We start from the raw sequence: 57,671 nt of genomic DNA on the forward strand, positions 1-57,671 counted from the left end.
ACAGCACCCACAAAACAAAGGGCAAATAAAACCTGTTGAACGATCTGCATACAAACGTTATTTGTATTGCTAAGATAAGGGTAGATGAGTATTGATTATTTGTTCTTTTGTATACCGTTAATGCGGGACAGGTTGACAAAATACTTCGACAGCTCAATATAACCAAAAGATCAAGCCAGAGCATATTATCCGACGCTACGGCCGGGATCTTTGACCTACATGTTCCAGCGGAAGCCCTGATTAAGTAAGTATGTAAACACAATTTGTTTGCATTTAGCAGGCAGATTCATGAAGACATGAAGCAAGGCCAGTGCTCTTTTTAAATCTGTCGGATTTATACCTCGTGAGCGCTTTATATAGGCTTTATCCGGGGAGTATAGTGGGAGTATCCTGCCTTTATAAGCGAAGGATGAGCGAAGGATGAAGACAGTGCCCGGTCCTAAAATAGCTATACAGGTGACTGAATAAATCCAGGATTAGCTATACACATGGACTGTTTTATCGGGAGCCAGCTGGGGTTTTACAGTGGCTGAAGCAGAGCAAGGCATAAACTTCGTCCTTGTAAAGAATGCTAATTTTTGAGGTCTCTTTTTTTTATTTTGATCCAGTTGGCGGTTGGTACAGGGAAATTTTATTGTTACAAAGTGAAGCTGTTATTTCTGGTTTATTTTCTTCCCGGCAGGATTGCTTATTCCTAATTTCGTTGCATCTTAGTGAAACAATATGGAAAAGAAATACATTTTAGATAAGGATAGTACCAATCGTAAATTGAAACGCCTGGCGTTTGAAATTGTAGAACGCAACCACGATGAGCAGCAGATGTTTTTTGCAGGAATCAGGGAAAACGGATTGATTGTTGCAAAAACATTGGCAGAGGAGGTGATGAGCATCAGCAATATTCATGTAGAGCTGGTGGAAGTAACGCTTGATAAGAAATATCCGGTTGAAGTATTTCTTGATCGGGAAATCGGGTTCAACAATCAATCAATTTTATTGATCGATGATGTGGCCAACAGTGGTAAAACGATGCTGTATGCGTTGAAGCCTTTTCTTGGTTTTCAACCAAAGAAAATTCAAACATTGGTATTGGTTGAACGCACACATAAAACATTTCCGGTGCAACCTGATTATGTAGGGCTATCCATTGCCACTACATTGGAAGAACATATTTATGTGGAATTGAAAGGCGATGAAATTACAGGAGCCTATCTTATTTAATTAAGCAGTTTTAATTCAAACAACTTACTCCAGTTTTTACCTGTAATAAATAAACGGTTACTGCTGCTGTCCCATGCAATTCCGTTGAGTACTTTCTCACTGGCGCTGGAACCTTCTAATTCCGGGTATGATTGTTTTAAGCTGCTCATATCGAGTTTGCCGGTTACATTGCCCGTAGCCGGATCAATTTTGAGTATCTCGTTTGTTTGCCAGACATTGGCATATACAGCACCATTAATAAACTCAAGTTCATTAATATTATTCCGCAGCCCGTTATGATCCTGTATGCTGATGCGTCGAATTTCCTTCAGCGTTTCAGGGTCCCAGAAATAAAGATTGCTGCTGCCATCACTTACAATTAACTCTTTGCCATTATTGGTAATGCCCCAGCCTTCGTGGTTGTAGTTGAATTCTTTTAGTTTTTTGAAAGTTGCAAGGTCATACACAAAACCTTTCCTGTTCTCCCAGGTGATCTGGTACACTTTATCATTTAAAATAGTGATTCCTTCACCAAAAATATCTGCAGGCAGCGTAACCTTTTTGATTTGCTTACCAGTAGCAATATCAACTGGTCCAACCCATGATCCATTATTTAAAGCATTGTTCGGATTACCTGTGCTTTCATACATTGTTCCTTTATAAAAGATCAAGCCCTGGGTGAAAGAGGAAGTATCATGTGGGTAATCATTTACGAGGTTATAAGTTATGCTTGTTGGGGCTGGTATGGTTGGTAAGTTCGTTTGCGTTTCTTCCGATTCGGGATCATTACCACATGCAACGAAAAGGAACAGACCAAGGAATAAGCTGTAATTCATTTGTTTCAACATGCGTCAAAAATAAGTAAAAGCCATTGATGCTCTTGTGAAAATCATGTGAATGAAATGGATCTGTCATTGGTAAAATGAAGCCCTTCATTTTTAGTAAACTGACCAAAGTTGGATTGTAAAAAAAAATATGTATCCGTACCCTAATTGGGGTATTGCATTTTAAAAAAAAAGTATCTACGTTTACCAAACCTAAATCACACCCCCCCTGAAAGCAAACACCGTTTCTATGTAATGTTGTCTATACCTCTATGCTTTCTGTTCCCCTTTGAATTGCTTTAATGCCAATGAATCCTTGCTTTAATCTCCAGTAGTCCTCTTTACTGTCCTTTCGATTTATTGTTTTAACTGAGCGCTTATCGTGCCTCCAAAAGAGGTACTTAGATTGTTATGTGCTTGGTGTAAACTGTCCTGTCTTTAAGATCCTCTTAATAAGCCTCCTGTGAAATGTTAGAAATTTTTCACTCAAAAAATTCGACAATGATGAACAAACTGCTACACACCTTAAAAGGTGAGAAAAACGGGCGTGGCGGGAAATGGCTCTGGCGACAGATGCTTTTTCTTGTTATGTTTTTATCAGCATTTAACCCCGGCGGGTTGAATGCACAAGTCGTTCCGGTTATTGATGGTAACCCCATTGAATGGAATCGAGGAACGCCTGGTTCTAATTTTAATCTATTCCCCGTCAAACAGTATCAACTTGATGCCTTTGGTAACGGGGTAGTAGACAACCAATTTACAGAAGGGTCGAAAGACTTCTTCTTTGCGAATCAACTGGTTTGGTCTATCAGCCAAACTAAATCCAAAAATGATATTGCAAACGGCGCAGCAATCATTTACAATAACACATTGTATTTTGCTGGTGACAGAACTTCCAATAATGGTGATGCCCAAATCGGTTTCTGGCTATATCTTAATGGAACAGCCCCAACCACCATTGGTGGTAACAATATTTTCAGTCCTCCACATGCAGATGGTGATGTGCTGGTGCTGGCCGATTTTACAGGAGGCGGACGTAACGCAACAGTACTGATATATCAATGGTATAGCGGAGCCAACCCATTACCTCCCGGAACTTCAATTGTTCCAAATACGAATGGAAACCTACGTACAAGTACTTTACAAGGTACAGTGGCAGAGAACAACGACGGTCAGTATGCAATTCCTACTGGTTGGTCGTTTCCTTCTGCTACTTATGATTATAACATGTTCTACGAAGGTCAGGTTGATTTAACCGGCCTTGGATTCACAGGAGCTAACCTTTGTAATGCGAGTTTCCTTCTTGAAACAAGATCTTCCCAATCAATAACTGCTTCACTCGATGATTTTGTTGGAGGTAATTTTAATATTACGCCTCCTGCACTGGTATTAACAGGTAGTTCTGTTTGTATTGGGAATACCGGAACAATAAGTTCAACAACTTCACAATCCGGCGCATCTTACCAATTATATAATAGTGCCGACCAACCTGTTGGCAGTCCCAAAATTGGTGACGGTTCGGGTTTAACCTGGACTAATATTCCTATTGGAAATGATTATTATGTTGTTGGCTCAGGAACGTTGCCGGTTTGTACATCTACAAGTAATGAAGTGGATATAATTGGGCTTGCAAATCCGGTGATTGACGACCAATCAGTATGCGTTGGCAGTACAGTTGATATGGGTCCTGACGGTACATGGAGCAGCAGCAACACAGCAGTTGCGACCATCAATCCGACAACCGGTGTTGTAACAGGTGTATCTGCCGGTACATCAACCATTACCTATACTAATGCGAATGGTTGTACAGATCAGGCAATCGTTACTGTGAATGCAAATCCAGTAGTCCCTGACCAATCAGTATGCGTTGGTGCAACAGTAGACATGGGTCCTGACGGTACATGGAGCAGCAGTAACACTGCAGTTGCGACCATCAATCCGACAACAGGTGTTGTAACAGGCGTATCTGCCGGTACATCCACCATTACCTATACTAATGCAAATGGTTGTACAGATCAGGCGATCGTTACTGTGAATGCAAACCCAGTAGTCCCTGACCAATCAGTATGCGTTGGCAGTACAGTTGACATGGGTCCTGACGGTACATGGAGCAGCAGCAACACTGCAGTTGCGACCATCAATCCGACAACCGGTGTTGTAACAGGCGTATCTGCCGGTACATCCACTATCACGTATACCAATGCGAATGGCTGTACAGATCAGGCAATCGTTACTGTGAATCCAAACACATCATCCAGTCAGCGCCGAGAAATTTGTGCGAATCTGTTACCATACTCTTGGGATGGTTTAGAGTTTACGGAAGCAGGAACAAAACAGAAGACCGGCTTGGTGAATCAATACGGTTGCGATAGTACTGCTAATTACACACTTGTAGTGAACCCATTACCAGTTATCGCTTGCACTAAAACTCCGTCTACGATCGACATCACATCAGCAGATCATAGTGCTCAGTTTGATGTAGATCTTACCGGAAGTGCTGATACTAATCCTGCTAATTACACTTATGCATGGACAGAAGATGGTACAGGCTCATTTAACTTCAGCAACATTAAGAATCCTGTTTACACAGCAGGTCCACTTGATGCAGGCCAGGTTGTGTCTGTTACTGTAACTGTAACACATAAGATTACCGGATGCAGCAGCGTAAGTGAATGTTCAATTCCTGTTAGAGCAGCAGAAAGTTGCCCAGAAGTTCCAACTTCTGAAATATGTAACGGATCAACCAATACATATACAGCTAGCAGAGCTGCAACAGCAAATGAAACATGGAAATGGAGTGTAAACAATGGTGCCTCTATTGATGGTGCAGATAATGCACAGTCAGTTAAAGTAATAGCAGGTGGTCAGAGCTTTACATTGACACTTACAATTTCTTACGCAAATACAGAGTTATCTCCAAGTGAATGTAAATACGAGGTTACTGTTGTACCATGTGGCGGTTATTGCACTTATACCCAAGGTAAGTATGGCAACACAAGCCCGGCTTGCGATGGAGACGGTACAGGCGATGGCGTAGCTATTACTTATCCAACAGTAGTGGATATGATCAAAGCAATGCTTGGCGTAGGTGGTGTTGCAAATCCTTTGGTCATTGGAAGTAACGGTAAGTTTATTACCATTCCTTCAACAGCAACTGCTGCCGAATTACTCAACAAGTCAATGCCAGGTGGTGGTGGTTCAAGAGAACTGTTTGGTAGCTGTACAGTTGATAACGTACCATTGCCGGCATGCTGGACTCCTGGTACAAACAATACAACAACCTACATTACAAAACAGGGAAGGATCAATAATGTGCTCTTGTCGCAAACAATCACACTTGGTTTGAACCTGCGTGTAAGTGGTGGTTTAGCTGACTTTGCATTAGAGGCTGGCACATTTGCAACAGCAAAAGCTGATGGCGGTTGTGGTTCAACTACACCAAAACAGCGCAGTTGTTACTTCAATGAACTTGGTCAGTTGGTGGTTGTAAACGAATATGTTTACAAAACAATTCCACAAAGTATCATTGATGCACTTAATGCAGGCGGATATGATCATACAGTAGGTGGATTGTATCAATTGGCAAATGATGCATTAGGTAATAAGGATGGAGAAACTGGTAAGGAGCAAGGTGCAAGTCTTGGTGATATTACAAATGCAGTAGGTAGCATTAATGAAGGATTCGACGAATGCAGAATCTTCATTGGCTGGAGTGTTGGCCCATGTGAAGTTCCATCAGGAAGAATCAATATTAATTCTTCAGGTGTAATTAACAGTGCCGATTTAGCAGCTCAAACAGTTGAAAGCCTTCGTGTATCAGCATATCCTAATCCGTTTGCTGAGAAAGTAAGCTTTGCGATAGTATCACCTGTTTCAGGAAAAGCTTCGCTTGAGATTTACAACATGTTTGGCCAGAAAATCCAAACTGTTTATGAAGGTTACTTAACTGCAGGCAGAACTCAGCTTGTTGAATTCAGACCAGGAAGCACAATTGCAGCCGGAACATTGGTTTACAGACTCAATGTTGCAGGTAAGCAAGTAACAGGCAAACTGGTTAATCTAAAACAATAATCAGCGAATTAAAATCGACTGGTAAGGCTGTCCGTAAGGGCAGCCTTTTTTTATGAAAAAAGTCCCGGTTTAGCCGGGACTTTTCTTTCTATATAAAACTTTTCTTTTTAGTAAATGGCGTAACAGTAGGTTCCTGTTCTTGTTGTAAAGAAATCATAGTCGATCCAGCTGTAGCCGGCATCACCCCATCCTGTTCCCCATGAATTCATGATCAGGTAAGCATTTTTAGCATCGTCGTACCCACAAATAACTATACAATGAGCTAATGATCCGGATCCTGAATAACTCTTCCAGATAAACCCTGCTTTGGCTGCTATAAAAGAATTGTCTGCAAGAACTGATATGATAACAGGGTGTTTTTGCGAAATCATTGATTTGATTGCAGCCCTGTCGGTTGTATAAAGCTTAGCATAGCTGGCAATTTTATAATTACCAGCTTCTGTATTTTGCGTTGAACTTGGTAACAGTGAGCAACCATTGCTGCTGCTGTATGGCATCGATTGATATGTACAAATACCATTCACTTTCATAAAGTCAAGTGCTGTTTGCATGGCTGTACCGGAACTACATTCAACATCAAACTTAACCTGGTTGTATAAAAACTCAGGGCTGAAAATGTTTGTTGCGTTACTGTATGTAGCAGCCCCGGAGCTGTAATATTGTTCTGCAGAGCGTGCAGCGTAACCAACTGCAAAAGCAACGCATGAACCCTCACTTCCCTGGTTACTAACGGGAGGCATTGTTAAACGCACACCTGAAGTTGAAGGTGGTTCAATTACAACGGTATTTATTGTTACTGTAACAGATTTTACTGATTGATTGCCGGCAGCATCTTTGGCTGTAGATGAGATCGTGTGAATGCCGCTACCTGCCGTACTTGTGTTCCATGTATAACTGTAAGATGAGCCCGACGATGTACCAACAACGGTTCCGTCGATACTGATATTTAGAGAACTTACACCTACATTATCTGATGCCGAGGCATTAATAGTGATTGAGGTGTTTGCGTCGTAGGAGGCACCATTTGTTGGCGAGGTAATGTTTACTGTTGGAGCCGTAATATCGCCAACCGTAACATTATTAACGGATACCTGTATTGAACTTGAGCTGCTGTTTCCTTTAGAGTCTTTAGCGGTAACAGTTAACGTATGCGTTCCGTTAGGCACAGTGGCCGAATTCCAAACATTTGTAAAAGGTGTAGTTGTGCTGCTGCTTTTAGCGCTTCCATCTACACTTAATGTAACGGAAGCAACCTTAACATTGTCGTTGGCGGAAACAAGCACACTGATTGTTCCTGAAACAGAGGCGGCATTAGCAGGCGAGAGGATGCTTATTGTAGGGGGAATGGCATCGGGTTTCCCTTTTGCAGCAATTCTTGAAATTGGAATATTTTCAATCAAAGCTCCTGATTGCAGGAAGCCTGCTGATACAATGACAGGAACATTGGCCTGGGCCGCTGAATCATCGTCCACCACACCGCCATTGCGGGTTTGCAGAATTTCTATTTGATCTTCAGGCGACCGGGATGACTTTTCTTTTGAACAGGATGCTGCTAAAATGGTAAACATAAGCAACATGGGCGTAGCACAGGATCGGATTGCGGTTTTCATTGACGGATTTTTTAGATATGTTCGAATAAAAGTGACTCTTAAAAACTATTTTCACTGAATTCTTCTGTGAAAATGGATGCTGAGAATTAGCATGTCCTTGCTGATGGGGAGCGGTTCTTCGGAGGGGGCGGATATCGGGCTATTGATTCTGCTGTAAAATTAAACATCCACAAATTCTCATCCAAGTTTTAGCCCTAGGACAAACTACGGGATTCGTGTCGTAAAAAGACGAATTGTTTCTAAGGTAGAAGAGGAAGCTTTTCTACTCGTTCTTACTTAGTGATTTATAGCATTGGGCACACTCCCGTTGTTTAATTAGTTGATAGTTAACGAAAAAAGAAACCCATTCTTGAGAGATTTTTAGTGCCCGGCAGCTTGGCCAATTATCGGGAAAGTAGCCTTAAGTATGTGTAAGGTGTTATCCAAAGCGCCTCTTTTTGATAAAAAGTAGCTTTTCAGGCTCAGTTTCCAGAAAAAACTTTCCCAAACTTTTTGCAGGGAACATTTCAAACCCTACCTTTGCGCTCCCAATTGAAAATTTGGGACAGATCTTATGGCTCAACGTATCAGAATAAAATTGCAATCATACGACCACAATCTGGTCGATAAATCTGCAGAAAAAATCGTGAAAACGGTTCGTAGTACAGGTGCAGTAGTAACGGGACCAATTCCTTTACCTACCCGTAAAAGAATCTTTACTGTATTGCGTTCACCACACGTTAATAAAAAGAGCCGTGAGCAGTTCCAACTGTGCACACACAAACGCTTACTGGATATTTATACCAGCAGCAGCCGTACAGTTGATGCGTTGAGTAAGTTAGACTTACCAAGCGGTGTTGACGTAGAAATTAAAGCATGATGATTGTCCGCCCGGCGGATTACTCATCTCTAGTTCTTATAAATAAGTAATATTTCATCTCTCAATACGACTTTTCGGTCTGTAAAAAAGAGCTCTGAATTTCAAAAAACATTCTCAACCAAAAGTTGAGGAACATATAAACTAGCCCTTCGTGGTTAGTTTACCATCGGTACTTCCGATCCAAAGTGGAAAAAAGGAAAAGGTCGATGGTAAACGGGGATTGAATGACGCCGCCAGCGTCATGTCTCAACAACCTTACAGGGCATAAACTGTAAACAAATGAAAGGTATTATTGGTAAAAAGATTGGCATGACCAGCATCTTCAGTCCCGATGGTAAGCAGCAAAGCTGTACCATCATTGAAGCTGGCCCCTGTGTTGTTACACAGGTAAAAACTCAAGACGCTGACGGATACAGCGCACTGCAATTAGCTTTTGGCGAAAAGAAAGAAAAGAACACTACTTCCGCTGAAAAGAATCACTTCGCAAAAGCAAACACTTCTCCCAAGAAGTTCGTAAAAGAATTCCGCAACTATTCTCTCGAAAAAAATATTGGTGAAACTATTACAACTGACATCTTCGCTGAAGGCGATAAAGTTGAAGTTGTAGGTACTACAAAGGGTAAAGGTTTCCAGGGTGTTGTAAAACGTCATGGTTTCCACGGTGTAGGCGGTCAATCGCACGGTCAACATGATCGTCAGCGTGCTCCCGGTTCACTTGGTAACTCTTCTGATGCTGCCCGTGTAATGAAAGGCATGAAGATGGCTGGCCGTATGGGTGCAGACAGAGTGAAAGTAAAAGGATTGAAAGTATTGAAAATTTTTCCTGAAAAGAATTACATCCTTGTGAGCGGTTCTGTACCAGGCTATAACGGTTCAATCGTATACATCCAGAAGTAATCACTAATTAATTCAAGAAGTCATGCAAGTAGACGTTTTAAATAAATCAGGAAAAGCAACAGGTCGTTCGATCGAATTACCGGAAGAGATCTTCGGTATCGAACCAAATGACCATGTTATCTACCTCGCTGTAAAGCAATACCAGGCAGCACAACGCCAGGGTACACATAAAGTAAAGACACGTGCAGAAGTAAAGGGTGCAAGCCGTAAGCTTCACCGTCAAAAAGGTACCGGTGGTTCTCGTAAGGGTAACATCCGTAACCCTTTGTATAAAGGTGGTGGTACTGTGTTTGGACCTAAACCACACGGTTACGATTTTAAATTGAACCGTAAGGTGAAAGATCTTGCTAAAATGAGTGCGCTTTCTTATAAAGCAAAAGAAAATGCAATTGTTATTGTGGAAGATCTGAACATGGATACTCCTAAAACAAAAGAATTTGTAAGCGTGTTGAGCAACCTCAACCTTGCAGGTAAAAAAGCACTGGTGGTTATCCCTGATTATAACGATAATCTTTATCTCAGCCTCCGTAACCTCCCTAAAGTGGTGGGTACTTTGTTGGCCGATGTAAATACATACGATCTCGTGAACAGCGATGTACTCGTATTAACTGAAAGTGCTGCTAAAGTTTTTTCTGAAGAAGAAGCTGCAGCTTAATTGAATCATTGAACTGAATAAACAACGTCCAGATGAGACAGAGTGAAATTTTAATAAAGCCGATTGTTTCTGAAAAAAGCAATCGTTTAACAGAAAAGAAGAACACATACGCTTTCCGTGTTGGTCGTAAAGCTAACAAGCTCGAGATCAAAAAAGCAGTAGAAGAATTCTACAACGTGAAAGTTGCTGATGTTCACACAATGGTAGCTCCCCGTAAAGCGAAAAACCGTATGACAAAAGCCGGTTACATCCAGGGTAGCAAACCAGCGTACAAAAAAGCATACGTAACAGTAGCTGAAGGTGAAGCAATTGACCTGTACGGTACAGTGTAATAAAAAACAAAGAATGGTAGGTCAACTACCGCAAAAGTTGAACAATAAAAGTTTTTAAAAATGGCATTAAAAAAATACAAACCGGTAACCGCAGGTACCAGATGGAGAATCGGCAATGCTTATGCTGAGCTCACCACTGATACTCCTGAAAAGTCTTTGCTTGAAAATGTAAAGTCAACAGGTGGCCGTAACGCTCAAGGTCGTCGTTCTATGCGTTACATCGGCGGCGGTAATAAGAAGAAATACCGTGTAATAGATTTCAAACGCAGTAAGAAAGATGTTCCTGCTAAAGTTGCATCTATTGAATATGATCCAAACCGTACAGCTTTCATCGCATTGCTGAATTACGTTGATGGTGAAAAACGTTACATCATTGCTCCAAACGGTTTACAGGTTGGTGCAACAGTAGTAGCGGGTGATGCAGTAGCACCTGAATTAGGTAATGCTCTTCAAATGAAGAATATGCCTTTGGGTACTAACATTCACAACATTGAAATGCAGCCGGGTCAAGGTGGTAAGTTGGTACGCAGTGCAGGTACAAGTGCACAGTTAACCAACAAAGAAGAGAAATACGCTGTATTGAAAATGCCAAGTGGTGAATTGCGCAAGGTATTGATCAACTGTTATGCAACAGTTGGTGTAGTATCTAACAGCGATCATAGCCTGGAAACAGCTGGTAAAGCCGGTGTTAACCGTTGGAAAGGTATTCGCCCACGTAACCGTGGTGTTGCGATGAACCCTGTTGATCATCCGATGGGTGGTGGTGAAGGCCGTAGCAGTGGTGGTCACCCACGTAGCAGAACGGGTAAATATGCAAAAGGTGAAAAAACCCGCTCTAAGCATAAGGGTTCTAACAAACTCATCATCCAACGTAAGGATGGTAAAAAACTGGCGAAGTAAAATTTGAAATCGAAAATTTATCCTTCGGTTCCGAACAGGATTCAAAGGGCAAAAAGAAAAAAAATAAAACATGGCTCGTTCGATTAAAAAAGGTCCTTATGTAGCAGCTCACCTCGAAACAAAGGTGCTTGCTATTAACGAGGGTAAATCAAAGAAAGGTGTAATTAAGACATGGAGCCGTCGCTCTACAATTACTCCGGATTTTGTTGGTCACACCTTTGCGGTGCACAACGGAAACAAATTCATCCCTGTTTATGTAACCGAATTCATGGTAGGTCATAAGCTTGGTGAATTTGCACCAACAAGAAACTTTAAAGGACACTCAAGTAAGAAGATTTCTTAAATAGATTTAAAATGGAAGCAGTAGCAAAACTCAGAAATTATCCCACATCGCCCCGCAGAATGCGTCTGTTGGCTGATGAGATCCGTGGAATGGATGTTGAAAAGGCGTTGGCTTTGCTGGATTTTCATCCGCAACATTCTGCCACACCGCTTGGCAAACTTTTAAAAAGTGCTATCAGCAACTGGGAACAAAAGAATAGTGGACAAAGTGCAGCTGATTCATCATTGATTGTAAAAACAATCTTTGTTGATGGAGCACGCATGGTAAAACGTTTGCGTCCTGCTCCACAGGGTCGTGCTTACAGAGTAAGAAAGCGTAGCAACCACGTAACCATTATCGTAGACAAAAAATTAATTGATTAAATCTTATAAACCATTCTATGGGTCAGAAAGCAAATCCAATTGGTAACAGGTTAGGGATCATCCGCGGATGGGAGAGTAACTGGTATGGTAGCAAAAAAGACTATGCTGGTAAGTTGATCGAGGATAACAAGATCAGAACCTATCTCAATGCCCGTATCAATAAAGGCGGTATCGCTAAAATTGTGATTGAGCGTACACTCAACAAATTGATTGTAACTATTCACACTTCTAAGCCTGGTATCATTATCGGTAAAGGTGGTGGTGAAGTTGATCGCATTAAAGAAGAGTTGAAGAAATTGACTGGTAAGGATGATGTGCAGATCAACATTCTTGAGATCCGTCGTCCGGAAGTTGACGCAACAATTGTTGCTGATACAATCGCACGCCAGATCGAAAACCGTATCAACTACAAGCGTGCTATTAAAATGGCAATTGCTTCTGCTATGCGCATGGGTGCTGAAGGAATTAAAATTAAAGTGGCTGGTCGTTTAGGTGGTGCTGAAATCGCACGTACTGAAGAAATTAAACAAGGCCGTACGCCATTACATACATTCCGTATGGATATTGATTATGCTAACCTGTTTGCATTAACAGTGTATGGTAAAATCGGTATCAAAGTATGGATCTGTAAAGGTGAAGTATTGACTAAGCGTGACCTTAACCCCAACTTCATTGGTGGTAAGAGTGATGTGAGCGATCGTAAAGATCGTCGTGAAGATGGTGGTGGCGATAGAAGAGGTGGTGACAGAAGAGATGACCGTCGTGGTGGTGGACAAGGTGGTGGCCAACGCAGAGACAGCCGTAAAGGATAATTAATAAGTACCAATTACGAAGTAAGAAGTACGAAGAAAACAACAAACAGTAACAAGAAATATATTAAGCAATGTTACAGCCGAAAAGAACAAAACACAGAAAATCACAGAAAGGACGTATCCGTGCTGTGGCGAAGCGTGGAACCAGCATTTCATTTGGTTCTTATGCTTTGAAGGCCTTGGAACCTGTATGGTTAACCAACCGCCAGATTGAAAGTGCCCGCCAGGCAATGACACGTGCGATGAAGCGTGAAGGTAATGTGTGGATCCGTGTGTTCCCCGATAAGATTGTTACCCGTAAGCCAGCCGAAGTACGTATGGGTAAAGGTAAAGGTAACCCTGAAGGATGGGCTGCTATTATCGAGCCAGGACGCATTTTGTTTGAAGCTGATGGTGTACCTGAAACTGTTGCTAAAGAAGCAATGGAACTGGCTGCACAAAAGCTTCCGATCAAAACAAAATTCATTGTACGCAGAGATTTGGTTGCGTAATTAACAAGTTGAACTGATTAAACTGATTAACATGGCAAAGACAACTGATTTTTTAAAGAGCATAAAAGAGCTGAATGTTACAGATCTCACTGCACGCATCAAAGAAGATGAGCAGCGTTTGAAAAAGCTCGAATTTGCACACGCTATTTCTCCATTGGAGAATCCGGTGAGCATCCGTGGTTTACGTCGTGACGTTGCCCGTTTGAAAACTGAGTTAAGAAAAAAACAAATGGGTATCTGATTGACCCTAATCCCGGCAGGGAATAAAGATAAAAAGCAAAAAAATGTTAGAAAGAAATTTGCGTAAAACAAAGACAGGTGTAGTAACCAGCAGCAAAATGGATAAAACCATTACTGTAGCTGTTGAACGTAAGGTGAAGCACCCTATTTATGGAAAGTTCGTAAAGAAAACGACCAAGTTCCATGCTCATGATGAAAAGAATGAGTGCGGTATTGGTGATACAGTGAAGATTATGGAAAGCCGTCCGCTCAGCAAAACAAAACGCTGGAGACTGGTAGAAGTAGTAGAAAAAGCGAAATAACCAATTCTGTCGCAAGCTTTAGGCGTAATGCTGCAAGCCTCTGCAACCAATAAAATTTTTAAATACTCTGCGTAACAACAACGGGTTAAAAGTTTAAAGAAATGATTCAGCAAGAAAGTAGATTAAACGTAGCCGATAACAGTGGTGCCAAAGAAGTGCTTTGCATCAAAGTATTGGGAAACAGCGGCCAGGATTATGCAAAGATTGGCGATAAGATCGTAGTAACTGTAAAAGATGCATTACCAGGTGGTGGTATCAAAAAAGGTACTGTTGCTAAAGCTGTAATTGTACGTACAAAAAACAAGTTACGTCGTAAGGATGGTTCTTACATCCGTTTTGATGATAATGCAGTAGTAATTCTTAACGCTTCTGATGAGCCTCGTGGTACACGTATCTTCGGGCCGGTAGCAAGAGAGTTGCGTGATAAAGGTTATATGAAGATCATTTCATTGGCACCTGAAGTACTGTAAGGAGTGATGAATAATCAGTGATGAGTAATGACTGATTAATGAAGAGTGCGACGCAACAGAAGATGATAAATGTACCGGAAGCCGGTAACAACATAAACAACAATCTCTAACTGAGATAAAGTAAACGACAATGAGTAATAGATTTAAACCCAAGTTTAGCATCAAGAAAGGCGATTCAGTAGTTGTAATTGCCGGTGATGATAAAGATGTAAAGAAGCCTCGCACTGTTCTGGAAGTATTTCCTGACGCTGCACGTGTATTGGTTGAAGGTGTAAACATCGTAACCAAGCACACAAAGCCGAGTGCTCAAAATACAAAAGGTGGAATTGTAAAGAAAGAAGCTCCCATTCACATTTCTAATGTGATGTTGTGGGATGGAAAGCAAGCCACTAAAGTAAAGCGTACCCGTGAAACAGGTAAGCTGGTAAGGGTTTCAAAAAAATCAGGTCAGCCTGTAAAATAATTTAACGAAGGTTAAAACAAGAAGAAAATGAGTACTGTAAAATATACACCCCGTTTGGCAAGCAAGTATCAGACAGAAGTTATACCTGCTTTAATGAAACGTTTTGGTTACAAAAGCATCATGCAGGTTCCAAAGCTGGAAAAAATCTGTTTGAACCGTGGCGTTAACGGTGCGGTGAACGATAAGAAACTGGTTGATATTGCAATTGAAGAACTTACTACCATCACTGGTCAGAAAGCAGTTGCTACAATGTCTAAGAAAGACATTTCAAACTTTAAGCTCCGTAAGAACATGCCGATTGGTGCACGTGTTACTTTACGTGGTGTAAACATGTACGAGTTTCTCGACAGACTGATCTCTGCATCTTTACCACGTGTGCGTGACTTTAAAGGTATCAACGATAAATCATTTGATGGTCGTGGTAACTACACAATGGGTGTTACTGAGCAGATCATCTTCCCTGAAATTGATATCGATAAGGTGAATAAGATCACCGGTTTGGATATCACTTTCGTAACTACTGCTTCTACAAACGAAGAAGCTTATGAGTTGCTGAAAGAAATGGGAATGCCTTTCAAAAATGCTAAAAAAGATCAACAATAAGTTATGGCTAAAAAATCAATAATAGCTCGTCAAGCCAAAAGGGAAAAGAAGGTAGCTCAATATGCTGAGAAGCGTGCTGCTCTGAAAGCTGCCGGTGATTATGCTGCTTTGGATGAACTTCCAAAAAATGCTTCGCCAGTACGTTTAAAGAACCGTTGCCAATTGACTGGCCGTCCAAGAGGTTACATTCGTTACTTTGGAATATCACGTGTGATGTTCCGTGACATGGCACTGAATGGTAAAATACCAGGTGTTAAAAAAGCGAGCTGGTAATAACAGCCACCCCGAAAGGGAAGTTTGTGCAGGTATTGAATATGATGCACAAAGCAAACAATTTTTAAATCATTCAATTAAAGAATAAAATGGTTACAGATCCTATTGCAGATTTTCTTACCCGTGTTCGTAATGCGCAGATGGCAGGTCACAGAATTGTAGAGATTCCTGCTTCAAACCTTAAAAAGCGTATGACTGAAATTTTGTACGATCAGGGGTATATCCTGAAATATAAATTTGAAGACGATAATAAACAAGGCGTTATCAAAATTGCCTTGAAATACGATCCACAAACACGTGTACCGGCTATTCAATCATTAGAGCGTGTAAGCCGTCCGGGTTTACGTCAGTACTCTAAGCCTGAAGATTTCCGTCGTGTGAAAAATGGTTTGGGTATTGCTATTATCAGCACATCGAAAGGTGTAATGACAGATAAGCAAGCGAAAGCAAACAATGTAGGTGGTGAAGTTCTTTGTTATATCTACTAAGAAGTAAAAGTTGCTGATACATTAAGCTGAACTATACTAAGCTGACCGGTCAACAACAAATCAAAATAAATTAAAACGAATAAGTTATGTCTCGTATAGGTAAAAATCCGGTTTCAATTCCACAGGGTGTTACTATTACACTCGGAAAAGATAACGTGGTTACAGTTAAAGGACCTAAAGGTGAATTGAAGGAATCAATTGATCGTGATATTACTGTTGAAGTAAAAGATGGTGAAGTAACATTCAACCGTCCTACTGACCAGGGCCGTCACCGTGCAATGCATGGTTTATACCGTTCACTTGTTTCAAACATGGTGAAAGGTGTAACAGAAGGTTTCGAAAAGAAACTTGAACTGGTGGGTGTGGGTTATAAAGCAGCAAACCAGGGAAACATTCTTGATCTTGCATTAGGTTATTCACATAACATCATTGTTGAAATACCAAGTGAATTGAAAGTAGCTACTGCCCAGGAAAAAGGTCAGAACCCTACCATCACCCTCACCGGTATCGATAAACAATTATTAGGTGCTGTTGCTGCTAAGATCCGCAGCTTACGCAAGCCTGAACCATACAAAGGAAAGGGTGTGAAATACGTTGGTGAATACATCCGTCGTAAAGCAGGTAAAGCAGCAGGTAAATAATCATTAAACTAAGTTCCTGGCAGAATCAGGAATATTAAATACAGAAAGATGAAAACAGATAACAAATTAGTCAGAAGGCAAAAGATCCGCTACTCAATTCGCAAGAAAGTAGCAGGAACTAATGTGAGACCACGTTTAAGTGTGTTTCGCAGCAACTCTGATATTTATGTTCAGTTGATTGATGATGTTACAGGTGTAACAATTGCAGCTGCATCATCAAAAGACAAAGAGATTCTGGCACAGAAAGTAACAAAAATTGAGAAAAGCAAACTGGTTGGTGCTGCTATTGCACGCAAAGCAACTGAGCTGGGTCTTACAGCTGTTGTGTTTGATCGTGGTGGTAACTTATATCACGGCCGTGTAAAAGCGGTTGCAGAAGGTGCACGTGAAGCAGGTTTAAATTTCTAATCAATTGTAAACATTTAATAAAGCATAAATGTCGAAAGTAATTGTAAACAAAGTAAAAGCAGGTGACCTGGAACTGAAAGAAAAAGTAGTTGCCATTAACCGTGTTGTTAAAACAACAAAAGGTGGTCGTGCCTTCAGTTTCTCTGCAGTAGTTGTGGTAGGAAATGAGAATGGTGTAGTAGGTCATGGTTTAGGAAAAGCTAAAGAAGTACAAATGGCTATTCAGAAAGGAATTGAAGATGCGAAGAAAAATCTCATCAAGGTTCCGGTTATGAAAGGTACCATCCCTCATGATCAATTGGCTAAAGAAGGTGCTTCTAAAGTATTGATCAAACCAGCTGCACACGGTACAGGTGTAATTGCCGGAGGTAGTATGCGTGCCGTATTGGAAAGCGCAGGTGTTACCGACGTATTGGCAAAATCACTTGGTTCGGCTAATCCTCACAACGTAGTTAGAGCTACTTTTAAAGCTTTAGCCATGTTGCGTGAACCAATCGCCGTATCAAAAGTGCGTAGCCTTGGATTAAAGAGAGTATTTAACGGGTAATTGAATACAGTCGAACGTCGTCAGTCGGCATTCGGCAGTCAAAAAAGACTTAGATATGAAAAAGATAAAAATCACTTTAGTAAAGAGTCCAATTGACAGACCTGAGCGTCAGAAGCAAACACTGAAAGCGCTTGGTTTGAACAAAACAAACTCAAGTAAAGAAGTTGAAGGAACTCCACAGGTTTTAGGTATGATTCACAAAGTGAGCCATCTCCTGAAAGTTGAAGAAGTAGCTTAATTTGATCATTTTGAAGAAGAGCCAATATGCAAATTTTGGTTCTTTCCTTTTCAAATCTTCAAATTCACAAATTTTCAAATTATTAATGCGAGCCCCGATGCTTTCGGGGCGAAAGTTCAAAATAAAAGCAAATGAAACTGCACAATTTAAAACCTGCTGAAGGTTCTACACACAAAGAAAAACGTTTAGGTCGTGGTGAAGCATCCGGTAAGGGTGGTACATCTACAAAAGGTAACAAAGGTGGTCAGAGCCGTGCCGGTTACAAGAGCAAAATGGCACACGAAGGTGGTCAGATGCCAATTCAACGTCGTGTTCCCAAGCGTGGTTTCAAAAATCCGGATCGTGTTGAGTACCGTGTATTCAACCTCGGACAAATTGAACAACTTGCTGAAAAATATGGCATCACTGAGGTTTCTGTTGAGAACCTGTATGTGAATAATTTAATCAGCCGTACAGACAAGGTGAAGATTCTTGCTAATGGTGAGATCAAAACAAAACTTACTTTCAAAGTAAACGCACTCAGCGAAAAAGCAAAATCTGCAATTGAAGCTGCCGGTGGTTCTGTTGAAATTGTGAAGTAAATTTTCCCGATATTTGCCCGACGCATGAAAATGCGTCTTTTTTCTTTTCAGCAAATTTTTAAAAAGATTTTTTCCAGTGAAAAAACTCATACAGACCCTAAAGAATATCTGGAGCATTGAAGAGTTGCGCAACAAAATTGTGTACACTCTTTTGTTGTTACTGGTGTACCGTGTGGGTTCACATATTGTATTGCCAGGTGTTGATCCAAACGGATTAGAGCAATTAAACACAAAAGCTAAAGAAGGTATCCTCGGAATATTTGATTCATTTGCAGGTGGTGCATTTTCGAGTGCGTCCATTTTTGCATTAGGTATCATGCCTTATATCTCTGCATCGATTTTTATGCAATTGATGAGCATTCTTGTTCCTCAGTTACAGAAAATGCAGAAAGAAGGTGAGAGCGGTCGCAAGAAGATCAATCAATGGACACGTTACCTCACAGTAATTGTAACCATCTTCCAGGCAAGTGCTTATGTAACTTATTTAAAGAGCCCTGAAATTGCAGGCGCTGCTATCATTCCTTCATTTGATAGTTTCTTCTGGTTATCTACAACGATCGTGTTAACTGCAGGTACATTGTTTGTAATGTGGTTAGGCGAGCGTATTACAGATAAAGGTTTAGGTAACGGTACATCACTCATTATCATGATCGGTATCCTTGCACGTTTCCCTGCATCTATTGCTGCGGAATTTGATGCAAAGAGTGGAAGTGCAGGTGGTGGTTTATTGATCTTCATGATCGAGATCGCTGTACTCATTGCAATTATTATGGGATTAATTATCCTTGTGCAAGGTGTGCGTAAGATTGCAATCAACTACGCTAAGCAGATCGTTGGTAACCGCCAGTTTGGTGGTGCACGCCAATTCTTACCAATTAAGGTGAACAGTTCGGGTGTAATGCCAATCATTTTTGCGCAGGCCATCATGTTCCTTCCGACATTGCTTACAGGTTTCAATGCCACAAAAGGTATTGCAGTTACATTAAGCGATCATGGTAATATCTGGTACATGGTTATTTATTCAATTCTTGTAATTGGATTTACCTTCCTGTACACGGCGTTGATCTTTAATCCAAAACAGATCGCTGATAATCTGAAGCAGAATAATGGTTTCATTCCGGGTGTAAAACCTGGTCAGCCAACTGCTGATTATATTGGCCAGATCATGGATCGTATTACGTTACCGGGCGCTGTGTTTCTTGCAATTGTTGGTATCTTACCGGGTATTGCGAAGAACCTTGGTGTAACAAGTGGTTTCTCTACCTTCTTTGGTGGTACATCACTGTTGATCATGGTAGGTGTAATCCTTGATACACTCCAGCAGATTGAAACTCATTTGTTGATGAGACAGTATGATGGTTTGATGAAAGGCGGAAAGATACAAGGACGCCAGACCGTATCTTCCTCAGCTATTTAATAAACAGCTTAACATATAAGAAACCCTGGCATATAAGCCGGGGTTTTTTTGATAAAATAATTATGGTTCATTACCGCTCCCCGTTAGAAATAGAATTGATCCGCAAAAGCGCATTGCTTGTTGGTGATGCACTGGCAGAAGCTGCTAAAATGCTGAAAGCAGGCATTACTACTATGCAGGTTGATGCAAGGGTTGAACAATACATTCGTGATAATGGCGCTGTACCTTCTTTTAAGAACTACCAGGGCACTTATCCGTTTGCAACATGTATTTCGGTGAACGATGCCGTTGTGCATGGTTTCCCGACCAATAGTGTGTTGAAGGAAGGAGATATTGTATCGGTTGATGTTGGTGCCTTTATGAACGGTTATCATGGTGATAGTGCTTATACATTTATTATTGGAAGTACATCTGATGAAGTGAGGAAGTTGTTGCGGGTAACAAGAGAATCGCTTTATAAAGGCATTGAAAAAGCTGTGCATGGAAATCGTGTTGGTGATATTTCATTTGCCATCCAGGATTACACAGAGAAGCAGCATGGTTATGGTGTAGTGCGTGAACTGGTAGGACATGGGTTGGGACGTAATCTTCATGAAGATCCCCAAGTACCAAACTATGGGAAGCGAGGAACAGGGTCAAAATTGAAAGAAGGCACTGTGATTGCTATTGAGCCAATGATCAACCTTGGAAAGAAAGAGATCTACCATGATCAGGATGGCTGGACTATCCGTACAGTAGATGGTTTGCCATCGGCACACTACGAACATGATGTCTGTATTAAGAAAGGAAAGGCTGATATACTCTCATCGTTCACTTCTATTGAAGCGGCTGAGAAAGCCAATACAAATCTTGACTCTTCTTACTACTGATTGCACAATTCAGTAATTTACACTTATAATAAAAGTGTATGATGCGAAAAATAATATTCATGAGTGTTGCATTATGCTGCACTCATTTTTTATTGGCACAAAGCCCTGCTGTTTTAAAGATCAGGCAATACAGGCAGGCAAATGAGCATGCCATCATTTCCGAATTTGTTTCCTTTCTGAAGTTGCCCAATATTGTTGGCGATTCAGTAGGCATCTATAAGAATGCAACGTTTATTATGGATGCAATGAAGAAGCGTGGCGTTACAAATATTCAACTATTAACACCTGCATCAAACAAAGCAGTGCCTGCCGTTTATGGGGAAGTAATAACACCGGGTGCAACGCAAACCATCATCTTTTACGCCCACTACGATGGGCAACCGGTGAATGCTGCACAATGGGCAAAAGGACTTTCTCCGTTTGAACCAAAGCTGCTGACCAATTCACTGGAGCAAAACGGAAGTTTCATTGAATTTCCAACTGCTGATAAATCATTTGACCCGCAATGGAGAATTTATGGAAGAAGTGCAAGTGATGATAAGGCAGGTGTAATGGCGATACTGAATGCTTATGATGCAATTGTAAAAACGGGTATGAAGCCTGCAGTAAACATCAAGTTTTTTTTTGAAGGAGAAGAAGAAAAAGGATCTGATTTTTTACACGAAATTTTACAGCAGTACAAAAGCTTGTTGCAAAGTGATCTTTGGTTGATTTGCGACGGACCTGTTCATCAATCAGGAAAAAAGCAGGTAGTGTTTGGTGTTCGAGGCGATACACGTGTGGATATAACTGTGTATGGTTCTAAGCGTCCCCTGCATAGTGGCCATTACGGAAACTGGGCGCCAAACCCTGCCATGATGTTGGTGCAACTATTAACTTCCATGAAAGATAAAGATGGCAATATTACCATCAAAGATTTTTATGCTGATGTTATTCCCTTAAGTGAAATGGAAAAGAAAGCCCTTGAAGCAATACCTCCGGTAGATGAACAAATGAAAAAGGAATTGGGGTTTAGTAAACGGGAGATGAAAGATTATAACCTGGTACAATCGATCGGCTTGCCATCACTTAACATTAATGGAATAAACAGTGCGAATGTTGGTAAAAATGCAAGTAACGTAATCCCTACAACTGCAACAGCAGTTCTTGATTTACGATTGGTTGCAGGTAACGATTGGAAAAAGCAGCAGCAACGTGTAGTTGAACATGTCAGGAGCCAGGGTTACTATATTACAACAGCAGAGCCAACTGAAGAAGAAAGAAGCAGGTACGATAAAATTGCAAAAATAGAATTGAAAAGTGGTTACAATGCGCAGAAAACTTCGATGGATCTGCCTATTGCAAAAAAGATTATTGCAGCAGTACAATCAACAACTACTGAATCTATCGTTTTGATGCCAACATCAGGTGGAAGCCTGCCATTATTTTTATTTGAACAATACCTCAATGCAAAAACAATTTCTGTTCCTATTGCAAATCATGATAACAACCAGCATGCAGAGAATGAGAATATCAGGTTGTTGAATTTCTGGAATGGAATTGAAACAATGGCTGCTTTGATGATGATGAAATAAAACGAATGACAGGAGATAGAAATCAAAAACGTTTAATCGTGATTGGCGGCGGTGCTGCAGGTTTTTTCTGTGCAATAAATGCAGCACGGATGAATCCCTCATTGCATATAACTATTCTTGAAAAATCAAATAAACTGTTATCAAAAGTAAAAGTAAGTGGTGGCGGGCGTTGCAATGTAACGCATGCCTGTTTTGAAATCCAGGAGATGAGTAAACGTTATCCCCGTGGTGAACATTTTGTACGCAAAGCATTTCATCAATTCTTTACAACAGATACCATTAAATGGTTTGAAGAGAGAGGAGTGAAGCTGAAAGCAGAAGCTGATGGAAGAATGTTTCCTGTTACCGACTCTTCGCAGACAATTATTGATTGTTTGATGAAAGAAGTTAACAAGCATGGCGTTGAAATACTGATGAACAGGGAGGTGAAGAAATTGAAAGTGGAAAGTGGAAAGTGGGAAGTGGAATTAAGCAATGATGAAACCATAGAGACGGATTTTGTTTGCATTGCCAGTGGCGGCTTTCCCAAGCTGCAGCAATTTGATTGGTTGAAAGGAACAAATCATTCAATCATATCACCTGTGCCATCTTTATTTACCTTCAATATGCCCAAACATGCCATCACTGAATTGATGGGCGTGGTGGTTCCTGAAGCAACCATTAAAATTCAATCAACCAAATTAAAGAATACCGGCCCCTTGCTTATTACCCATTGGGGTATGAGCGGGCCTTGTGTATTGAAACTATCAGCATGGGGTGCAAGGGAATTACAGGAGCGTAATTATGATTTCATCATCAATGTTAATTGGCTGAATGATGCAAAAGAGCAATCGTTAAAAGATGAGCTCCAGTTAATTCGTAACACGAAAGGATCACAAAAGATAGCTAACAACAATCTCTTTCAATTGCCCAACCGTTTATGGTTATTCCTGTTACAGCAAGCAGGTATAAAAGAAGAGTGGCGTTGGGCCGATTTGCCCGCAAAAGAACAGAACAAGCTTATTCAACTGTTGTGCAATCATGAATTCCACGTGAAAGGCAAAACCACCTTTAAAGAAGAGTTTGTAACTGCCGGCGGTGTTGATCTGAAACAGGTTGATCCAAACACGATGCAAAGCAAACTGCACCCCAATTTGTTTTTTGCCGGTGAGATACTTGATGTAGATGGTGTTACCGGTGGCTTCAACTTTCAACATGCCTGGACGAGTGGTTTTGTTGCCGCAAAAACCATTGCTGCTATGTCGCTGAATTCCCAATAAGCTGCACAGATATAAACTTATTCGTCACAGATAATAATTAAAAAAATATCTCCGCTTTTTTATAGCTAAATAGCAGTACGGTTTGATGAAAAACAGCTCTGCATGCTTATTGCAGGAGTGATTTTTATCAGTCTTGTACTTGTTCAAAAAAACTATCTTTAGCTAAATCGAAAAGCATGTCGTCCCGTAGAAATTTCATCCGGAATCTTTCAGCAACAACTGGGGTTTTTACTTTTCTTCCTTTTACCAATTCATTATTCGCAAAAGAGGCTGAACAAAAGTATCATGAGTTCAAACAGTTGTCGCCCAATGAAGCAATGACTGATGAAGACTTTTGGGGATGGGTGAAAGAGCAATACACAGTATCACCAAATTTGCTTGATCTCAACAATGGTGGAGTAAGTCCGCAACCAAAAGTTGTGCAGGATGCACATATACGTTTTTATCAATTCAGCAATGAAGGCCCATCGTATTATATGTGGCGAACATTAGATGAAGGAAGAGAAGGGTTACGTATAAAATTGGCTGAGCTTGCAGGCTGTGATGCAGATGAGTTAGCGATCAATCGCAATGCAACGGAAGGATTGAACACAGTGATCTTTGGATTGAATTTGAAAGCAGGCGATGAAGTGGTGTTGACCAGGCAGGATTATCCCAATATGATCAATGCATGGAAGCAGCGTGAAAAGAGAGATGGCATTAAGTTAGTTTGGTTGAATCTTGAGTTGCCTATTGAAAATGAAGATGAGATCGTTCGTCAATATGTAAATGCGTTTACATCAAAAACAAAAATTGTACATGTAACACATCTTATTAACTGGACGGGACAAATACTTCCCATTCGCAAAATTGCAGATGAAGCACATAAACGTGGTATTGAGGTTATAGGAGATGGGGCACATACACTCGGCCATATTGATTTCAAAATTCCTGATCTTGGTTGCGATTACTTTGCTACTTCTTTACACAAATGGTTATGCGCACCATTCGGCAGTGGGTTGTTATGGATCAAAAAAGAAAAGATCAAAAATATCTGGGCATTGCTGAGCAGCGTTGAACCGGATGGCACTGATATAAGAAAATTTGAATCGTTAGGAACACGTTCATTCGCAAGTGAAATGGCCATTGGTAATGCAGTTGATTTTCACAATATCATTGGAACAAAACGAAAAGAAGAAAGGCTTCGCTATTTGACTGATTACTGGGTGAATAAAGTAAGCGATCTCAAACGTGTGTCGTTCCTTCAGCCAAAAAATAAAAAGTTCTATTGTGCTATTGCCAATATTGCTATTGAAGGAATAAAGCCGGGTGATGTTGCACATAAACTCCATCGCAAACATCAAATTCATACCGTGAGCATTGATTGGGAAAATATTCATGGAGTAAGAATTACACCGCATGTATATACATCAACAAAAGACCTGGACAGGTTGGTTACGGCCATCAGGCAAATAGCAGGATGATGTTGCAACCAATTGGTATATTAATTGCTCTTATTAACTTGCAGCTAAGCCTTATTTGGCCATAACAAAAAATATACGCATGAAACAATTTATTACTCTAAGTATTTTTCTGCTGGCAGGCTTTATAGGTTTTGCCCAGGGAAAGAGCAAAGAAAAAACCAAAGACAAACAAAAGACAGATAAAACTGTTCAAACCACTAACGGTAACAACAATACGAACAGCGGCCAGAATTCTGCTAACACACAACAAAACGGTAACAGCAAGGTTAGAAAGAACATACCTACAAAAGTGGGCAGTGCATTTGCCGGTGAATATCCAAATGCAGTTAATGCAACCTGGACGAAGAACCGCGGCGATTGGACTGTTGTATTTGGCAACGGTGTGTGGCGTTCAACTGCAACTTACCACAGCAATGGCGAACGTGTTGATACCAGGACACCTATGGCAAGGGAACAGGCTCCCCGACCGGTGTTAGATGAAATCCTTCGTCGTTTTCCAAAGGGAAGCCCAACAGATGTGATCAAGATCGAAAAGCCTAAGAACCCGAGTCTTTTCCAGATCATGATGGAGCAGGCAGGCAAGAAAAGAACGTTTGTATTTGATGAAAAAGGTAAGCTGGTTTCAGAACAATAAAAAATAACAGTAAGCGAATAAACGCCACCACGGAATCCGGGTGGCGTTTTTAGTTAACGGCATCCCCGTCATTGGATTTTTCCCTTACTTTGCCACACTTAATGATTATTCACGGATGTATATTTTTACCAAGATCCTTGCAAAGTTTTATTTCTGGGTTTTCGCAAAACGACTGAGTATTTATAATCCAGCGGCAACAAAGATTGTAACTCCAATGGTGCTGGGTGTTAATCATCCTAATTCATTTCTGGATGCTGTTATTGTGGGCACAGTTATGGATCATCGAGTGCATTTCATTACGAGAAGCGGCGTGTTTAAGAATCCGATTGTAAGGAAACTGTTACGATCTGTAAATATGATCCCCATTTACCGCATGAGCGATGGAAAAGGTCAGCTTGCAAATAACGATGCAACATTTGAAGAAGTAAGGAAGATCCTGCAACGTGGTGAACACGTGCTCATTTTTGTGGAAGGATTTTGTAAACACCAAACCACTTTGCAGCTGCCCTTAAAAAAAGGTGCACCTCGTATGTTGATGCAGGCATGGGCCGATGGATTAGATGTAACGTTTTTACCCGTTTGGGTCAGGTATAATTCGTTTGTTGATTTTCCTAAAACGTTTGATATCAATTTTGGAAAGCAGTTTGGCAAAGAAGTGATCTCGGCAAATATGGAAAGCGGTGTAGCTTCGGTGGCAATTAATAAAGCTGCAGAAGTGCAATTGCAGGAGTTATCAGAGATAACCAATGCAGATAACAGCCTGAAAATTCCAAAGCCTTTGCTTTTTATTCCTGCAATGCTGGGCGTGCTCACACATATACTTTTCTATTTTCCATTAGAACGCCTTGCATGGAAACTGCGTGGCGAACAGTACTACGACAGTATTCTGTTTTGCCTGATGGCATTTTTATATCCTCTCTATTTATTTTCTGTTGCCGCATTGTTGTATTGTTTCGTTGGTGGATGGTGGGCAATTGCTTCAATAGTAATTCTTCCTTTGCTTGCAAAGAGTTATGTGATGTGGAAATAGTGAACAGACTGGCGATCCAAGTGTAATTATTGTATAAATTACATCTATGATCACAAACACACGTCATCTCGCAATTTACCAGGTTTTGTTTTTTGCATTTATGATCACCATGAATGCATTGGCAAATGGCTTGCCGTTGAATGGTTATACAACCGGCGAAATAAGTGCCATGTATCCTAACTTGTTTGTGCCGGCTGGTTTTACATTCAGTATTTGGGGTGTTATTTATTTGCTGCTGCTTGGGTATGTTGTTTACAGTTCTTCTATTCTATGGAAACAGAATGATGCTGATGTAATAATGCCTGTTGTAAAAGCAATTGCTCCTTATTTTATACTTACCTGTGCATTGAATGGTGTGTGGATCATCATGTGGCACTTGTTGTTAATTGAATTGTCGTTGGTTTTTATGCTGGGGTTTTTAGCAACGCTGATCCTGATTTATATAAAATTGCAACCGCACAGATCAAAGTTGAAAGGTGTAAAAAAAATATTCCTGTATGTTCCGTTTGTTGTTTATCTCGGTTGGATAAGCGTTGCAACTATTGCGAATACAACAGCTTTGTTGGTAAATTATAAATGGAATGGCTTTGGCGTTGATGCAGTGATGTGGAGTTGTATCATGATCACAATAGCAGCAATGTTTGGCGCATTCTTCTCCATCTTTCGCAGAGATTTTTTTTACACTTTAGTTGTAGCGTGGGCATTATATGGCATTTCTGTTTCGCAAAAGAATTACAATGAAATTGTAACGATTGCCTATGGTGGAATTGGTCTTTGTCTTTTGATGATTGTGATCGGGTTGATTAGAACAACAAAACTTAAATAAGCTAAAACCTTGTTGTTTCAATCACTCATACTATACTTTTCACCACATAAGTTTTTCCAATCCTGTCATGTAATGCTCTGCATTTAGGATCGTTCAACAGGAAGACCATTTCAATTATGTAAATAACAAAAACACAAGCGGCATAGATAAGTCCAATGATTACTTCAGGAGTAAAATAACTGGCGAAACCTGTAAAGTCGACTGGATCTGAAGTTTGTAAATTGAAATAACTGTTTAGCTCAATACCAAAAGAAACAAATTGTAAACCGATGTAAATGATATTGCGAAGAACAACATTACTAATGGTGGGTGGCTGCAACCCGTAGTTCACAATTTTAATCTTCAACAACATTTTGCCAAGTGTTGCGCCATATTTGTACTCAAGAAACAGGTTATAGAATAACGGAACAATTGCTGTTACAATCAACAGCACAAGATTATTACCCAGGTCTGCAAGCGAAAGCCTCAGAAAGTAGGCAACAGTAACAAGAATAATTCCGTCGATGAGCAGTGCGCCAAAGCGTGGCCAGAATCCAACATAGCTGTATTGGGGTTCTTCAAAATCGTTGAGTAAATTTTCCATTTGTTCCATAGATCATAAAAATAACGGAAACAGGATAAGTAACAGCAACCGGCAGCTTTGTTGCAACAGGCTGAAAATCACAGTTCGGAACCCTGAAACGAGTCCCGATAGCCATCGGGATAAACTATGGCAACAGGCAATTCCATGAAATACCGGAGCAGGTCACAATAAATGCCTTTTCTTCTTCAAAAAAACCAAGCTCAAAACCCTTGCCCCAACAGCTTTTTAGCCTACATTTGCACCCCCGAATCAATTAAACAAATCGGGGCTATTTTATGTCAGAAAATCAAATTGTTAACTCAAACGCTGATGCACAGGAGAACGTGGAAGCAACACCAGTTGCCGAAACATCTACAGCGACAACAAAGGCACCTGTAATTGAGCAAACTGCTCATGATGATTTTGATTGGAGCGTTGACAAACGCAACGTAGCAATCTACAGCAAAGAAGAGCGTGAAAAGTACGATTCAGTTTATGATGGTACATTCAAGCAGGTAAACGATGCTGAAATTGTTGATGGCCAGGTTGTGGCATTAACAAAAACAGATGTTGTTGTAAACATCGGCTTTAAGAGTGATGGTCTCGTTTCTTTGAACGAGTTCCGTGATTTGCCGGGTTTAAAAGTTGGCGACACCGTTGAAGTAATGGTTGTTGAAAAAGAAGACAGAGAAGGTCACTTACACCTTAGCCGCAAACTTGCCCGTATCACACGTGCCTGGGAGCGTATTATGGAAGTGCACAAAACCGGTGAAATTGTTACCGGTACTGTTACAAGCAAAACCAAAGGTGGTTTGATCGTTGACGTGTTTGGAATGGAAACATTCTTACCGGGTTCACAAATTGATGTGAAGCCTGTAACAGATTACGATCAGTTTGTTGGCAAAACAATGGAGTTTAAAGTGGTGAAGATCAACGAAACCATTAAGAACGCAGTTGTAAGTCACAAAGCACTTATCGAAAGCGATATTGAAGCACAACGTGCGGTGATCATGGGTAAACTGGAAAAAGGTCAGGTACTGGAAGGTACTATCAAGAACATCACTGATTTCGGTGCGTTCCTTGACCTCGGTGGTGTTGATGGCTTGTTGTATATCACTGATATCAGCTGGGGCCGTATCAACCATCCTACAGAAGTACTGAAGATGGATCAGAAATTGAACGTTGTAGTTCTCGACTTCGACGATGATAAAAAACGTATCAGCCTTGGTCTGAAACAATTGACACCTCATCCATGGGATACTCTCAGCGAAGCAATTGCTGAAGGTAACACTGTGAAAGGTAAGGTTGTGAACATCGAAGACTATGGTGCATTCTTAGAGATCATGCCTGGTGTTGAAGGTCTGGTTCACGTAAGTGAAATCAGCTGGGCTAACACGCCGGTTAATGCGAAAGAATTCTTCAAAATGGGCGATGAGCACGAAGCGAAGATCGTTACACTTGATAAAGACGCTCGTAAGATGAGTCTTTCTATTAAGCAAATGAGCCAGGATCCATGGAGCACAATTGAAGAAACTTTCCCTGTAGAAAGCAAGCACAAAGGTTTAGTGAAAAACATTACTCCTTATGGTGTGTTTGTTGAATTGAAAGCTGGTATCGGCGGTATGATTCACATCAGTGATCTTAGCTGGACCAAACGTTTCAACCACCCAAGTGAATACACAAAGGTTGGACAGGATATAGAAGTAATGATCCTGAGCATCGATAAGGAAAACCGTAAACTCCAGTTAGGCCACAAACAACTGGAAGAAGATCCCTGGAATGCTTTGGAAGAAACATTTGCAATCGGAACTGTTCATGAAGGACATGTAACAAGAAAAGACGACAAAGGTGCAACTGTACAATTACCTTACGGTATTGAAGGTTTTGCTCCTAACCGTCACCTGAATAAAGAAGATGGCAAACAGGTACAGGCAGATGAAACTGCACAGTTCGTAGTGATCGAATTCGATCGTAACGAAAAGCGTGTTGTTGTTAGCCATGCACGTATCTGGGAAAAAGCAATTGCTGAAGAGAAGAACGCTGAGTTTAAAGAAAAACAAGCTGATGCTGTACGCACCAAAAAAGCGGTGAAAGAAGTACAAAGCAAAGTGGAAAAAACCACGCTTGGTGATTTAGGTGTTCTCGCCGATCTGAAGAAGAAGTTAGATGGCGGTGCTGAAGAAAGCAAGAGCGCAGAATAAGACAGTAGCAACTGATCTTTATACGGCCCATCGTTGAAAAACGATGGGCTTTTTTATGATCAGTGATGAGTAAGAGCAGAGGCAGGAAATAAAATACGCCAACTCATCATTCATCACTCATCACTCATTACCTTCGTAGCAAACAACTAACTCCTTCATGCGATACTTCATTACAGGGTTTATGGGCAGCGGTAAAACATATTGGGGGAAACAATGGAGTGAGAAATTTGGCTTGAAGTTTTACGACCTTGATGAAGAAATTGAAAAGCGTGAAGGCAAAGAAGTAACAGCAATTTTTGAAGAGAAAGGTGAAGAGGCGTTCAGGAAAATGGAGAAAGAGACGCTTTGCACTTATATGAAGCTTGATAATTTCATACTCAGTTGCGGAGGTGGCACACCTTGTTTTCATAACAACATGAAACGGATGAATGAACAAGGCATTACGATCTACATCAAAAGCCCCGTTGATTTATTGGTACAGCGTTTACATACAGAAAAAGAAACAAGACCACTGATAGCCGGTATGAATGATGAAGTGCTGGCGCAATTCATTAAAGGTAAGCTTACCGAGCGGGAACCTTTTTATCACCAAGCCATGTATCATTTGCCGGCTGAGTTTATGAGTCTCGATAACTTTCAAAAAATCATACGCAGGAATGGATAAGCAGTTTTTAAGCATCAGTTTTATACTGGGAGCGATTGCAGTTGCCCTTGGTGCTTTTGGTGCACATGCATTAAGAGAATTGGTTGACGAAAAAGCTATACAAACATGGCAAACAGCAGTGCAATATCATTTCTATCATTTGTTTGCAATAGCTCTTGTGGGCTTACTGTTAAAGCAGGGGGTAAATGCCTGGTATAAGCGTGCTGGTTATTTATTTATTGCAGGTATTCTTGTCTTCAGCGGATCGTTGTATACAATGGTCCTTTTAAAAGCAACAGGTGCAACATCAGTAAACTGGTTGGGAGCTATTACACCAATTGGTGGTGTATGTTTTATTGCCGGATGGTTGTTCTTGTTCCTGAGTATAAAAAAGAAGTAAGTTCAATGCAATGGCATTTCCAGTTTTACAGTTGTACCGTTGTTATTAAGAATGGAAAAACTGCCACCAATTCCTTCCATACGGCGCTGCATATTCTTTAAGCCATTACCAAACTGGTTTAGTTTTTCAGGATCAATTCCTTTGCCGTTATCTGCAATTTCAATGATCATGTTATGGCCGGAAAAACGAATATTGATCTCAACTTCGGTTGCCTTTGCATGTTTCATTACATTGTTGATCGATTCTTTTAACACCAGGAATATATTACGGCGCTTTACACCGGATACGTCTGTATCCGGGATATCTGTTGCCACATTGATGTGATAATCCATGTCAAAATTATCGAGGTATTCCGATGCATAAGAACGTATATAAGCAACAAGGCTGTTGACAGTATCGTTACCCGGATTCATACTCCAGATGATAGCATTCATCTTGGTCATGAGTTCGTTGGCATTGTAAGAAATGCGTGAAATTTCTTCAATTGGTTGTTGTTTTGTTTTTTGACGGGCAATTTCACTCAACAAACGAATAGCCGTAACACCACTTCCTAATTCATCATGCATATCGGCCGAAATACGGCTTCGTTCTTCTTGCTGGGCACTTAATATAGCGATCTGTTTTTCGTACTCTTGCCGGTCGGCTTCCTGTTTAATGGCTTCATCCATTTTTACTTTTTCGATCAGCTCAATTTTGTTTTTGTAAACAAGGCCAAGAAGGAAGAAAACCAATTCGAACAAAATACCAACCTCGAAATAAAACAGTGATTGACGGAATAAGCCAGTTGAAGGAAAAATACTGGTTGACGGAAATGAAATAAGAAACATGGAGATACCACCACCAATCAGATTTGCGATATTACCTGCCAGTAAATAATTCATCAGCTTGTTGCGTTTCACAATACCTAAAACGAGGTACATAATTCCAAGAAAGATCAGGAAGAACTTACTGGCGTTTTCTGTTGATTCAAGTTTGCTGTAAGAAGCGTCGGTAAAATATAATATTGTAAAAACAGTAAGAAATATAGCCAGTATTACTTCTGCAAGAATGAACATCTTGTTCAACAGAGGATAATTCTTTGGCGTATCCAGGAACATCCTTGTAAAACCGATATAGAAAATGTAACCGATGATCTGCAGGAAGTAATCGAAATATTCTTCATAAAAAAAATTGAAGGGTATGGAACGTTGGTATAAAATTGCTTTTAAAAACAAAAGTGCAGCAATTGAAAGTGCATAAATAGAATAATACAGGAATGATCGCTTATAATTCTGCACATAGTTGGCAAATGAATAGAGCAGCATCATTAACAACAATCCACATAGCAAATAGGTAAACGTATTTAAGCCATACCAGTTATTGTGGATCTTGTTAACGTGGTCATCGAAATAGATAGGATTAATCAGAAATGGTTTTAGTGACACAACGGCTGCCTTTGCATAACGGCAACGGACAAGTATTTGCATTTCCACACCGGGGGAAACGGTAAAATAGCGATAAGCATTTTCATTTTTTGAAGGGTCGATCTGGCCCGGGATCTCTACCCAGGGGTAATCATTATTGATCCTTGAAAACACCACACATTCTCTTGCATATATGCCCGGTGAAATATAAAAACTGCGAGGTTTTTCCTCGTCATTATTGATCCAGAAAAGCAGGTAAATATTTGAGCCGCTGAGAGAATTTTTTGAAACACTCCGTCTTGGCTTTTCGTTAAGGTGCAGAAACATCGTACCCCGAAGCGTCTGTATGTCGGTATTGTTTTGTTTATCAACAAACACATGCATGTTCGGTTGAAGAAAGTGCAGGTTGATGACTTTGGAAGTATAGATCACCGATAAACTTGTGTCCTGATGGGCACTGGCCACAGAAAGATTCAGGAAGAAAAGAATAATGGGCAGACAGTATTTTTTCATGTAGCAGAAAGTTCAGCAGAAAGATAGAAATTTTTGCGGAAAGCAGGTTCCTTTTGACCGTTGTCAGGAAGTTTCCATTCTTTATCTTTGTTTTTATGGCCTCAAACCGCACGAAAGACAAGAAGAAAAAGGAAAGCCCTGAACAGCTGAAGCAGGAAAAAGAGGAGCAGATAAACGTAAAGGAACTGGTGAAAGACGAGCGAACACACAAGATCGCCGGCATTGCTTTATTTATTGTTTCACTTGTTTTGTTTATTGCATTTACATCTTACCTGTTTACCTGGAAAGAAGACCAGGACAAAGTGCTGCGTCATGGAGGGGGTGTTTTGTTTGATGAGGAAGTAACTGTCTCTAACCTGTTGGGCCGGTTTGGTGCCTGGGTCTCGCATTTGTTTTTCTATAAAGGATTTGGCGTTTCTTCTTATCTCATCTGTAGTTTCTTTTTTATCATTGGCACTAATTTTTTATTCGGGAAGAAAGTTTTTTCGATGGCCCGTAACCTGAAGTATGTGTTGGTTGGTTTGTTGGTGCTGCCTGTGTTCTTTTCATTTTTTATGAAAGGATTTGGTTTCCCATGGGGTGGGGCATTTGGTAACTATTCAGCAAGTTGGTTAAATGGTTTTGTTGGTACTGCAGGCACAGGATTGATCTTGTCATTAGCTGCAGTTTCTTACCTTATCTGGCGGTTTAACCCGGTGTTTAAATTGCCTGCAAAAAAACCGAAGGAAATTATTGTAGATCCATTACCCGAAGAAATTGCTGAACGTGTAGCCATCGATGTAAATGAAAAATTTGCAATTGAAGAGCAGGCAAAAAATCAACTGAAAAAGGAATCTTCTTTTACGCCATTGCCAATAGCAGAAGAAAAAGAAAATCCGCTCCATAGCTTTATAATTAATGAAAAGGAAGAAGATGTTATTGCTGTAACACCGCTTCCGGTTAGAGAACAACTGCCTACAGAACCATCGGTTGAAATGACAATTCCATACGCAGATAAACCAAACAAGCCTGCGAAGACGGATGAAGAAGAGGTTGGGCCTCCATTAGAAATAAAGAATGTAACTGACGATGCGGAAGAAGATGACGATGATGAAACTCCAATTAAAAAAGTAGTAGAGAACTTGCCTCCTTATGATCCGTTTCTTGATCTGAAGGATTACAAATTCCCTTCACTGAATTTGCTGGAGAATCACGGCAGTGAAAAAATTGTACAGGATCCGCATGAGCTGGAGAGTTACAAAAATCAGATCATCAGCACACTCCGTAACTACGATATTGAGATACAAAAAATATTTGCAACGGTTGGTCCAACAGTAACGCTGTATGAAATTGTTCCTGCTGCCGGTGTGCGTATCTCCCGTATCAAAAACCTGGAAGATGATATTGCGTTAAGTCTTGCAGCTTTGGGTATTCGTATCATTGCGCCAATTCCCGGTAAAGGCACCATTGGTATTGAAGTGCCGAATGTGAAGAAAACTGTGGTAAGTATGAAGACACTCTTGTCTTCAGAAAAATTTCAGCATAACAGTTTTGGTTTGCCGATCGCCATTGGGAAAAAGATCGATAACGAAAACTTCATTGTTGATCTTACAACAATGCCTCACTTGCTTATGGCAGGTGCAACAGGACAAGGTAAATCTGTTGGGTTGAATGCGATACTTGTTTCACTCTTGTATAAAAAGCATCCATCGCAATTGAAGTTTGTGTTGATCGATCCCAAGAAGGTGGAGTTGAGTTTGTATCGTCATATTGAAAATCATTTCCTGGCAAAACTGCCGGGTGAAGAAGAATCGATCATTACAGATACAAAGAAAGTGATCAATACACTTAACGCTTTGTGTATTGAAATGGATAACCGTTATGATCTGTTGAAAGAAGCCGGTTGTCGTAACCTGCGTGAATACAATGAAAAATTTGTTGCACGTAAACTCAATCCACAAAAAGGTCATCAGTATCTTCCCTTTATTGTATTGGTTATTGATGAGTTTGCAGATCTTATCATGACAGCCGGGAAAGAAGTGGAAATGCCCATTGCACGACTGGCACAATTGGCCCGTGCTGTTGGTATCCATCTCATCATTGCAACACAACGTCCTTCCGTAAATATCATCACCGGTACAATTAAGGCCAACTTCCCTGCAAGGATCGCCTTCAAGGTATCGTCTAAGGTCGACAGTCGCACCATTCTTGATACAGGTGGGGCAGAACAGTTGATCGGTAAAGGTGATATGCTTATCAGTTATAATGGTGAGCTCACCCGTTTACAATGTGCTTTTGTTGATACGCCTGAGGTAGATGATATTGTTTCGTTTATCAGTAAACAACGAGGCTATCCGCAACCGTTCTTGCTGCCTGAGTATGTTGATGAGAAAGAACTGGAGGGTAAGGATTTCGATTTATCAGACAGAGACGCACTCTTTGAAGATGCTGCCCGTTTGATCGTACAGAACCAGGTTGGCTCAACTTCGCTGCTGCAACGCCGTATGAAGCTCGGTTATAACCGTGCTGGTCGTTTAATGGATCAGTTGGAGGCAGCCGGGATAGTTGGACCAAGCCAGGGCAGCAAGGCAAGGGATGTATTAATCAAAACAGAATCGGAGCTTAACCAGCATCTCGAGATGATGGGGTAGTTGTTAAAGTTTGCTCAGCGGCACCCGCTCAACCATTTTCCTGCAGATACCTATCTTTGCGGCCTTAGATTTGTTAAACAGCCTTTACAAATTCTTAAGCTTTTCAGTTGCAACCAATTACTTTGGATAGCACTCTGAATACTAAACAACCGGATTGTGCAAGCGATCCATATATAAAACCAGAGAACAGAATGAAAACCGTTGGAATGAAATCGATCTTTTTAACAGCAATAGCTGCGATCTTTAGTTTATCGATCATGGCCCAGAACCAGAGTTTGGGTAAAAGCGATCCGGCAGCTAAAAAAATTCTTGATGCGGTAAGCGCAAAGTTCAAGACGTTTAAAGCTGTACAGGCAAGTTTTTCTTTTAAGAATGAAGATGCGAAGGGGAAGGTGCTTGGCATTAAGAAAGGCTCTTTATTTACAAAGGGCACAAAGTACCGGGTAAATATTACCGGTGGGCAGGATATTTATTGTGATGGTACAAACATCTGGAATTACGATAAATCGGTGAACGAAGTAACTATTTCAAAATATGATGCTTCGCAAAATTCTATTACGCCACAAAAGTTGTTTACCAATTTTTACGACAAAGATTTTCTATACAAACTGAATGGTGAAAAGAAAGAAGCAGGTAAAACATTGCAGGAAATTGAATTGACTCCTGTTGATAAAACAAAATCTTTCTTTAAAGTAATTGTTTGGGTAGACAAAGCTGCTCAAACGATCTACAGCACAAAAGTGTTAGAGAAGAGTGGTAATAAATACACTTATACTGTTGCAACGTTGAATGGCAAAGCTGCGGTTGCAGATGCACAGTTTGTATTTGATAAAGCAAAGTACCCGGGTGTAGAAGTTGTTGATCTTCGCTAAAAGAAAACAGATTATAATAATAGAAAAAGCCGCAATCATATAATTGCGGCTTTTTCTATTATTTGTTTTTCAACTTATCTGATCAGGATAAAAGTGCCTTTCGTTGTAACCGGAATGTTATCCTTTTTGTAACTGGAATAGTAAACAAACATACCGGGATCTTGAGGTAAGCCTTTCAATTGCCCATCCCAGCCTTGCCTAAAATCAGTAGTAGAATATACAAGCTGGCCCCACCTGTTATAAATGGTTAATGTATAATCAGTGAGATTAAATGCATTAAGAATTTTGAAGTAATCATTTCTTCCGTCACCATTTGGTGTAAAGGCATTGGGGAAGAGAATAACACAATCCACACTTCTGATTGTAACATCATCTGATGCAGAACCGCATGCATTGGTTACAGTTACAGAATAGGTTCCTGTTTGATTAACAATAAACCGGTCATTGGTTGAATTATCCTGCCATAGATACGAAGCATATAGTCCCGGGTAAAGTTGTATTGTATCTCCCACACACAATTCTCTGTTTGGTCCTAAGTTAGGTAGAGGTTGCGTATCAACATTTAAATTCAACGTTCTGATACTGTCGCAACCATTTGCTGCTACCAACGTGTCTATATGAATTCCTGCAGTTGTATATCCGAGATAGGATTGTCCCTGGCAAATAGTTTCAGTCAATGTTGATCTTGATCTTGGTAATACAGTTAGGTTAATTGTTCTGATACTGTCACAACCGTTTGCTGCTGTTAATGTATCAATATATATACCCGTTTGTGTATATCCGAACACCGAATCACCTTCGCAGATGGTTTGTGTAAGCGTAAGAACAGATTTTGGTAACACCGTAAGATTTAATGTGCGTATACTATCGCAACCAAGAACTGTATTTAATGTATCAATATATATTCCACTGGTAGTATAACCTTCAGCTGTATCACCTTCACAGATTGTTCGGTTGACAATTGATGTTTTACTTCCGCCAATTCCGATTGTTACAGAGTCGAGTTGATTGCCGCAGCCAGGCAAAGTAACAGTCAAATAGTATTTTCCTGCACTTGCTGTAGGTGCATTAGTAATAACAGGATTTTGCTGGTTGCTGGTAAAACCATTTGGCCCTGTCCATTGATAAGTTGCAGTAAGTAATGTGTCTGCAAAAAGCGAAATAGTACCTCCTCCACATACAAATGGGGTAGTGGTACTTGCATTTGCGTAGTTATTATTAAAACTACTGAAGAAGCCGAAAGCAGTTCCTTCACGATCGTTTCCGATCAATACACCTAAATGAAAAAATGTACGTGAATTGGTGATGGTAACCGGCGAGTCTAAAGCTGAAATGGAATTACTCAACAGCACACTTGCCGATAGCCATTGGTTTGAAGTGCCCGGCACGGGTGAAAAATCTGTAGCCTTAATTACACTGTTGCTGTTATTCACTCTAAAGAATGATTCCCCACCGGCTCTAACAAGTACATTCAGATAATTTGAGCGACTGCTACTTCTTGTATATGTTACAGCCAAACTGCCTGTACATTTTATTGGTGGTAAAATGGCGCCTCCCAATTCACATCCTATACCTGAAATCTGGTAAACATAAACTGGGTTTGAAGTTTGAATATAGGTTGATGCGTTGGCAAGATTTGCCTGAAACGATTGGCCGGCATTTAATGTAGCAACTAAAATTCCATCTTGAGATACAGTTGTTCCATTTGTGACCGCAGTAATATAAATTTTTTCCTGTGTGCCTAACAAATAACCTTTTGTAGCAACATACTCTGTACCTATGATATTAGTAGGAATGGTTTGGTCTCCAATCAAGTCGGCGCAAGCATAACCTGGTGATGTTACAAGGTCATCAGCAAGTGTAACAGCTATTGGCTTTGTTGATGTAACCCTTGAACCTCCTAAATGATCCGCTGCAGCCTGCGATGTAGCAATGGCTGCATATGTCTGACCACGATTAAGCGTAATTGTAAACGGCACACCTGCAGCATGCCCAACAATATTTTTTGCAGGGGTAATAGTTACTGATGTGTTGTCGTCCGATGCAACAATATTGAAAGACGAATAAGGTAGTGGAGTATGGGCAGTTGTATTAGATCCTGCATTCTGCGATGAAATAAAGAAATCATTCCCCAGTGCGTTTTTCCCCTTCAGTACAAATAATTCAGGATTACGGCTGGTATGGTTCACTTCATAATAAACAGAGATCTGTGCTGTAGATACAATTCTTATACCCTTGTTTTGAACTGTATTGCCAGGTCCAGATTCAATTGCACTAAGCCATGCTGTTAAATCAATTGATGCACTTGAGTTGGCGGCAAGATTGATTACTTGCGTGGGTAAACCACCACCAGCAGGTTGTGAGATTGTCACGGTACCTGCATCTTTAAATGAGGCAATACGTAAGAAGGCTGGACGATCGAGACCCGTACTTGAAGAAATATCGGGTGCAGCAAACCAGAATTCAGTATCAATTTGCGCAAATGTGTAGGAACTTGTAATAATTAGACAGGTTAGTAGTATGGTTTTTCTAAGCCAATTCATGCGGTATTTTTTTTGGGTCGAATAGAATATTGGTTTTTTAACGATATCAGCTTTTCTGATATGTACTCAATGGATTTTATGATTGAGTAATTATCCTGACACTTAGCGATGTCATGATAATGCCCGAAAATAAAGAAGAGAAACGAAAAATACAACCCTATCGTATGTGCTAATAGGGAACAATTAGCAGATATTAGGAAAACTCGTAAGGTTTTACCGTAATTTCTACATTCCTGTGAAAGCCTTTGTTGCAGGAAATGAAAAGAGGCTATATCAAATGATACAGCCTCTTTTAGTCAATTGACCTGTTTGAACTTATTTATTTTTTGGTCTGTCGAGCATATAATCAAATCTTTTACCACTAACGGTGTCTTCAGCCATATCAGGAATAGCTTCAACTTTATAAGCACCGGCATCAAGCTTTGCTTTTGTTTCGAAGAAGGCAGTTAACGTTTGCTCAATATCCTCATCGGTATGAGCAGCAGAAGGTATCAAACGGTAAATGATATGTCCTTTTGGAATAACAGGATAAACAACAATCGAAGCAAAGATGTGGTAATTCTCACGCAAGTCCATTACCATTGCTGTTGCTTCTTCCACACCACCACTCATATAAACGGGAGTAACAGGGCTATCCGTTTTACCAATATCAAATCCTCTTTCTTTTAAACCGGTTTGAAGCTTGCGTGCGTTGCTCCATAACTTTTCTTTCAGTTCGGGCATGGTCTTCAACATTTCCAAACGTTTGAGGTTACCAACCACAATCGGCATTGGTAAACTCTTGGCAAATATCTGTGAACGAATGTTATATCGGATATAATCAATAATGGCTTTTGGCCCGGCTAAAAACGCACCGATCGATGCCATTGATTTTGCAAATGTGCTGAAGTAAAGATCAATTTCTTCCTGGCAACCTTGCTCTTCACCTGCACCTGCACCTGTTTTACCAAGCGTACCAAAACCGTGCGCATCATCTACCAATAAACGGAAATCATATTGTTTCTTCAGGTCACAGATCTCTTTCAATTTGCCTTGATCACCGGCCATTCCAAACACACCTTCTGTTATCAGGAGAATTCCACCTGCACCTTGTTTTTCAATAAGTGCTGTTGCACGTTGTAATTGCTTTTCGCAATCTTCCACATCATTATGTTTAAACACATAACGATGACCGGGGTGTAAACGCAAGCCATCAATGATACATGCATGACTTTCTGCATCGTACACAATTACATCATGACGACCGCAGATCGCATCAATCGTACTCATGATTCCCTGGTATCCGAAATTCAAAAGAATAGCATCTTCTTTCATTTCAAATTCTGCCAGTTCTCTTTCCAGTTGTTCGTGCAGCGTTGAGTTGCCACTCATCATACGGGCACCCATGGGGTAAGCAAGTCCCCATTCTTTTGCTGCATCAGCATCCACTTTACGTATTTCAGGGTGATTGGCTAAGCCGAGGTAGTTGTTAAGACTCCACACAATTTTCTCTTTCCCACGAAACATCATACGGCTGCTGATGGGGCCTTCCAGTTTCGGGAAAGCGAAGTAACCGTGTGCTCTTTCTCTGTGCTGACCAATTGGTCCGGAATTCTTAAGCATCTTCTCAAAAATATCTGCCATATGATGAAATTGTTAAGGGTGAAAAATTTGCGGCAAAGGTAAGGTTTTGGCACCGATCAGAAAAGGATGAAAACGAAGAGATTCGTTCGTGTAAAAATCACTTTATAAACAGTCAATCAACGGTATCTTTACCCATCTAAATCAAATGTATGCGTTTTGTCTTATCGTTTCTTTTAATCCTTAGCTCTTTACAACTCAATGCACAGAAAACTTCAACAGCAAATCAACCGGGAGGCATAGTTCAGCGTCCAAAGTTGGTGGTGGGCATAATGGTTGATCAAATGCGCTGGGATTATCTCTACCGGTATTACAGCCGTTATTCTGCCACAGGTGGGTTTAAGCGTATGCTTAACCAGGGTTTCAGTTGTGAGAATGCGTTCATCCCATACACACCAACAGCTACGGGTTGTGGTCACGCTGCTGTGTATACAGGGTCAGTGCCGGCAATCAATGGCATAACAGGAAACAATTGGTGGGATGCAAAGAAACAACGCAACATGTATTGTGTTGAAGATAAAACAGTAAAAACAGTGGGGTCAGATACTCGTGATGGTGAAATGAGTCCACGCAACCTCATGAGCAATACTGTTACCGATGAGTTGAGATTAGCAACCAACTTTCAAAGCAAATCAATTGGTATTTCCATTAAAGACCGGGGTGCTATTTTGCCAGCTGGTTTTTCAGGAACGGCTTATTGGTATGATGAAGCACGTGGTGTTTTTGTAAGCAGTACTTATTACATGAACGATCTGCCGCAATGGGCAAAGGAATTCAATGCACGTAAGTTGCCCGATGTTTACTACAAAGAAGGATGGAATACACTTTATCCCATCAACACTTATTTGCAAAGCGGTAAAGACAGTGCTTTTTTTGAGCGTGGTGATCTCTTGAATAAAACCACTTTCCCTTATGATACAAGAAGCTATATCGGTAGTAATTATGGGAAGCTGCCTTACTTACCACAAGCGGCTACTTACACATTAGAAATGGCAAAGGCGGCAATGAAAGGGGAGCAATTAGGGAAAAGAGGCGTTACAGATTTTCTTGCAGTAAGTATTTCATCGCCCGATTATATGGGGCATACGTATGGTCCAAATTCTGTTGAAGCAGAAGATACTTATCTCCGTTTAGATAAAGATCTTGGCGACTTTCTGAATTATCTCGATCAACAAATTGGTAAAGGACAATACACCGTATTTCTTACTGCCGATCATGGTGCAGCACATGTACCGGGTTTCTTAAAAGAAAACAATTTGACCGGCGGTTCAATTCCGTTGGGGTCACTGGTGAGGAAAGTGAATGATGAAATTGCAACAAAGTTCAATGTGAAAAATGCAGTCATTTTTTCAACTTATTATAATCTTGCTTTAAATACGAAGGCATTCGACTCTCTTCGGACAGATGTTGCAGCTGTAAAAAAACATATCATCAGTTTCATGGAAAATCAAGATGGTATTTACCGTGTCATCGATAAAGAGAATCTTGATAATTCACTATTGCCTCAGCCAATTCGTGAACGACTGATCAACGGATATTATCCTTACCGTAGCGGTGAATTGCAGGTAATACCGGAGCCGCAATGGTTCAAAGACAATCCAAAAGGAACAGATCATAGTGTGTGGAATCCCTATGACAGTCATCTTCCATTGCTTTGGTACGGATGGGGAATCAAACCCGGTAAAAGCAATCAGGAAGTATACATGACAGATATTGCTCCAACGGTTGCGGCATTGCTGAAAATACAGATGCCGAACGGTTGTGTTGGCAAACCCATTCTTCCTGTGCTTCAGCAATGAGAATGAGGATATGAAGATTTAGCAGAGTGCCGGCCTCTGGCATTAATCTTGGCACTTCTATACTTAATTGCAGAAAGCCCCTTTTCGAGGGGCTTATCTGTCAAAATGACTAAAGCGAAAACTATGAATGAAAAGAGTTTGTTTTTAAGACCCGGCGATGAGGACGTAGATTTTTTACCCATCATTCCACTAAATGAAGCAGAGAGCGATAGTGATGAGGATATAGAAATTCCTGCAGAATTGCCCATTCTACCCCTAAGAAATACAGTGTTGTTTCCCGGAGTTGTATTGCCCATTACAGTTGGCCGTGATAAAAGTATACAAGCTGTAAACGAAGCGTATAAGACCAACAAACTTGTTGGTGTGGTGGCACAGAAAGACAGCAATGTGGAAGATCCTACTGTAATTGATTTAGAATACACCGGCACTATTGCCAAAGTAGTGAAGTTGATCAAAATGCCCGATGGCGGAACTACCGTGATCATCCAGGGTAAGAAACGTTTCCGTATCAACATGCTTACTTCCGATGATCCATTCTTTAAGGCAAGTATTGAGGTATTGCAGGAAGAACCAACACCGGAAGATGAAAATTTTAAAGCAGTTGCCGGATCAATAAAAGACATGGCGGCGCAAATCATTCAACTGTCGCCGAATATTCCAAGCGAAGCGTCCATCATTTTAAAAAATATTGAGAACCCTGCTTTTCTTGTTCACTTTGTAAGTAATAATCTTAACAGTGATATTTCAGAAAAGCAACGTTTGCTTGAAACAAATACCATTAAGCAACGTGCAGAGTTGTTACTTACATTATTGCAGAAAGAATTACAGTATACCGAACTGAAGAATAAAGTAACCAACAAGACAAGAACGGAACTGGATAAACAGCAGCGTGAATATTTTCTGCAGCAACAGATGAAAAGCATCAAAGAAGAATTAGGTGGTGATGCAAATGACCTGGAGATACAGGAGATGAAGAAAAAAGCAGAACTGAAAAAGTGGAGTGATGCTGCAAAAGAGATGTTCCGCAAAGGAATTGAGAAGCTGGAACGTATGCATCCATCAACACCGGACTATTCTGTTGTGTACAATCATCTTGATCTGATGCTTGATCTTCCCTGGGGTGAGTACACCAATGATCAATACGATCTTAAGAAAGCAAAGAAAGTGTTGGATCAGGATCATTATGGTATTCAGAAAGTAAAAGAACGTATTCTCGAATATCTTGCTGTGTTGAAATTGAAGGGCGATATGAAGAGCCCCATCCTGTGTTTGCTTGGTCCTCCCGGTATTGGTAAAACATCGTTGGGAAAAAGTATAGCGAGTGCACTTGGCCGTAAGTATGTTCGTATCAGCTTAGGTGGTTTGCATGATGAGAGTGAGATAAGAGGGCATCGTAAAACATATATCGGTGCAATGCCCGGCCGCATCTTGCAATCGTTACGGAAAATAAAAACATCAAACCCGGTCATGATCCTTGATGAAATAGATAAACTGGGTAATGATTTTCGTGGCGATCCTTCAAGTGCATTACTTGAGTTACTTGATCCTGAACAGAATCATACGTTCTACGATAACTATCTTGAACTGGAATATGATCTCAGCAAAGTATTGTTTGTTGCAACAGCAAACAGTTTGGCATCTATTCAGCCTGCATTAAGAGATCGCTTGGAAATTATTGATCTGAGTGGTTATGCAGTGGAAGAAAAAATTGAGATCGCTAAAAATTATCTGTTGCCGAAACAGAAAGAAGCGCATGGCTTACTGAATCTTCCATTCAAAATGAGTGATCCGGTATTACGTAAGATCATTGAAGATTATACAAGAGAAAGTGGTGTACGTGAACTCGACCGGCAACTTGCATCCATCATGCGATCACAGGCGAAGGAATATGCCATGAAAGAAAAGCTGAAGCCAACGCTTACAGCAAATGATATTGAAAGAATATTGGGTAAGCCACGGTACAGCAATGAACTGTATAAAACGGCCAATATGCCCGGCGTGGCTGTTGGTCTTGCATGGACAGCAGTGGGTGGTGAAATATTATTTATTGAAGCCAGCTTAGCTGAAGGTAAAGGTGAGCTCCGATTAACGGGTAATCTTGGTAATGTGATGAAGGAAAGTGCATCTACTGCTTTGAGTTACCTGCAGGCAAACGCCAAAAAAATTGGTGTTGAGCTGGAAGATTTTCAAAAGAAGAATATTCATATTCACGTGCCTGAAGGTGCTGTGCCAAAAGATGGTCCGAGTGCAGGTATAACCATGCTCACCGCAATATCAAGCGCCTTTACAGGGCGCAGGGTAAAACCATTTCTTGCAATGACTGGTGAGATCACGTTACGTGGACAAGTACTTCCTGTTGGAGGTATCAAAGAAAAAATATTAGCAGCGAAACGTGCAGGTATTAAAGAAGTAGTGCTTTGTTGGCAGAATGAAAAAGATGTTCAGGAAATCAATTCTTTATACATTAAAGGAATGAAATTTCATTATGTAAAAACAATGCAGCAGGTGCTTGATCTGGCTTTGTTGTAAAGTTTTTTTTCAATTTAGTGAACCAAGCTTTTGTAAAACTGTTACTAACATATCGACACGAATTTATTTCATGTTGGTTGTTTTAAGGGTTAAAGAGATTCCCCCATTTCTATGGGGGATATTTTTTTGCCTAAATTACAGCCTTAGTTACTTCTGCCATGCGTCGATTGATTTGTTTCGTTGTCGTTTTCTTTGCTTCTGCTGGCCTGTTTGCACAAACATTGGGTGGCAGAGCTGCATATAATTTTCTGAAATTTCCTGCATCACCACAATTATCAGCATTGGGCGGAATCAATCTTACCAATGAATCGAATGATGTATCACTTGCTTTTTCTAATCCTGCTCAACTCGATTCAAGTATGCATACACAGATGGCTGCAAACTTCAACGCTTTGTATGCAGGTGTCAAGAATGTTCATTGGATGCTTGCATTCAGAAGTAAAAAGTTGAACACAAATTTTGCCGCTGGTATTTTGTATTTCGATTATGGCGCTACGCAACAAACAGATGCATCGGGAAATATTGAAGGAGTGTACCGACCTCGTGATTTTGTAGTGCAGGTGCAAGCAAGCAGAGAATACCTCAGCCGTTGGAAGTATGGTGTGTCGCTGAAATTTTTAGCAAGTAATTACGGGCCATATCGATCATCGGCTATTGCAGCTGATGTGGGTGTGTTGTACAGAGACACGGCGAATTTTTTACAGGCAAGTATTGTAGCCGTTAATATGGGCGGACAAATAAAACGTTATAACCCGGCTGAACCGGAGGAATTGCCGTTTGATCTGCAGGCAGGTATTTCCAAACGTTTGGCAAAAGCGCCCATTCGTTTTTCTATAACTGCTCATCATCTTCATCGCTTCGATATTTTGTATAACGATACGTTGTTCAACAACGATAACGGGTATGAAAATGCTTCCACAAAAAAAATCACACTTGATAAAATTTTTCAGCATTTTGTTTTCGCTACACAAATACTTATTGGAGAAAGGGTGGAGGTAACTGCTGCATATAATATCTTACGTGGAAGAGAATTAAAAGTAAGTAATGGAGGAAACGGTCTTACAGGTTTTTCATTGGGCGCCGGTGTTTTATTCTCCAAGTTGCAATTCCGTTATGCAAGAACCTATTTTCAAAATAACACTGCTTACAATCAAATTGGATTGACCATGCCGCTCAATAAATATTTTGGATTGGGTAGTTGGGGAGAGAAGGTAGGGTGGTGAACTCTTAATAAGCAATAGACAATTGGCAATGGGTAAGTTGATTTTAATATCGGGAATTTTTGCGTGTTGCTAATTGTCAATTGCCCATTGACTAGGCTGCATCTCTTTTTATCTTTTCACCAAACAAAACTTCCACCAAAATATTGTAGATGAAGTGAGCAATCATTGGCAATAGTAATCCGCCGCTGATCCATGCAAGAAATTGAAAACCCACAGCAAATGGTATGATCTGTATAATAGCCCTTTCACCTTGTGTGCCATGACCAAATGCAAATACTACAGCACTTAACACTGCCGCTAACCACCACGTGTTTTCCATATAACCCATGATCATCTGGAACAACACACCACGATATATATATTCTTCACAAAAAGCAGCAACCACACAAGCAAGTATCCAGATTAAACGCTCAAGATTCGTATCGGGTAAAATATGATGGAGTGTACTATCATCTTTTTCTTTTGAAAATCTTTGTGATAGCCAAGCAATGCCAAGAGCAATGCCGATTAAGGCAACAGCAGCAGCAATTGATGTATAACTGAAATTACTTTGGAACGGGATCTCGATCTTTTCACTACGGGCAGCAAAGAATGCCAGCACACAAAGAATGATCTGCATCAGCATCGATTGCAGGTACACAGGTATCTTGGCGATCTGTGCGCCTTCCATTTCAGCTTCCATCTTTTTGATGTTCTTGTAGCTCTGTGCCGTAAGAAACGGAAGCCCTGCTGCAATAATGATGATAAATAGTAAACTCATTTTTCTGTTGATCGTTTGATCAGTTCGTTATGCAATGTCAATACCTGCGGCAATAATAATTCCTGTTCGTTGTTGTACAATACAAAATCGCACAGTTTCATTTTCAATGTATCATCAACCTGGTTTGCCATTCGTCTTTTTACTTCATCTGCCGTTACTCCATCACGATCCATTACACGTTTAATACGCAACGCAGCAGGTGCGGTTACACCAATGATATAATCCAAACCTTCAGCAGTTCCACTTTCAAACAAAAGAGCCGCCTCTTTTACAACATAGGGCGACTGTTGTTTACTGAACCATTCTTTCGCATCGGCTATAGTTGCAGGGTGCACAAGACTGTTGAGTAGTTCCAGTTTTTCTTTGTTGTTAAAAACAATAGACGAAAGATGTTTACGGTTCAGTTGCCCGTCTTCGAAGTATGTTTCCTTTCCAAAATGTAAAATGAGCTGTTGTTTCAACAGCTCATTTGAATGCATTAATTCTTTTGCGGCTTCATCGGCATAATAAACAGGAACACCCAGCACTTCCAGTACTTTCGCAACGGTACTCTTACCGCTGCCAATGCCTCCTGTTAAACCGATTTTCAACATTGTTTTAAGAAGCCGATAGCCGATAGTTTTTAGTTGTTAGCCTATTGACTACCTAACTAATAACTACCGGCTATTTACAATTGGCTGTTTTTATTTTTTTACTTCAGCTGTCTTGTTCAGTTGTGCTGTCCAATCCATGCTGATAGAGCTACGTTCAATTTTGATATAACTTCCGGGGTTGATCTCCAATGAAAGTGTACCATCTTCATTCACTTTGTTTACAACTCCATGAATACCTGCAATGGTTACTACTTTATCACCTTTCTGAAGATTTTCAATAAACGTTTTTTGTTGCTTTGCTTTTTTAGCTTGCGGACGGATCATGAATAACCAGAATACTAAGATCATCAATCCAAGGAAAACTAACTGGATGCTTCCACCACCTGATTTGGGATCGCCTGCAAATAAGAGTAATTCGTACATGTGTATTTGTTTTATTTTTTAGGGAGTACTTCACCTTCGAAAAGGAGAGTCGCAAATCCTTCTTTTGTATTTAGAGATACGTTTACATTCTTTGATGCTTTACCAACACGGCCTTCACTGTTAAACTCTGCAGTGATCTTCCCTTCAGCACCAGGTGCAATTGGCTCTTCAGGTTTTGAAGGAACGGTACAACCGCAACTTGCCTGCACATTCGAGATGATCAATGGCTTTGTGCCGGTATTCTTAAAATGAAAAGTGATCATCACTTTTTCACCATCAGTTACTTTGCCGAAGTTCTGTGAAGAATCAAGCCATTGTACAGTTGTTACATCTGCAGCAGCGGGAGCTGTTGCTTCAGTTTGCTCAGTTGTAGTTGTTGCTGCATCAGCAGTTTTCTTGTCAGCATTTCCACAAGCTGTAAGAAATGCAAGGAAGGTTGATAATACGATGAGTAATTTCATATCTGTCTGTTTATCGGATTGCAAATGTAAAGGAAAGCGATGATTATGGTTTCTTAAAAGACACTTTATGCAGTTTGTTCTGCGTGGCAAGTTCTTTATGAATACTATCGAGAATACCGTTTACAAAATGGCCACTTTGCGGGGTGCTGTAGTCTTTTGCAAGATCGATATACTCGTTGATGGTCACTTTTGGCGGAATGGTTTCGAAAAACAGGAATTCACAAATACCCATCCGCATCAGGATCATATCCAGGATAGCGGTACGCTCCGGGTCCCAGTTTTGGAGTTTATCCTTGATATATTCGTTACACACTTCCTCTTTTTCAATAACACTCAACAAGAGGTCTTTTGCAAATTTTAATTTTTCGTTGCTGACAAATTGCTGAAAATCGCCGTTGTGTGGTTTTTGCAGCAGGTTAAGCATCAGCAGGTTGATCATATCTGCGTCATCTTCCCAATGAAGAAAACGTTCTTCAATAAAGCTGATAAAATCTTCGTTAGGCAGCATCAGATCCGTGAAAATAAATTCGAGAATTTCCTTCTCCTGCTTCTTTTCACGCCCTTCAATTTTGATGTATTGCTTATATACATCTGACGTCACCAATTCGCTGTAAAGCTTCCTGATCCAGTCTTCGGCACCCATCAGCTCAGGCTTAATTTCTTTCGCAGCTTTGTCATATGAAGTATGTTCCAGCAATTGCCAAAGCAGGGTGTTGCCGGAAATTTTGGTATTAATATTCAGATCAGCTGCTGTGGGCAAATGCTTCGATGCCTTTTGCCGGGCATCGGCCTCAGCGTAGCGTGCTGTTTCTGTAAGTATGTAAATAAGGAAAACGAAAAGCTGCCGGCTCTGGTCGATGTGTTTATCTAATGTACGAATGGCCTCTTCTTTAGTAATATCACCTTCTCTCGTAAAACAGGTGTACAACGTCTGCATCACCTTAACCCGTATGTTTCTTCTGCTGATCATGTGGAAAGAACTTGTTTAAACAAACCGCAAAGATAAGTATTGCTTTGCCTTATATTTGATATTTATTGATTTTTGAATATAAGCCTTGCCACACTTGCATTTGAAAGGCCACCCAACCAATTAAGCATGAAGAAAGTATTATTTGTTATTGTATTGTTTTACAGTGTTACAACGGTTGTAAGCTGTAACAATGAAAGAAAGAAAAAAGTTACCGAATATCGTATCAATGATCAATCTGAATCAGAGAAAAAGGAGGATAAGGAGAATGAGGATGGTGCTTATGAATCTCTGATGATGGAATATGAAATGACACGTGATCCAAAGCTTGGATATGTGCCAAGGAATAGACTTGTGAGGGCTTACGATGATTTGCTGAACGAGCGAAAATCTGGCCGGGTTGCCCGTATCTCTGCCCTTAATTGGGTAGAAAGAGGACCCTTTACAGATGTTGTTGGTGCCACTAACGGCAATACCCGTGGGCCTGGTAATAATGCAGTCACAGCTGGCCGCATCAGAGCAATTCATGTTGACTTAACTGATGCTACCCGCAAAACAGTTTGGGTTGGAAGTGTAAGCGGAGGTTTATGGAAAACAAATAATATTACTGCATCTCCAGCCAACTGGATATTGGTTAACGACTTTCTGGGAAACCTTGCAGTAGCAAGTATTTGTCAGGACCCAACAAACCCTCAGATCATGTACTTTGCTACCGGCGAACGTAATGGCAATATTGATGCGGTGCGTGGCGGTGGTATATGGAAAAGCACAAATAATGGTGTTAGCTGGAGTTTGTTGCCAAGTACAACAAGTTTTTGGAATGCTTCAAAAATTGTATGCGACGCTGCAGGTAATGTATATATTGGCACAGCAGGCAATGGTCAAGGTTTGCAGCGCTCAACAGACGGTGGCACAACATGGACCAATATAACCCCAGCAACTACAGGCAACGGCAACCGTATTACCGACTTACGTATAAGTAGTACGGGGCGCATGCATGTGACAATGGGTGCTGGCGGAAGCACTGTAAGTCAATCAGGCTATTTTTATGTTGATAACCCGGTAACTGCCACTTCAGCAAGTTGGCAATCGCCCATAACGCCATTTCTAAATTATCAATACAATTGTGAGCTGGCAGTTGCAGGCAATACTTTGTACGTATTGCCTTCTGATGCAAATGATCGAACACCACAGATTTACAAATCGACCGATGGCGGTGTAAATTGGGCACCAACCACAACATCACCTCCTAGTGGGCCGTCGGATTCTCAAAGCTCTCCATCCATAAACATTGGGCAGGGTTGGTATGATCTTGCCATTGGGGTTGATCCTGCGAATCCAAATATTGTTATAGCAGGAGGCTTGAATTTTTTTAAATCAGATGATGGTGGTACAAGCTGGACCCAGATCACCCGCTGGGTTGGTACAGCACTCAATTACGTTCACGCCGATCATCACTCAGTTGTATGGAATGGCACACAGGTAATGGTTGCCACAGATGGCGGTATTTTCTTATCATCAGATAATGGAAATAGTTACGAAGACAGAAATATCGGGCTTCGAATCAAGCAATTTTATTCCTGTGCTATTCATCCAACAACTACCAACTATTTTCTTGGAGGAACACAGGATAACGGTACACACCAGTTAACCGCTGCTGGTTTGGGTGCAAGTACAGAAGTGCTTGGGGGCGATGGTGGATTTACCCATATTGATGAAAATGAACCTCAATACCAGTTTGGTTCAACAACAAGAAGTCAATATCGCAGAAGTGTAAATGGTGGTGCCTCATGGTCTTCGGTTAACTTTTCAAATTCTATTGGGCTATTTATTAACCCCACCGATTATGATGACATGAATAATCGTATGTATACCAGTGGTTCAGCCGGAACATATGTTCGATGGGATAATCCGCAAACAGGATCAACCTTTTCAATAGTTTCAATTTCAGGAGTAACAACTAATTCTGTAACCAGTTTAAAAGTATCACCCTACACGAACAATCGAGTATTCTTTGGGTCTGCAAGTGGAAGAGTGGTAAAAGCAGACAACGCTCATGTTGCTTTCCCAGATGTTACAAACATTACTGGTTCAAATATGCCAACTACAACAATCTCAAGTATAAATGTGGGAACGAATGATAATAATCTCATCGCAACTTTTTCAAACTATGGTGTGCAGCATGTATTTGTAACTACAGTAGGTGGCGGTGCTTCTGGCTGGACCAATATCACGGGTAATCTTCCTGATATACCTGTGAGATGGGGTATGTTTTACCCGGAAGATAATGACAAAGCCATCATTGCAACTGACATGGGAATTTATGAAACAGATGATATAAACGGCAGCTCAACGGTATGGGTACAGAATATCACTTTTCCGATTGTAAGAACAAACATGCTACAATATCGTCAACGTGATGGAACCATATTAGCGGCAACACATGGACGTGGCCTGTGGACATCATCATTCCCATCTTCTGTTCCTTATATTCGTTTTGCGGGATCATACGTTTACACATCGCTAAGTGAGGGTACAACGGCAACTGGCGAAATCTGTCGTAATTACCGGGACATTACCATTCCAATGCGTATTGATGCCGCACCTGCAGGAAATGCGGTTGTCACGTTGAATATTCAGGGCGGAGGAACAGCTACGCAAGGTGTAGACTATGATTTTACAACTAACGGAAACTTCGGTTCCCCATCCAACACACTTGCGTTTAACAACGGATCAACGACCGATCAGAATATTACAGTTCGTATTTACAACGATGCCGAGGTGGAAACAGCCGAATCCTTTACACTCAACTATACGGTGAGCGGCGTTACCAATGCATTAGCTGCACCCAGTAGTCAAAGTTTTACTGTTACACTTACCGATGATGATATAGCACCTACTCCTCCGGTTTACAATGGCAACTTCAGTATAGGGCAAAATGAAACCACGCTTTCCAATAACTCGCCATTCAGAACAGACCGCAGCAGATTCCGTGTACAGTATTTGTTTACTGCAGCGGAATTGGGAAGTGCTGGTATGATTGCAGATGGTTATATCCGATCTATGACGATGAATGTTATTACAAAGAATAGCACACAGCCATTTACCGGGTTTACCATTTCAATGGGAAATACAACAGCTACTTCACTGAATACAGGATTTAACGGAGCGGGGTTGACACAGGTTTATTCGGCAAATTACAGCACTGTAGCAGGTGTCAATCTTTTCACATTCACCACCCCTTTTTACTGGGATGGCGTATCGAACCTGTTAGTGAATATTTGTTACGATAAATCTACAACAGAAAGCTCAGCCGATCTTGTAGAGGCAACTTCTGCTCCATTTGGCAGTTCAAATCCTTCTATAAGGGCATCCACTTGGTCAGATGCAGTAAGTTCGTCCGGATGTTCATTAAATGCCGCTTTCATAGACTATAACCGCATTAACACAACCTTCAATGCTGTTTCAGGCAATTCAATTGCAAGTACAGTCGGTACAAACCGTTCGGAATATGTAGGAGGAACAGGATTATACAGCTTCTATAACGGGTTTGATATTATTGGCCGTATAGGAACCCCTTCCCGCAACTTTGGTTGTGTAAATACTTCGATTGCTGAAGCAGGTAATAGCTGGCAGACATTCTTTGCCGGTTCCCGTTCGCAAAAAATTGTATTTGTTGATTTTGTTGGAACTCCACAAAACAGCAGTTATACTGTTGGAGTTTATTTTACAGCAGCTGAGCTGGGGGGTAAAGATCCAAACCAGGTTCGCCTTGCAGGAACAACTGCAGGTACAATAGCAGGTGCAAACAGCGGCAACAGTAATGTTTACACAACTACAGTTATTGGTTTCGGTACGGGCTATCTCTTTACTGCAAATGTTTTTGGGCCTGGTCTTTATTTTCTTGCCGAAGCTGCGGTTACCCCGATTCGAGATCCAAGTCGTCAAGCAGATTTTGTAAAACTGCTGCAAAACCCGGTAAGCTCAGTAATACCCATAAACATCAGTAATCAAAGCCGGCAACAGATAGCGGTAACACTGTTTACCAGTAATGGACAATTATTGCAGCGTTGGAATCTTGGTCGTACAGATGGCAACAGCCAATTACCGATCAACGAGAAATCGATTCCGGATGGAGTGTATATTCTCCGGATCGATGCTGGTAATAAAACACAAAGTTTTAAACTTGTAAAACAATAATCCAAAGTCCCCCGATACATCGGGGGCTTTTTCATTTCATCAGGCAATTATGTAAATTTGTCTTCCTTCCTGTCAGAAATTTTCAGGGAAACTGTCTCTTTTCCGCCATTTCTGAAATTTTTTCCTGTTCTGGCGGGGTGGCACTGTATTCGCTTACCTTCGTTGCCCCGTAAAACGGGCAAAAACAAATTTCATTTCAAAACTAAAACAAGAATAACTATGGCTAAGAAGGTAAGTGTTACCCCTTTACACGACAGGGTAATTGTGAAGCCTGCCCCCGCTGAAGAAAAAACAGCTGGTGGTATCATTATCCCCGATACTGCAAAAGAAAAACCCCAGCGTGGTACCGTAGTGGCTGCAGGCCCCGGCAAAAAAGATGAACCGGTTACTGTAAAAGTTGGCGATACGGTTCTATACGGTAAATATGCCGGTACTGAAATCGCTATTGATGGTGATGATCTGTTGATCATGCGTGAAAGCGACATCCTGGCGATTGTATAAAAAGCTTTTAGCTATCAGCTACTAGCTGTGAGCAAGAGCCGAATACAGAAAAGGTGTACAAGAGTGCGACGCAACAAATGCTTCATAGCAGCAACGCAGCTTGGTAAATAACCTTAAACTTTTAACCTAAAACTTTAAACTTACAAAAGATGGCAAAGCAAATCTTCTTCGATATTGAAGGAAGAAATAAAATGAAGAAAGGTGTTGACATTCTGGCCAACGCCGTGAAAGTTACCCTCGGTCCTAAAGGACGTAACGTAGTAATCGAAAAGAAATTCGGTGCACCGGCTGTAACCAAAGATGGTGTTACTGTTGCAAAAGAAATTGAACTCGAAGATCCCATCGAGAACATGGGTGCTCAAATGGTGAAAGAAGTAGCTTCTAAAACTGCAGACATTGCAGGTGATGGTACTACAACTGCAACTGTATTGGCGCAATCAATCATCAGCGAAGGTTTGAAAATGGTAGCTGCAGGTGCAAACCCAATGGATCTGAAACGTGGTATTGATAAAGCTGTAAGACTGGTAGTTGAAAATTTAAAAAGCCAATCGCAAACTGTTGGCAACGACAGTAAAAAAATTCAACAGGTTGCAACAATTTCTGCAAACAACGATGAAACAATCGGTAAGCTGATTGCTGAAGCATTTGCAAAAGTTGGTAAAGAAGGTGTGATCACAGTTGAAGAAGCAAAAGGTACTGATACTACTGTTGATGTAGTTGAAGGTATGCAGTTCGATCGTGGTTATATTTCTCCATACTTCGTTACAAACAGCGAAAAAATGGAAGTTGAATTGCAGAACCCATACATCCTTATCTACGATAAGAAGATCTCTGCAATGAAAGATATCCTTCACATCCTGGAGAAAGTTGCTCAAAGCGGTCGTCCGTTGTTGATCATTTCTGAAGATCTTGAAGGTGAAGCATTGGCAACATTGGTTGTAAACAAACTGCGTGGTACATTGAAAGTGGCTGCTGTAAAAGCTCCTGGTTTTGGTGACCGTCGTAAGGAAATGTTGACTGATATTGCTATTCTCACTGCAGGTACAGTTATCAGCGAAGAACAAGGTTACAAATTAGAGAATGCTGATTTGACTTATTTAGGTCAGGCTTCTTCTGTAACAATCGATAAGGATAACACAACAGTTGTAGGTGGTAAAGGAAAGAAAACCGACATCACTGCACGTGTAAACCAGATTAAAGCACAGGTTGAAAACACAACTTCTGATTACGATAAAGAAAAATTACAAGAGCGCCTTGCTAAACTAGCAGGTGGTGTTGCTGTATTGTACATTGGTGCTGCTACTGAAATGGAAATGAAGGAAAAGAAAGACCGTGTGGATGATGCATTACATGCAACAAGAGCTGCGGTTGAAGAAGGTATTGTTCCAGGTGGTGGTGTTGCTTACATCCGTGCAATTGATGCCTTGGAAGCAAAAGTTCGTGGACAAATTGAAGATGAGCAAACCGGTATGCAGATCGTTCGTCGTGCACTGGAAGAACCAATGCGTACGTTAACTGCTAATGCAGGTATCGACGGTTCTATCGTTGTACAGAAGATCAAAGAAGGTAAAGGCGATTTCGGTTTCAATGCACGTACAGAAGTGTATGAGAACCTGTTTAAAGCAGGTGTAATTGATCCTACAAAAGTTAGCCGTGTGGCCTTGGAAAATGCAGCATCTATTGCAGGTATGTTGTTAACAACTGAAGCTGTAATTGCTGATAAGCCGAAGAAAGAAGAGCCACATGCACATGGTGCTCCTGATATGGGCGGCATGGGTGGTTACTAAGAAAGTGCAAAGTGAGAAGTTGGAAGTACAAAGTACATTTCACACAATCACTCTAACTATTAGTAACAACTTGAACATACAACCAAAGTCCTCTGGTAAAACAGGGGACTTTGCATTTCAATGATTCATCACGATAAAAAACATGAGAAATGAAAAAAGTAAACATGCTTTTACCGTTCATGCAGAAATTGAAAAACAAATTGAATCTGTTGATGCAACGGATCAGAAGAAGAGATGATGATTCGTTTGACAATCCCTATCTGATCTACTAAAGCAAAGTCAATCAAATATCAATGAATTACGGTGTTGATGTTAGTTGCAGGCTGTTGAGAAAACGTAATGATTGTTGTAATGCAGTTTTGCCGGCATCGGTGTCGAGGATAAACTGGTATTCATGCGGCAGTACCGGTTGCATCTCCTGGGGGAAAAACAGGGTATCGACTTTTGCATTGATCTGCACAAGTTTCCGTGCTAACGCTTTTGAATGTGATAACAGCGGATCTCCATTACCTGCGGAGATAAAGCTTGGAGGATAATCTCCATTAATATAATTGATTATTGATGCTGTTTTAAACAGTTCATTTTCTTTATGATTTTTAGAACCACTATAGGCCCACAACACCGTTTGCATAAAACCACCAAATGCACCTTCTGTGCTTACATTGTCTATATCATAAGGTCCGCAATACAATAATTGTCCTGCAAGTTGCGAAGGATTTAAAGTGGGTGTAATGCCGATCAATTTTGCGTAGCTGTTGTTGTAAATAATGTTGGCTGTTTGTGCCGCAATATGTGCACCACCTGAATCGCCGGCAATTATAAAAGAAGATGTATCGATATGCAAACGTTTGGCTTGTTGTTGCAGATAAGCCAACGCTGCTGCGGTTTGTTTAAGTGGAGTGGGATACTTTTTCTCAGGAGCAACTGAATAGTCAATTGATACAGTAACGTAACCATGCGAAGCAAGTATTTTACAATAATTGCGGATGTGTGCTTTGTCGCCTGAGATCAGCCCGCCGCCATGGATCCATACAATCACCGGTAATAATTCATCGGTACCAACAGACGAAGGATAGTACACATCCAGCTTGGCATCTTTATCGGCAGCATCATATACTTCATCTAAAATTGCGGTGATATTTTTGGGTGTGTGTTTTTCCAACGCATCATTGGTACTAACGCCTCCTTTGTTAAAGACATTTCGGATGATCATCGCCGACGGCCAGGGTGATAATTTAAACGCTGCAAATACAATGATTGCGAGTGTGAAAAGCACAAGCAGTGTGCGGATAAAAAACTTCTTCCAGCGAAATGTTTTTGCCGTCATAAGGAGTTTTGTTTTGTAAGCGATGCGATGTTTTC

The 57,671-nt window shown here is 40.7% G+C and carries 55 protein-coding genes; 43 read left to right on the forward strand and 12 right to left on the reverse strand.

The window, feature by feature from the left end; genetic code table 11:
• The first annotated feature begins 723 nt into the window (after window positions 1–723).
• Window positions 724–1,218 carry a phosphoribosyltransferase family protein gene (locus VK159_RS00840; RefSeq protein WP_324228254.1) on the forward strand — a complete coding sequence of 165 codons (495 nt, stop codon included), beginning with the start codon at window positions 724–726 and terminating at the stop codon, window positions 1,216–1,218.
• Here the strand turns inward: VK159_RS00840 and VK159_RS00845 are convergent.
• Window positions 1,215–2,045, reverse strand: coding sequence for a glutaminyl-peptide cyclotransferase (locus VK159_RS00845; RefSeq protein WP_324228255.1), 831 nt, complete (start codon window positions 2,043–2,045; stop codon window positions 1,215–1,217). The genes VK159_RS00840 and VK159_RS00845 overlap by 4 nt on opposite strands.
• A gap of 477 nt (window positions 2,046–2,522) precedes the next feature.
• Between VK159_RS00845 and VK159_RS00850 the strand changes: the two genes are divergently transcribed.
• On the forward strand, window positions 2,523–6,092 hold the full coding sequence (locus VK159_RS00850) for an Ig-like domain-containing protein (protein WP_324228256.1): 3,570 nt from the start codon (window positions 2,523–2,525) through the stop codon (window positions 6,090–6,092).
• Window positions 6,093–6,199: 107 nt separating this feature from the next.
• Here VK159_RS00850 and VK159_RS00855 read toward each other — a convergent pair whose 3' ends face one another.
• Complete coding sequence (locus VK159_RS00855) at window positions 6,200–7,702, reverse strand: Ig-like domain-containing protein (protein ID WP_324228257.1); 1,503 nt, start codon at window positions 7,700–7,702, stop codon at window positions 6,200–6,202.
• 553 nt (window positions 7,703–8,255) lie between these two features.
• On the opposite strand from VK159_RS00855, the gene rpsJ reads away from it, so the two are divergent.
• The 29 genes from rpsJ to VK159_RS01000 all read left to right on the forward strand — a co-directional run bounded on the left by rpsJ (window position 8,256) and on the right by VK159_RS01000 (window position 27,679).
• On the forward strand, window positions 8,256–8,561 hold the full coding sequence (gene rpsJ / locus VK159_RS00860) for a 30S ribosomal protein S10 (protein WP_129132889.1): 306 nt from the start codon (window positions 8,256–8,258) through the stop codon (window positions 8,559–8,561).
• A gap of 279 nt (window positions 8,562–8,840) precedes the next feature.
• A complete protein-coding gene (gene rplC, locus VK159_RS00865; protein WP_324228258.1) occupies window positions 8,841–9,458 on the forward strand; it encodes a 50S ribosomal protein L3 in 618 nt (205 codons plus the stop codon).
• 22 nt (window positions 9,459–9,480) lie between these two features.
• The gene (gene rplD / locus VK159_RS00870) at window positions 9,481–10,113 is read left to right on the forward strand and encodes a 50S ribosomal protein L4 (protein WP_324228259.1); all 633 of its coding nucleotides are present in this window, start codon (window positions 9,481–9,483) and stop codon (window positions 10,111–10,113) included.
• 32 nt (window positions 10,114–10,145) lie between these two features.
• Window positions 10,146–10,445, forward strand: a complete 300-nt coding sequence (gene rplW / locus VK159_RS00875) for a 50S ribosomal protein L23 (protein ID WP_182801842.1) — start codon at window positions 10,146–10,148, stop codon at window positions 10,443–10,445.
• A gap of 60 nt (window positions 10,446–10,505) precedes the next feature.
• Window positions 10,506–11,345 (forward strand): 50S ribosomal protein L2, encoded by an 840-nt coding sequence (gene rplB, locus VK159_RS00880; RefSeq protein ID WP_182801841.1) that lies wholly within the window; start codon window positions 10,506–10,508, stop codon window positions 11,343–11,345.
• 70 nt (window positions 11,346–11,415) lie between these two features.
• Entirely contained in the window at window positions 11,416–11,688 is a 273-nt protein-coding gene (gene rpsS / locus VK159_RS00885) for a 30S ribosomal protein S19 (RefSeq protein WP_182801840.1), read from the forward strand.
• 11 nt (window positions 11,689–11,699) lie between these two features.
• Entirely contained in the window at window positions 11,700–12,050 is a 351-nt protein-coding gene (gene rplV / locus VK159_RS00890) for a 50S ribosomal protein L22 (RefSeq protein WP_182801839.1), read from the forward strand.
• A 17-nt stretch (window positions 12,051–12,067) separates the two neighbouring features.
• A complete protein-coding gene (rpsC, locus tag VK159_RS00895) occupies window positions 12,068–12,862 on the forward strand; it encodes a 30S ribosomal protein S3 (RefSeq protein ID WP_324228260.1) in 795 nt (264 codons plus the stop codon).
• 71 nt (window positions 12,863–12,933) lie between these two features.
• Window positions 12,934–13,353, forward strand: coding sequence for a 50S ribosomal protein L16 (gene rplP / locus VK159_RS00900; RefSeq protein ID WP_182801837.1), 420 nt, complete (start codon window positions 12,934–12,936; stop codon window positions 13,351–13,353).
• 31 nt (window positions 13,354–13,384) lie between these two features.
• Window positions 13,385–13,594, forward strand: a complete 210-nt coding sequence (rpmC, locus tag VK159_RS00905) for a 50S ribosomal protein L29 (protein ID WP_182801836.1) — start codon at window positions 13,385–13,387, stop codon at window positions 13,592–13,594.
• A 43-nt stretch (window positions 13,595–13,637) separates the two neighbouring features.
• Entirely contained in the window at window positions 13,638–13,895 is a 258-nt protein-coding gene (gene rpsQ, locus VK159_RS00910) for a 30S ribosomal protein S17 (protein ID WP_182801835.1), read from the forward strand.
• Between the two features lie 101 nt (window positions 13,896–13,996).
• Window positions 13,997–14,365, forward strand: a complete 369-nt coding sequence (gene rplN, locus VK159_RS00915; protein ID WP_129132878.1) for a 50S ribosomal protein L14 — start codon at window positions 13,997–13,999, stop codon at window positions 14,363–14,365.
• A gap of 130 nt (window positions 14,366–14,495) precedes the next feature.
• Window positions 14,496–14,828, forward strand: a complete 333-nt coding sequence (gene rplX / locus VK159_RS00920; protein WP_324228261.1) for a 50S ribosomal protein L24 — start codon at window positions 14,496–14,498, stop codon at window positions 14,826–14,828.
• 27 nt (window positions 14,829–14,855) lie between these two features.
• Window positions 14,856–15,431: a 50S ribosomal protein L5 gene (gene rplE, locus VK159_RS00925; RefSeq protein ID WP_324228262.1), complete on the forward strand. Its 576-nt coding sequence runs from the start codon at window positions 14,856–14,858 to the stop codon at window positions 15,429–15,431.
• A 3-nt stretch (window positions 15,432–15,434) separates the two neighbouring features.
• On the forward strand, window positions 15,435–15,704 hold the full coding sequence (gene rpsN / locus VK159_RS00930) for a 30S ribosomal protein S14 (protein WP_324228263.1): 270 nt from the start codon (window positions 15,435–15,437) through the stop codon (window positions 15,702–15,704).
• 89 nt (window positions 15,705–15,793) lie between these two features.
• On the forward strand, window positions 15,794–16,192 hold the full coding sequence (gene rpsH / locus VK159_RS00935; protein WP_324228264.1) for a 30S ribosomal protein S8: 399 nt from the start codon (window positions 15,794–15,796) through the stop codon (window positions 16,190–16,192).
• Window positions 16,193–16,278: 86 nt separating this feature from the next.
• Window positions 16,279–16,833 carry a 50S ribosomal protein L6 gene (gene rplF, locus VK159_RS00940; RefSeq protein ID WP_324228265.1) on the forward strand — a complete coding sequence of 185 codons (555 nt, stop codon included), beginning with the start codon at window positions 16,279–16,281 and terminating at the stop codon, window positions 16,831–16,833.
• Window positions 16,834–16,881: 48 nt separating this feature from the next.
• Complete coding sequence (rplR, locus tag VK159_RS00945; RefSeq protein ID WP_324228266.1) at window positions 16,882–17,241, forward strand: 50S ribosomal protein L18; 360 nt, start codon at window positions 16,882–16,884, stop codon at window positions 17,239–17,241.
• Between the two features lie 28 nt (window positions 17,242–17,269).
• Complete coding sequence (gene rpsE, locus VK159_RS00950) at window positions 17,270–17,788, forward strand: 30S ribosomal protein S5 (protein ID WP_182801828.1); 519 nt, start codon at window positions 17,270–17,272, stop codon at window positions 17,786–17,788.
• A 55-nt stretch (window positions 17,789–17,843) separates the two neighbouring features.
• Window positions 17,844–18,026 carry a 50S ribosomal protein L30 gene (gene rpmD, locus VK159_RS00955; protein ID WP_182801827.1) on the forward strand — a complete coding sequence of 61 codons (183 nt, stop codon included), beginning with the start codon at window positions 17,844–17,846 and terminating at the stop codon, window positions 18,024–18,026.
• 131 nt (window positions 18,027–18,157) lie between these two features.
• Window positions 18,158–18,607, forward strand: coding sequence for a 50S ribosomal protein L15 (gene rplO / locus VK159_RS00960; RefSeq protein WP_324228267.1), 450 nt, complete (start codon window positions 18,158–18,160; stop codon window positions 18,605–18,607).
• A 76-nt stretch (window positions 18,608–18,683) separates the two neighbouring features.
• Window positions 18,684–20,024, forward strand: a complete 1,341-nt coding sequence (gene secY / locus VK159_RS00965; RefSeq protein ID WP_324228268.1) for a preprotein translocase subunit SecY — start codon at window positions 18,684–18,686, stop codon at window positions 20,022–20,024.
• Window positions 20,025–20,086: 62 nt separating this feature from the next.
• The gene (map, locus tag VK159_RS00970) at window positions 20,087–20,893 is read left to right on the forward strand and encodes a type I methionyl aminopeptidase (RefSeq protein WP_324228269.1); all 807 of its coding nucleotides are present in this window, start codon (window positions 20,087–20,089) and stop codon (window positions 20,891–20,893) included.
• Window positions 20,894–20,952: 59 nt separating this feature from the next.
• A complete protein-coding gene (locus VK159_RS00975) occupies window positions 20,953–22,467 on the forward strand; it encodes a M20/M25/M40 family metallo-hydrolase (RefSeq protein WP_324228270.1) in 1,515 nt (504 codons plus the stop codon).
• Between the two features lie 5 nt (window positions 22,468–22,472).
• Window positions 22,473–23,726 (forward strand): NAD(P)/FAD-dependent oxidoreductase, encoded by a 1,254-nt coding sequence (locus VK159_RS00980; protein ID WP_324228271.1) that lies wholly within the window; start codon window positions 22,473–22,475, stop codon window positions 23,724–23,726.
• A 176-nt stretch (window positions 23,727–23,902) separates the two neighbouring features.
• Window positions 23,903–25,189 (forward strand): aminotransferase class V-fold PLP-dependent enzyme, encoded by a 1,287-nt coding sequence (locus VK159_RS00985; RefSeq protein WP_324228272.1) that lies wholly within the window; start codon window positions 23,903–23,905, stop codon window positions 25,187–25,189.
• 79 nt (window positions 25,190–25,268) lie between these two features.
• Window positions 25,269–25,823, forward strand: coding sequence for a hypothetical protein (locus VK159_RS00990; RefSeq protein ID WP_324228273.1), 555 nt, complete (start codon window positions 25,269–25,271; stop codon window positions 25,821–25,823).
• A 40-nt stretch (window positions 25,824–25,863) separates the two neighbouring features.
• Complete coding sequence (locus VK159_RS00995) at window positions 25,864–26,853, forward strand: 1-acyl-sn-glycerol-3-phosphate acyltransferase (RefSeq protein ID WP_324228274.1); 990 nt, start codon at window positions 25,864–25,866, stop codon at window positions 26,851–26,853.
• Window positions 26,854–26,899: 46 nt separating this feature from the next.
• Complete coding sequence (locus VK159_RS01000; protein ID WP_324228275.1) at window positions 26,900–27,679, forward strand: hypothetical protein; 780 nt, start codon at window positions 26,900–26,902, stop codon at window positions 27,677–27,679.
• Window positions 27,680–27,704: 25 nt separating this feature from the next.
• Here the strand turns inward: VK159_RS01000 and VK159_RS01005 are convergent, their stop codons facing one another.
• On the reverse strand, window positions 27,705–28,271 hold the full coding sequence (locus VK159_RS01005) for an RDD family protein (RefSeq protein WP_324228276.1): 567 nt from the start codon (window positions 28,269–28,271) through the stop codon (window positions 27,705–27,707).
• A 266-nt stretch (window positions 28,272–28,537) separates the two neighbouring features.
• Here VK159_RS01005 and rpsA point away from each other — a divergent pair, with 266 nt between their 5' ends.
• The 3 genes from rpsA to VK159_RS01020 all read left to right on the forward strand — a co-directional run bounded on the left by rpsA (window position 28,538) and on the right by VK159_RS01020 (window position 31,485).
• Window positions 28,538–30,442, forward strand: a complete 1,905-nt coding sequence (gene rpsA, locus VK159_RS01010) for a 30S ribosomal protein S1 (RefSeq protein ID WP_324228277.1) — start codon at window positions 28,538–28,540, stop codon at window positions 30,440–30,442.
• Between the two features lie 157 nt (window positions 30,443–30,599).
• Complete coding sequence (locus tag VK159_RS01015; protein ID WP_324228278.1) at window positions 30,600–31,106, forward strand: shikimate kinase; 507 nt, start codon at window positions 30,600–30,602, stop codon at window positions 31,104–31,106.
• Window positions 31,099–31,485 carry a DUF423 domain-containing protein gene (locus VK159_RS01020; protein WP_324228279.1) on the forward strand — a complete coding sequence of 129 codons (387 nt, stop codon included), beginning with the start codon at window positions 31,099–31,101 and terminating at the stop codon, window positions 31,483–31,485. Before VK159_RS01015 ends, VK159_RS01020 begins: the two co-directional genes overlap by 8 nt.
• A 2-nt stretch (window positions 31,486–31,487) precedes the next feature.
• Here VK159_RS01020 and VK159_RS01025 read toward each other — a convergent pair whose 3' ends face one another.
• A complete protein-coding gene (locus tag VK159_RS01025) occupies window positions 31,488–33,401 on the reverse strand; it encodes a sensor histidine kinase (RefSeq protein ID WP_324228280.1) in 1,914 nt (637 codons plus the stop codon).
• A 95-nt stretch (window positions 33,402–33,496) separates the two neighbouring features.
• On the opposite strand from VK159_RS01025, the gene VK159_RS01030 reads away from it, so the two are divergent.
• Window positions 33,497–36,031 (forward strand): FtsK/SpoIIIE family DNA translocase, encoded by a 2,535-nt coding sequence (locus VK159_RS01030; RefSeq protein ID WP_324228281.1) that lies wholly within the window; start codon window positions 33,497–33,499, stop codon window positions 36,029–36,031.
• Window positions 36,032–36,237: 206 nt separating this feature from the next.
• The gene (locus tag VK159_RS01035; protein WP_324228282.1) at window positions 36,238–36,903 is read left to right on the forward strand and encodes an outer membrane lipoprotein carrier protein LolA; all 666 of its coding nucleotides are present in this window, start codon (window positions 36,238–36,240) and stop codon (window positions 36,901–36,903) included.
• 74 nt (window positions 36,904–36,977) lie between these two features.
• Here VK159_RS01035 and VK159_RS01040 read toward each other — a convergent pair whose 3' ends face one another.
• Window positions 36,978–39,446, reverse strand: a complete 2,469-nt coding sequence (locus VK159_RS01040; RefSeq protein WP_324228283.1) for a gliding motility-associated C-terminal domain-containing protein — start codon at window positions 39,444–39,446, stop codon at window positions 36,978–36,980.
• Between the two features lie 315 nt (window positions 39,447–39,761).
• Entirely contained in the window at window positions 39,762–41,069 is a 1,308-nt protein-coding gene (locus tag VK159_RS01045) for a pyridoxal phosphate-dependent aminotransferase family protein (protein ID WP_324228284.1), read from the reverse strand.
• Between the two features lie 149 nt (window positions 41,070–41,218).
• Here VK159_RS01045 and pafA point away from each other — a divergent pair, with 149 nt between their 5' ends.
• From pafA to porQ, 3 genes are all read left to right on the forward strand, one after another.
• Window positions 41,219–42,865: an alkaline phosphatase PafA gene (pafA, locus tag VK159_RS01050; protein WP_324228285.1), complete on the forward strand. Its 1,647-nt coding sequence runs from the start codon at window positions 41,219–41,221 to the stop codon at window positions 42,863–42,865.
• A gap of 105 nt (window positions 42,866–42,970) precedes the next feature.
• Window positions 42,971–45,394 carry an endopeptidase La gene (lon, locus tag VK159_RS01055; protein ID WP_324228286.1) on the forward strand — a complete coding sequence of 808 codons (2,424 nt, stop codon included), beginning with the start codon at window positions 42,971–42,973 and terminating at the stop codon, window positions 45,392–45,394.
• A 158-nt stretch (window positions 45,395–45,552) separates the two neighbouring features.
• Entirely contained in the window at window positions 45,553–46,617 is a 1,065-nt protein-coding gene (gene porQ, locus VK159_RS01060) for a type IX secretion system protein PorQ (protein ID WP_324228287.1), read from the forward strand.
• A 91-nt stretch (window positions 46,618–46,708) separates the two neighbouring features.
• On the opposite strand, the gene VK159_RS01065 is transcribed toward porQ, so the two are convergent.
• The 5 genes from VK159_RS01065 to nusB all read right to left on the reverse strand — a co-directional run bounded on the left by VK159_RS01065 (window position 46,709) and on the right by nusB (window position 49,824).
• The gene (locus tag VK159_RS01065; protein ID WP_324228288.1) at window positions 46,709–47,377 is read right to left on the reverse strand and encodes a CPBP family intramembrane glutamic endopeptidase; all 669 of its coding nucleotides are present in this window, start codon (window positions 47,375–47,377) and stop codon (window positions 46,709–46,711) included.
• The gene (gene coaE, locus VK159_RS01070) at window positions 47,374–47,970 is read right to left on the reverse strand and encodes a dephospho-CoA kinase (RefSeq protein WP_324228289.1); all 597 of its coding nucleotides are present in this window, start codon (window positions 47,968–47,970) and stop codon (window positions 47,374–47,376) included. Before coaE ends, VK159_RS01065 begins: the two co-directional genes overlap by 4 nt.
• Before the next feature lie 90 nt (window positions 47,971–48,060).
• On the reverse strand, window positions 48,061–48,393 hold the full coding sequence (gene yajC / locus VK159_RS01075) for a preprotein translocase subunit YajC (RefSeq protein ID WP_182801804.1): 333 nt from the start codon (window positions 48,391–48,393) through the stop codon (window positions 48,061–48,063).
• 11 nt (window positions 48,394–48,404) lie between these two features.
• The gene (locus VK159_RS01080; protein WP_324228290.1) at window positions 48,405–48,854 is read right to left on the reverse strand and encodes a DUF1573 domain-containing protein; all 450 of its coding nucleotides are present in this window, start codon (window positions 48,852–48,854) and stop codon (window positions 48,405–48,407) included.
• A 43-nt stretch (window positions 48,855–48,897) separates the two neighbouring features.
• On the reverse strand, window positions 48,898–49,824 hold the full coding sequence (gene nusB / locus VK159_RS01085) for a transcription antitermination factor NusB (RefSeq protein ID WP_324228291.1): 927 nt from the start codon (window positions 49,822–49,824) through the stop codon (window positions 48,898–48,900).
• Between the two features lie 126 nt (window positions 49,825–49,950).
• On the opposite strand from nusB, the gene VK159_RS01090 reads away from it, so the two are divergent.
• The 4 genes from VK159_RS01090 to VK159_RS01105 all read left to right on the forward strand — a co-directional run bounded on the left by VK159_RS01090 (window position 49,951) and on the right by VK159_RS01105 (window position 56,581).
• Window positions 49,951–54,021: a T9SS type A sorting domain-containing protein gene (locus VK159_RS01090; protein ID WP_324228292.1), complete on the forward strand. Its 4,071-nt coding sequence runs from the start codon at window positions 49,951–49,953 to the stop codon at window positions 54,019–54,021.
• 219 nt (window positions 54,022–54,240) lie between these two features.
• On the forward strand, window positions 54,241–54,522 hold the full coding sequence (locus VK159_RS01095; RefSeq protein ID WP_182801800.1) for a co-chaperone GroES: 282 nt from the start codon (window positions 54,241–54,243) through the stop codon (window positions 54,520–54,522).
• Between the two features lie 149 nt (window positions 54,523–54,671).
• On the forward strand, window positions 54,672–56,309 hold the full coding sequence (gene groL, locus VK159_RS01100) for a chaperonin GroEL (RefSeq protein WP_324228293.1): 1,638 nt from the start codon (window positions 54,672–54,674) through the stop codon (window positions 56,307–56,309).
• Between the two features lie 149 nt (window positions 56,310–56,458).
• Window positions 56,459–56,581, forward strand: coding sequence for a hypothetical protein (locus VK159_RS01105; protein WP_324228294.1), 123 nt, complete (start codon window positions 56,459–56,461; stop codon window positions 56,579–56,581).
• 26 nt (window positions 56,582–56,607) lie between these two features.
• Here the strand turns inward: VK159_RS01105 and VK159_RS01110 are convergent, their stop codons facing one another.
• Window positions 56,608–57,636: an alpha/beta hydrolase gene (locus VK159_RS01110; RefSeq protein ID WP_324228295.1), complete on the reverse strand. Its 1,029-nt coding sequence runs from the start codon at window positions 57,634–57,636 to the stop codon at window positions 56,608–56,610.
• Between the last annotated feature and the right edge of the window lie 35 nt (window positions 57,637–57,671).

Origin of the sequence: Lacibacter sp. (genome assembly GCF_035299325.1) — a bacterium.
Classification (GTDB): domain Bacteria; phylum Bacteroidota; class Bacteroidia; order Chitinophagales; family Chitinophagaceae; genus Lacibacter.

What these genes read in the sequence shown, in the direction of transcription:
- rplW (WP_182801842.1), top strand. Translation starts at nt 10,146, where the DNA reads ATGAGACAGAGTGAAATTTTAATAAAGCCGATTGTTTCTGAAAAAAGC.
- rplV (WP_182801839.1), top strand. Translation starts at nt 11,700, where the DNA reads ATGGAAGCAGTAGCAAAACTCAGAAATTATCCCACATCGCCCCGCAGA.
- rplO (WP_324228267.1), top strand. Translation starts at nt 18,158, where the DNA reads ATGAAACTGCACAATTTAAAACCTGCTGAAGGTTCTACACACAAAGAA.
- VK159_RS01000 (WP_324228275.1), top strand. Translation starts at nt 26,900, where the DNA reads ATGATCACAAACACACGTCATCTCGCAATTTACCAGGTTTTGTTTTTT.
- rpmC (WP_182801836.1), top strand. Translation starts at nt 13,385, where the DNA reads ATGGCAAAGACAACTGATTTTTTAAAGAGCATAAAAGAGCTGAATGTT.
- nusB (WP_324228291.1), bottom strand. Translation starts at nt 49,824, where the DNA reads ATGATCAGCAGAAGAAACATACGGGTTAAGGTGATGCAGACGTTGTAC.
- rpsA (WP_324228277.1), top strand. Translation starts at nt 28,538, where the DNA reads ATGTCAGAAAATCAAATTGTTAACTCAAACGCTGATGCACAGGAGAAC.
- rplN (WP_129132878.1), top strand. Translation starts at nt 13,997, where the DNA reads ATGATTCAGCAAGAAAGTAGATTAAACGTAGCCGATAACAGTGGTGCC.
- VK159_RS01005 (WP_324228276.1), bottom strand. Translation starts at nt 28,271, where the DNA reads ATGGAACAAATGGAAAATTTACTCAACGATTTTGAAGAACCCCAATAC.
- VK159_RS00840 (WP_324228254.1), top strand. Translation starts at nt 724, where the DNA reads ATGGAAAAGAAATACATTTTAGATAAGGATAGTACCAATCGTAAATTG.
- VK159_RS01080 (WP_324228290.1), bottom strand. Translation starts at nt 48,854, where the DNA reads ATGAAATTACTCATCGTATTATCAACCTTCCTTGCATTTCTTACAGCT.
- VK159_RS01030 (WP_324228281.1), top strand. Translation starts at nt 33,497, where the DNA reads ATGGCCTCAAACCGCACGAAAGACAAGAAGAAAAAGGAAAGCCCTGAA.
- rpsN (WP_324228263.1), top strand. Translation starts at nt 15,435, where the DNA reads ATGGCTAAAAAATCAATAATAGCTCGTCAAGCCAAAAGGGAAAAGAAG.
- rplC (WP_324228258.1), top strand. Translation starts at nt 8,841, where the DNA reads ATGAAAGGTATTATTGGTAAAAAGATTGGCATGACCAGCATCTTCAGT.
- VK159_RS00985 (WP_324228272.1), top strand. Translation starts at nt 23,903, where the DNA reads ATGTCGTCCCGTAGAAATTTCATCCGGAATCTTTCAGCAACAACTGGG.
- VK159_RS01090 (WP_324228292.1), top strand. Translation starts at nt 49,951, where the DNA reads ATGAAGAAAGTATTATTTGTTATTGTATTGTTTTACAGTGTTACAACG.
- VK159_RS01095 (WP_182801800.1), top strand. Translation starts at nt 54,241, where the DNA reads ATGGCTAAGAAGGTAAGTGTTACCCCTTTACACGACAGGGTAATTGTG.
- rpsE (WP_182801828.1), top strand. Translation starts at nt 17,270, where the DNA reads ATGTCGAAAGTAATTGTAAACAAAGTAAAAGCAGGTGACCTGGAACTG.
- VK159_RS01110 (WP_324228295.1), bottom strand. Translation starts at nt 57,636, where the DNA reads ATGACGGCAAAAACATTTCGCTGGAAGAAGTTTTTTATCCGCACACTG.
- groL (WP_324228293.1), top strand. Translation starts at nt 54,672, where the DNA reads ATGGCAAAGCAAATCTTCTTCGATATTGAAGGAAGAAATAAAATGAAG.
- VK159_RS00855 (WP_324228257.1), bottom strand. Translation starts at nt 7,702, where the DNA reads ATGAAAACCGCAATCCGATCCTGTGCTACGCCCATGTTGCTTATGTTT.
- VK159_RS00980 (WP_324228271.1), top strand. Translation starts at nt 22,473, where the DNA reads ATGACAGGAGATAGAAATCAAAAACGTTTAATCGTGATTGGCGGCGGT.
- VK159_RS01015 (WP_324228278.1), top strand. Translation starts at nt 30,600, where the DNA reads ATGCGATACTTCATTACAGGGTTTATGGGCAGCGGTAAAACATATTGG.
- rplB (WP_182801841.1), top strand. Translation starts at nt 10,506, where the DNA reads ATGGCATTAAAAAAATACAAACCGGTAACCGCAGGTACCAGATGGAGA.
- rplX (WP_324228261.1), top strand. Translation starts at nt 14,496, where the DNA reads ATGAGTAATAGATTTAAACCCAAGTTTAGCATCAAGAAAGGCGATTCA.
- VK159_RS01035 (WP_324228282.1), top strand. Translation starts at nt 36,238, where the DNA reads ATGAAATCGATCTTTTTAACAGCAATAGCTGCGATCTTTAGTTTATCG.
- map (WP_324228269.1), top strand. Translation starts at nt 20,087, where the DNA reads ATGGTTCATTACCGCTCCCCGTTAGAAATAGAATTGATCCGCAAAAGC.
- VK159_RS01045 (WP_324228284.1), bottom strand. Translation starts at nt 41,069, where the DNA reads ATGGCAGATATTTTTGAGAAGATGCTTAAGAATTCCGGACCAATTGGT.
- rpsH (WP_324228264.1), top strand. Translation starts at nt 15,794, where the DNA reads ATGGTTACAGATCCTATTGCAGATTTTCTTACCCGTGTTCGTAATGCG.
- rpsC (WP_324228260.1), top strand. Translation starts at nt 12,068, where the DNA reads ATGGGTCAGAAAGCAAATCCAATTGGTAACAGGTTAGGGATCATCCGC.
- rpmD (WP_182801827.1), top strand. Translation starts at nt 17,844, where the DNA reads ATGAAAAAGATAAAAATCACTTTAGTAAAGAGTCCAATTGACAGACCT.
- rplP (WP_182801837.1), top strand. Translation starts at nt 12,934, where the DNA reads ATGTTACAGCCGAAAAGAACAAAACACAGAAAATCACAGAAAGGACGT.
- rplD (WP_324228259.1), top strand. Translation starts at nt 9,481, where the DNA reads ATGCAAGTAGACGTTTTAAATAAATCAGGAAAAGCAACAGGTCGTTCG.
- VK159_RS01065 (WP_324228288.1), bottom strand. Translation starts at nt 47,377, where the DNA reads ATGAGTTTACTATTTATCATCATTATTGCAGCAGGGCTTCCGTTTCTT.
- VK159_RS01025 (WP_324228280.1), bottom strand. Translation starts at nt 33,401, where the DNA reads ATGAAAAAATACTGTCTGCCCATTATTCTTTTCTTCCTGAATCTTTCT.
- coaE (WP_324228289.1), bottom strand. Translation starts at nt 47,970, where the DNA reads ATGTTGAAAATCGGTTTAACAGGAGGCATTGGCAGCGGTAAGAGTACC.
- VK159_RS01040 (WP_324228283.1), bottom strand. Translation starts at nt 39,446, where the DNA reads ATGAATTGGCTTAGAAAAACCATACTACTAACCTGTCTAATTATTACA.
- rplR (WP_324228266.1), top strand. Translation starts at nt 16,882, where the DNA reads ATGAAAACAGATAACAAATTAGTCAGAAGGCAAAAGATCCGCTACTCA.
- rpsJ (WP_129132889.1), top strand. Translation starts at nt 8,256, where the DNA reads ATGGCTCAACGTATCAGAATAAAATTGCAATCATACGACCACAATCTG.
- VK159_RS00975 (WP_324228270.1), top strand. Translation starts at nt 20,953, where the DNA reads ATGAGTGTTGCATTATGCTGCACTCATTTTTTATTGGCACAAAGCCCT.
- VK159_RS01105 (WP_324228294.1), top strand. Translation starts at nt 56,459, where the DNA reads ATGAAAAAAGTAAACATGCTTTTACCGTTCATGCAGAAATTGAAAAAC.
- VK159_RS00845 (WP_324228255.1), bottom strand. Translation starts at nt 2,045, where the DNA reads ATGTTGAAACAAATGAATTACAGCTTATTCCTTGGTCTGTTCCTTTTC.
- lon (WP_324228286.1), top strand. Translation starts at nt 42,971, where the DNA reads ATGACTAAAGCGAAAACTATGAATGAAAAGAGTTTGTTTTTAAGACCC.
- rpsS (WP_182801840.1), top strand. Translation starts at nt 11,416, where the DNA reads ATGGCTCGTTCGATTAAAAAAGGTCCTTATGTAGCAGCTCACCTCGAA.
- VK159_RS01020 (WP_324228279.1), top strand. Translation starts at nt 31,099, where the DNA reads ATGGATAAGCAGTTTTTAAGCATCAGTTTTATACTGGGAGCGATTGCA.
- rplE (WP_324228262.1), top strand. Translation starts at nt 14,856, where the DNA reads ATGAGTACTGTAAAATATACACCCCGTTTGGCAAGCAAGTATCAGACA.
- porQ (WP_324228287.1), top strand. Translation starts at nt 45,553, where the DNA reads ATGCGTCGATTGATTTGTTTCGTTGTCGTTTTCTTTGCTTCTGCTGGC.
- yajC (WP_182801804.1), bottom strand. Translation starts at nt 48,393, where the DNA reads ATGTACGAATTACTCTTATTTGCAGGCGATCCCAAATCAGGTGGTGGA.
- pafA (WP_324228285.1), top strand. Translation starts at nt 41,219, where the DNA reads ATGCGTTTTGTCTTATCGTTTCTTTTAATCCTTAGCTCTTTACAACTC.
- VK159_RS00990 (WP_324228273.1), top strand. Translation starts at nt 25,269, where the DNA reads ATGAAACAATTTATTACTCTAAGTATTTTTCTGCTGGCAGGCTTTATA.
- rplF (WP_324228265.1), top strand. Translation starts at nt 16,279, where the DNA reads ATGTCTCGTATAGGTAAAAATCCGGTTTCAATTCCACAGGGTGTTACT.
- rpsQ (WP_182801835.1), top strand. Translation starts at nt 13,638, where the DNA reads ATGTTAGAAAGAAATTTGCGTAAAACAAAGACAGGTGTAGTAACCAGC.
- VK159_RS00850 (WP_324228256.1), top strand. Translation starts at nt 2,523, where the DNA reads ATGATGAACAAACTGCTACACACCTTAAAAGGTGAGAAAAACGGGCGT.